This is a genomic window from Bacteroides sp. HF-162 (assembly GCF_015679285.1).
Taxonomy (GTDB): Bacteria; Bacteroidota; Bacteroidia; order Bacteroidales; family Bacteroidaceae; genus Bacteroides; species Bacteroides uniformis.
The window spans coordinates 1-57,671 of the sequence record NZ_CP064937.1; the positions used below are offsets into that span (position 1 = coordinate 1).

The 57,671-nt window shown below is 46.1% G+C and carries 47 protein-coding genes and 5 pseudogenes (1 of these 52 running past the window's edge); 27 read left to right on the forward strand and 25 right to left on the reverse strand.

Features of this window, described 5'->3' with window-relative positions:
• The first annotated feature begins 176 nt into the window (after positions 1-176).
• On the forward strand, positions 177-1,562 hold the full coding sequence (dnaA, locus tag ITJ87_RS00005; RefSeq protein WP_061411268.1) for a chromosomal replication initiator protein DnaA: 1,386 nt from the start codon (positions 177-179) through the stop codon (positions 1,560-1,562).
• Positions 1,563-1,632: 70 nt separating this feature from the next.
• Here the strand turns inward: dnaA and ITJ87_RS00010 are convergent, their stop codons facing one another.
• Positions 1,633-2,367, reverse strand: a complete 735-nt coding sequence (locus ITJ87_RS00010) for an NADPH-dependent oxidoreductase (protein WP_044468986.1) — start codon at positions 2,365-2,367, stop codon at positions 1,633-1,635.
• Positions 2,368-2,784: 417 nt separating this feature from the next.
• Between ITJ87_RS00010 and ITJ87_RS00015 the strand changes: the two genes are divergently transcribed.
• Both ITJ87_RS00015 and ITJ87_RS00020 read left to right on the forward strand, forming a co-directional pair.
• Positions 2,785-5,322, forward strand: coding sequence for an adenosylcobalamin-dependent ribonucleoside-diphosphate reductase (locus ITJ87_RS00015; protein WP_117964092.1), 2,538 nt, complete (start codon positions 2,785-2,787; stop codon positions 5,320-5,322).
• Positions 5,323-5,453: 131 nt separating this feature from the next.
• The gene (locus ITJ87_RS00020; RefSeq protein ID WP_117964091.1) at positions 5,454-8,147 is read left to right on the forward strand and encodes a 4-alpha-glucanotransferase; all 2,694 of its coding nucleotides are present in this window, start codon (positions 5,454-5,456) and stop codon (positions 8,145-8,147) included.
• A 430-nt stretch (positions 8,148-8,577) separates the two neighbouring features.
• Here ITJ87_RS00020 and ITJ87_RS00025 read toward each other — a convergent pair whose 3' ends face one another.
• From ITJ87_RS00025 to ITJ87_RS00050, 6 genes and pseudogenes are all read right to left on the reverse strand, one after another.
• The gene (locus ITJ87_RS00025) at positions 8,578-8,910 is read right to left on the reverse strand and encodes a hypothetical protein (RefSeq protein ID WP_008141174.1); all 333 of its coding nucleotides are present in this window, start codon (positions 8,908-8,910) and stop codon (positions 8,578-8,580) included.
• 4 nt (positions 8,911-8,914) lie between these two features.
• The gene (locus tag ITJ87_RS00030; RefSeq protein ID WP_054861810.1) at positions 8,915-10,045 is read right to left on the reverse strand and encodes a DUF4852 domain-containing protein; all 1,131 of its coding nucleotides are present in this window, start codon (positions 10,043-10,045) and stop codon (positions 8,915-8,917) included.
• A 200-nt stretch (positions 10,046-10,245) separates the two neighbouring features.
• On the reverse strand, positions 10,246-11,136 hold the full coding sequence (locus tag ITJ87_RS00035) for a DUF4377 domain-containing protein (protein WP_008141172.1): 891 nt from the start codon (positions 11,134-11,136) through the stop codon (positions 10,246-10,248).
• 134 nt (positions 11,137-11,270) lie between these two features.
• The gene (mobV, locus tag ITJ87_RS00040) at positions 11,271-12,638 is read right to left on the reverse strand and encodes a MobV family relaxase (RefSeq protein WP_117875855.1); all 1,368 of its coding nucleotides are present in this window, start codon (positions 12,636-12,638) and stop codon (positions 11,271-11,273) included.
• 553 nt (positions 12,639-13,191) lie between these two features.
• On the reverse strand, positions 13,192-13,584 hold the full coding sequence (locus ITJ87_RS00045) for a hypothetical protein (RefSeq protein ID WP_054856488.1): 393 nt from the start codon (positions 13,582-13,584) through the stop codon (positions 13,192-13,194).
• 17 nt (positions 13,585-13,601) lie between these two features.
• Positions 13,602-14,093, reverse strand: a pseudogene (locus ITJ87_RS00050) (site-specific integrase); the annotation flags it as partial.
• A gap of 321 nt (positions 14,094-14,414) precedes the next feature.
• Here ITJ87_RS00050 and ITJ87_RS00055 point away from each other — a divergent pair.
• Genes ITJ87_RS00055 through ITJ87_RS00065 form a run of 3 tightly spaced genes read left to right on the forward strand, consistent with a single transcriptional unit; the run spans position 14,415 to position 17,469 of the window.
• Positions 14,415-15,746 (forward strand): site-specific integrase, encoded by a 1,332-nt coding sequence (locus tag ITJ87_RS00055; protein WP_195690937.1) that lies wholly within the window; start codon positions 14,415-14,417, stop codon positions 15,744-15,746.
• Positions 15,747-15,749: 3 nt separating this feature from the next.
• A complete protein-coding gene (locus tag ITJ87_RS00060) occupies positions 15,750-17,087 on the forward strand; it encodes a site-specific integrase (protein ID WP_196096301.1) in 1,338 nt (445 codons plus the stop codon).
• A gap of 7 nt (positions 17,088-17,094) precedes the next feature.
• Positions 17,095-17,469 (forward strand): transporter, encoded by a 375-nt coding sequence (locus ITJ87_RS00065; RefSeq protein ID WP_195690908.1) that lies wholly within the window; start codon positions 17,095-17,097, stop codon positions 17,467-17,469.
• A gap of 90 nt (positions 17,470-17,559) precedes the next feature.
• Here the strand turns inward: ITJ87_RS00065 and ITJ87_RS00070 are convergent, their stop codons facing one another.
• Genes ITJ87_RS00070 through ITJ87_RS00080 form a run of 3 tightly spaced genes read right to left on the reverse strand, consistent with a single transcriptional unit; the run spans position 17,560 to position 18,481 of the window.
• Positions 17,560-17,862 carry a helix-turn-helix domain-containing protein gene (locus tag ITJ87_RS00070; RefSeq protein ID WP_195690907.1) on the reverse strand — a complete coding sequence of 101 codons (303 nt, stop codon included), beginning with the start codon at positions 17,860-17,862 and terminating at the stop codon, positions 17,560-17,562.
• 41 nt (positions 17,863-17,903) lie between these two features.
• Complete coding sequence (locus ITJ87_RS00075; RefSeq protein ID WP_195690906.1) at positions 17,904-18,215, reverse strand: helix-turn-helix domain-containing protein; 312 nt, start codon at positions 18,213-18,215, stop codon at positions 17,904-17,906.
• Positions 18,216-18,226: 11 nt separating this feature from the next.
• Positions 18,227-18,481 carry a hypothetical protein gene (locus ITJ87_RS00080; RefSeq protein WP_195690905.1) on the reverse strand — a complete coding sequence of 85 codons (255 nt, stop codon included), beginning with the start codon at positions 18,479-18,481 and terminating at the stop codon, positions 18,227-18,229.
• A gap of 245 nt (positions 18,482-18,726) precedes the next feature.
• On the opposite strand from ITJ87_RS00080, the gene ITJ87_RS00085 reads away from it, so the two are divergent.
• From ITJ87_RS00085 to ITJ87_RS00115, 7 genes are all read left to right on the forward strand, one after another.
• Entirely contained in the window at positions 18,727-19,158 is a 432-nt protein-coding gene (locus tag ITJ87_RS00085; RefSeq protein WP_195690904.1) for a DUF3408 domain-containing protein, read from the forward strand.
• Between the two features lie 188 nt (positions 19,159-19,346).
• Positions 19,347-19,712, forward strand: a complete 366-nt coding sequence (mobC, locus tag ITJ87_RS00090) for a plasmid mobilization relaxosome protein MobC (protein ID WP_178264635.1) — start codon at positions 19,347-19,349, stop codon at positions 19,710-19,712.
• 9 nt (positions 19,713-19,721) lie between these two features.
• A complete protein-coding gene (locus ITJ87_RS00095; protein ID WP_195690903.1) occupies positions 19,722-20,660 on the forward strand; it encodes a relaxase/mobilization nuclease domain-containing protein in 939 nt (312 codons plus the stop codon).
• 2 nt (positions 20,661-20,662) lie between these two features.
• Positions 20,663-21,328: a hypothetical protein gene (locus ITJ87_RS00100; protein WP_195690902.1), complete on the forward strand. Its 666-nt coding sequence runs from the start codon at positions 20,663-20,665 to the stop codon at positions 21,326-21,328.
• Positions 21,329-21,333: 5 nt separating this feature from the next.
• The gene (locus ITJ87_RS00105; protein ID WP_195690901.1) at positions 21,334-22,542 is read left to right on the forward strand and encodes a site-specific integrase; all 1,209 of its coding nucleotides are present in this window, start codon (positions 21,334-21,336) and stop codon (positions 22,540-22,542) included.
• Between the two features lie 231 nt (positions 22,543-22,773).
• On the forward strand, positions 22,774-23,793 hold the full coding sequence (locus tag ITJ87_RS00110; RefSeq protein WP_120137855.1) for a restriction endonuclease subunit M: 1,020 nt from the start codon (positions 22,774-22,776) through the stop codon (positions 23,791-23,793).
• Positions 23,794-23,799: 6 nt separating this feature from the next.
• Positions 23,800-27,756, forward strand: coding sequence for an Eco57I restriction-modification methylase domain-containing protein (locus tag ITJ87_RS00115; protein ID WP_120137856.1), 3,957 nt, complete (start codon positions 23,800-23,802; stop codon positions 27,754-27,756).
• Between the two features lie 67 nt (positions 27,757-27,823).
• On the opposite strand, the gene ITJ87_RS00120 is transcribed toward ITJ87_RS00115, so the two are convergent.
• Both ITJ87_RS00120 and ITJ87_RS00125 read right to left on the reverse strand, forming a co-directional pair.
• On the reverse strand, positions 27,824-29,347 hold the full coding sequence (locus ITJ87_RS00120; protein WP_120137854.1) for an SIR2 family protein: 1,524 nt from the start codon (positions 29,345-29,347) through the stop codon (positions 27,824-27,826).
• Positions 29,348-29,658: 311 nt separating this feature from the next.
• Positions 29,659-30,444 (reverse strand): annotated as a pseudogene (locus ITJ87_RS00125) (site-specific integrase); the annotation flags it as partial.
• 365 nt (positions 30,445-30,809) lie between these two features.
• On the opposite strand from ITJ87_RS00125, the gene folB reads away from it, so the two are divergent.
• From folB to ITJ87_RS00150, 5 genes are all read left to right on the forward strand, one after another.
• Entirely contained in the window at positions 30,810-31,175 is a 366-nt protein-coding gene (gene folB, locus ITJ87_RS00130) for a dihydroneopterin aldolase (protein ID WP_117599988.1), read from the forward strand.
• A 283-nt stretch (positions 31,176-31,458) separates the two neighbouring features.
• Positions 31,459-33,153: a hypothetical protein gene (locus ITJ87_RS00135; RefSeq protein WP_229135076.1), complete on the forward strand. Its 1,695-nt coding sequence runs from the start codon at positions 31,459-31,461 to the stop codon at positions 33,151-33,153.
• Between the two features lie 144 nt (positions 33,154-33,297).
• Positions 33,298-33,684, forward strand: a complete 387-nt coding sequence (locus ITJ87_RS00140) for a DUF3244 domain-containing protein (RefSeq protein WP_117966761.1) — start codon at positions 33,298-33,300, stop codon at positions 33,682-33,684.
• 33 nt (positions 33,685-33,717) lie between these two features.
• Positions 33,718-34,794, forward strand: a complete 1,077-nt coding sequence (locus tag ITJ87_RS00145; RefSeq protein WP_117966758.1) for a DUF4848 domain-containing protein — start codon at positions 33,718-33,720, stop codon at positions 34,792-34,794.
• A 2-nt stretch (positions 34,795-34,796) separates the two neighbouring features.
• Positions 34,797-35,486 carry a porin family protein gene (locus tag ITJ87_RS00150; protein ID WP_117966755.1) on the forward strand — a complete coding sequence of 230 codons (690 nt, stop codon included), beginning with the start codon at positions 34,797-34,799 and terminating at the stop codon, positions 35,484-35,486.
• Positions 35,487-35,680: 194 nt separating this feature from the next.
• Here ITJ87_RS00150 and ITJ87_RS00155 read toward each other — a convergent pair whose 3' ends face one another.
• The 4 genes from ITJ87_RS00155 to mtaB form a co-directional block, all read right to left on the reverse strand.
• Positions 35,681-36,199 carry a methylglyoxal synthase gene (locus tag ITJ87_RS00155; RefSeq protein WP_005833226.1) on the reverse strand — a complete coding sequence of 173 codons (519 nt, stop codon included), beginning with the start codon at positions 36,197-36,199 and terminating at the stop codon, positions 35,681-35,683.
• Positions 36,200-36,246: 47 nt separating this feature from the next.
• The gene (locus tag ITJ87_RS00160) at positions 36,247-37,263 is read right to left on the reverse strand and encodes a glycosyltransferase family 2 protein (protein WP_117966752.1); all 1,017 of its coding nucleotides are present in this window, start codon (positions 37,261-37,263) and stop codon (positions 36,247-36,249) included.
• Positions 37,256-38,155 (reverse strand): lysophospholipid acyltransferase family protein, encoded by a 900-nt coding sequence (locus ITJ87_RS00165; protein WP_117966749.1) that lies wholly within the window; start codon positions 38,153-38,155, stop codon positions 37,256-37,258. Before ITJ87_RS00165 ends, ITJ87_RS00160 begins: the two co-directional genes overlap by 8 nt.
• A 61-nt stretch (positions 38,156-38,216) precedes the next feature.
• Complete coding sequence (gene mtaB / locus ITJ87_RS00170; protein WP_117966767.1) at positions 38,217-39,533, reverse strand: tRNA (N(6)-L-threonylcarbamoyladenosine(37)-C(2))-methylthiotransferase MtaB; 1,317 nt, start codon at positions 39,531-39,533, stop codon at positions 38,217-38,219.
• 85 nt (positions 39,534-39,618) lie between these two features.
• Between mtaB and ITJ87_RS00175 the strand changes: the two genes are divergently transcribed.
• The 5 genes from ITJ87_RS00175 (at position 39,619) to ITJ87_RS00195 (ending at position 43,788) form a co-directional block, all read left to right on the forward strand.
• Complete coding sequence (locus ITJ87_RS00175; RefSeq protein ID WP_008664099.1) at positions 39,619-41,292, forward strand: long-chain fatty acid--CoA ligase; 1,674 nt, start codon at positions 39,619-39,621, stop codon at positions 41,290-41,292.
• Positions 41,293-41,449: 157 nt separating this feature from the next.
• Entirely contained in the window at positions 41,450-41,662 is a 213-nt protein-coding gene (locus ITJ87_RS00180; RefSeq protein ID WP_005833237.1) for a hypothetical protein, read from the forward strand.
• A gap of 333 nt (positions 41,663-41,995) precedes the next feature.
• On the forward strand, positions 41,996-42,241 hold the full coding sequence (locus ITJ87_RS00185; RefSeq protein WP_117966746.1) for an RNA-binding protein: 246 nt from the start codon (positions 41,996-41,998) through the stop codon (positions 42,239-42,241).
• Positions 42,242-42,350: 109 nt separating this feature from the next.
• Complete coding sequence (locus ITJ87_RS00190) at positions 42,351-42,911, forward strand: hypothetical protein (RefSeq protein WP_117966743.1); 561 nt, start codon at positions 42,351-42,353, stop codon at positions 42,909-42,911.
• Between the two features lie 160 nt (positions 42,912-43,071).
• The gene (locus tag ITJ87_RS00195) at positions 43,072-43,788 is read left to right on the forward strand and encodes a hypothetical protein (protein WP_117966740.1); all 717 of its coding nucleotides are present in this window, start codon (positions 43,072-43,074) and stop codon (positions 43,786-43,788) included.
• A gap of 81 nt (positions 43,789-43,869) precedes the next feature.
• On the opposite strand, the gene rplI is transcribed toward ITJ87_RS00195, so the two are convergent.
• The 3 genes from rplI to rpsF are packed head-to-tail and all read right to left on the reverse strand — an operon-like array spanning position 43,870 to position 44,954.
• Positions 43,870-44,319, reverse strand: a complete 450-nt coding sequence (gene rplI, locus ITJ87_RS00200; protein WP_025832525.1) for a 50S ribosomal protein L9 — start codon at positions 44,317-44,319, stop codon at positions 43,870-43,872.
• Between the two features lie 15 nt (positions 44,320-44,334).
• Positions 44,335-44,607 carry a 30S ribosomal protein S18 gene (rpsR, locus tag ITJ87_RS00205; protein WP_004288442.1) on the reverse strand — a complete coding sequence of 91 codons (273 nt, stop codon included), beginning with the start codon at positions 44,605-44,607 and terminating at the stop codon, positions 44,335-44,337.
• 2 nt (positions 44,608-44,609) lie between these two features.
• Positions 44,610-44,954, reverse strand: coding sequence for a 30S ribosomal protein S6 (rpsF, locus tag ITJ87_RS00210; protein WP_025832522.1), 345 nt, complete (start codon positions 44,952-44,954; stop codon positions 44,610-44,612).
• Positions 44,955-45,113: 159 nt separating this feature from the next.
• On the opposite strand from rpsF, the gene ITJ87_RS00215 reads away from it, so the two are divergent.
• Together ITJ87_RS00215 and ITJ87_RS00220 are read left to right on the forward strand one after the other, a co-directional pair.
• A complete protein-coding gene (locus tag ITJ87_RS00215) occupies positions 45,114-45,560 on the forward strand; it encodes a MarR family winged helix-turn-helix transcriptional regulator (protein WP_005830183.1) in 447 nt (148 codons plus the stop codon).
• A gap of 199 nt (positions 45,561-45,759) precedes the next feature.
• The gene (locus ITJ87_RS00220; RefSeq protein WP_165491355.1) at positions 45,760-45,936 is read left to right on the forward strand and encodes a hypothetical protein; all 177 of its coding nucleotides are present in this window, start codon (positions 45,760-45,762) and stop codon (positions 45,934-45,936) included.
• A 96-nt stretch (positions 45,937-46,032) separates the two neighbouring features.
• Here the strand turns inward: ITJ87_RS00220 and ITJ87_RS00225 are convergent, their stop codons facing one another.
• The 3 genes from ITJ87_RS00225 to ITJ87_RS00235 all read right to left on the reverse strand — a co-directional run bounded on the left by ITJ87_RS00225 (position 46,033) and on the right by ITJ87_RS00235 (position 50,741).
• A complete protein-coding gene (locus ITJ87_RS00225) occupies positions 46,033-46,734 on the reverse strand; it encodes a response regulator transcription factor (RefSeq protein WP_005830176.1) in 702 nt (233 codons plus the stop codon).
• Positions 46,735-46,739: 5 nt separating this feature from the next.
• On the reverse strand, positions 46,740-48,284 hold the full coding sequence (locus ITJ87_RS00230) for a sensor histidine kinase KdpD (RefSeq protein ID WP_117599979.1): 1,545 nt from the start codon (positions 48,282-48,284) through the stop codon (positions 46,740-46,742).
• Between the two features lie 300 nt (positions 48,285-48,584).
• Positions 48,585-50,741 carry a translation factor GTPase family protein gene (locus ITJ87_RS00235; protein ID WP_117966737.1) on the reverse strand — a complete coding sequence of 719 codons (2,157 nt, stop codon included), beginning with the start codon at positions 50,739-50,741 and terminating at the stop codon, positions 48,585-48,587.
• 311 nt (positions 50,742-51,052) lie between these two features.
• Here ITJ87_RS00235 and ITJ87_RS18920 point away from each other — a divergent pair.
• Positions 51,053-54,371 (forward strand): annotated as a pseudogene (locus ITJ87_RS18920) (beta-galactosidase).
• A 94-nt stretch (positions 54,372-54,465) separates the two neighbouring features.
• Here ITJ87_RS18920 and ITJ87_RS00245 read toward each other — a convergent pair.
• Together ITJ87_RS00245 and ITJ87_RS18925 are read right to left on the reverse strand one after the other, a co-directional pair.
• Positions 54,466-54,806, reverse strand: a pseudogene (locus tag ITJ87_RS00245) (mannonate dehydratase); the annotation flags it as partial.
• A gap of 18 nt (positions 54,807-54,824) precedes the next feature.
• Positions 54,825-54,924 (reverse strand): annotated as a pseudogene (locus ITJ87_RS18925) (mannonate dehydratase); the annotation flags it as partial.
• Between the two features lie 128 nt (positions 54,925-55,052).
• Here ITJ87_RS18925 and ITJ87_RS00250 point away from each other — a divergent pair.
• A complete protein-coding gene (locus ITJ87_RS00250; RefSeq protein ID WP_117599977.1) occupies positions 55,053-55,625 on the forward strand; it encodes a DNA-3-methyladenine glycosylase I in 573 nt (190 codons plus the stop codon).
• Positions 55,626-55,755: 130 nt separating this feature from the next.
• Here the strand turns inward: ITJ87_RS00250 and ITJ87_RS00255 are convergent, their stop codons facing one another.
• On the reverse strand, positions 55,756-57,671 hold the 3' portion of the coding sequence (locus ITJ87_RS00255) for a glycoside hydrolase family 2 TIM barrel-domain containing protein (RefSeq protein ID WP_117966734.1). It continues 1,180 nt past the right edge of the window; 1,916 of the gene's 3,096 nt are visible here — the last part of the coding sequence; its start codon lies beyond the right edge, outside the window; it ends in the stop codon at positions 55,756-55,758.

Sequence of the window (57,671 nt, forward strand, 5' to 3'; positions counted from 1 at the left end):
TGCAACACACCTTATATAAGGAGTATACTCATAGTAACCGATAAGTAGCTGAAAGTAAAGAGCTTATTACTTTCCCTAAAAACGCAAGAAAAAAAGGATTTGTTTTTCTCGAATAAGATTGCCAATTTTGCAATCGTAGAAGTTATGCTTAATTAATAAATGTATTTATAGCCGTTATGAGTGAAATAGATCATGTCGGGCTGTGGAACCGCTGTCTTGAAATCATCAGAGACAATGTTCCGGAGCAGACATACAAAACATGGTTTCTTCCCATCATACCTTTAAAATATGAAGACAAAACGCTGGTCGTACAAGTGCCCAGCCAGTTCTTCTATGAGTTTTTGGAGGACAAATTTGTTGATTTGTTGCGCAAGACTCTCTATAAGGTCATTGGTGAGGGAACTAAATTGATGTATAACGTAATGGTGGACAAGAGCTCGCGGAAAACCGTCGACCTGGAGTCTACACAGCGTACCATCATACCGCAAAAACAAGTGATGGACAAAAGGATTCCGCAGATTCCCGTCCCCGAACTTGACCCGCACCTTAATCCAGAATACAACTTTGAAACCTTCATCGAAGGTTACAGCAACAAGCTGTCGCGCAGCGTTGCAGAAGCTGTCGCTCTCAATCCGGCTAAAACAATCTTCAATCCGCTGTTCCTATACGGAGCATCAGGTGTAGGCAAAACCCATCTTGCCAATGCTATCGGAACCAAAATCAAGGAACTATACCCGGAGAAAAGGGTATTGTATGTATCCGCACACCTATTCCAAGTGCAATACACCGATTCCGTACGTAACAATACGACTAACGACTTCATCAACTTCTACCAGACCATTGATATTCTAATCATTGATGATATTCAGGAATTTGCCGGCGTGACCAAAACGCAGAATACATTCTTCCATATCTTCAACCATCTGCATCAGAACGGCAAGCAGCTCATCCTCACTTCCGACCGTGCACCGGTATTGCTGCAGGGCATGGAAGAGCGTCTGATTACACGTTTTAAATGGGGAATGGTGGCTGAGCTGGAGAAACCTACCGTAGAACTCCGCAAGAACATTCTGCGCAACAAGATACACCGTGACGGCCTGCAGTTCCCCCAGGAAGTGATTGACTATATTGCAGAGAACGTGGGCGACAGTGTACGTGACCTGGAGGGCATCGTCATTTCCATTATGGCGCATTCCACCATATACAATAAAGAAATAGACCTGGAACTGACGCAACGTATCGTCCGCAAGGTAGTGAACAGCGAAAGCAAGGCAGTGACTGTCGATGAAATCATCAACACCGTATGCAAGCACTTCGGATTGGAAACTGCCACCATCCACACAAAATCCAGAAAGCGGGAAGTGGTGCAAGCACGACAAATAGCCATGTATTTAGCCAAAAACTATACAGACTTCTCTACAGCAAAAATCGGTGCGCTAATTGGACATAAAGACCATGCCACTGTATTGCATGCATGTAAAACCATCAAAGAGCTGAAAGAGGTAGACAAATCATTCCGTGCGGAAATTGACGAGATTCAAGCCGCACTGAAAAAAGGATAAGAATAAGGATAAGGGATTAAATGCAGCTAAGTATGCATTAGCTTAACCCCTTATCCCTAATCCTTAATTTTCAAAATCCCTGCTTTTTCATTATCTTCCAAAGATTCTCCGACATTGCCTCACTGTCTTTCTTCGTATAACGCACATCTGTAAAGACCTGCGCCAGCGTTTCCTTATTGTTCTCCAAGATGAACTGCTTGTTCTCAGGAAGCGATTCTTTATAGGCATACAACCGGTCAATGTCCTGAGGAGTATAATCATGATAAACCTCTTCGTGTACAATGGCCTCCAGCGGCAAACGGTCCACTTGTTCCGGCTGTTCGGCAGGCCATCCCACTGTGACTGTCGTGATGGGAAACACCAATTCCGGTAACTCCAACGCTTCGACAATCATCTGAGGGTTGTAAGTGGTAGTTCCCAGATAGCAAATGCCCAACCCCTTCTCCTCGGCAGCCACACAAAAAGTCTGTGCCACCAGCAAGGTATCGACAGCCCCCGTCACAAACCACTCAAAGTTGTTGTATCCCGGCTCAGCCTTACGTTGCTCACACCACTTGCTGAAGCGGCGCAAATCTATGCAGAAAGTAAGCACTACCGGCGCCGTCCGAACCATCGGCTGATTGAAATGTGCAGGCGCCAGTTTGGCTTTACGCTCTGCATCACGCGTCACAATCACACTATAAACCTGCATGTTCCCGACTGTAGAAGCCCGGAAAGAGGTTTCAAGCAAATCATTTAACAAATCAGCAGAAATATCCTTCTGCTGGTATTTTCGGATTGTTCTCCTTTGTTTCAAGCTTTCCATTCTTTCTTTTTTTGCAAAGATAATGTAATCCACGAACAATTCATTCAAGAGTTCACACTTTTTTTATCATCATATATCCGGAATAAAATACATCTTTTCAACAAGAAATGAACAATTATTATCTCTACGAGCAGATAAAAGTAACCTTATGTTCGACTAAACCGAGAACCTCTCAGCCCAACAAGTTGTTAATAAATTCCATTTTGGAAAACTTATTCGTTTACTCAAATCATTAAAACATTATAAACCAATAAATTAATAGCAATCAATAGAAAACTATACATCGGTTGATAAAAACATTCATTTTAATTTTGCCAAGTTGAAAAACATTCATAGCTTTGCAAATGCATTTGTTAACGATAAGTACAACTTCTACAACTTTACTTATTTGTAACTAATCCTAAGAGATACAACATTGTGGAAAAGAAAAATTATTCTTATGACGAAGCCTACGGAGAATCTTTAAAATACTTCCAAGGCGACGAGTTGGCTGCCAGAGTTTGGGTAAACAAATATGCAGTCAAAGATTCTTTCGGAAATATTTACGAAAAGTCTCCGGAAGACATGCATTGGCGAATAGCCAATGAGGTAGCCCGCATTGAGGCCAAGTACCCCAATCCATTAAGTTCAGAGGAACTTTTCGGCTTACTCGACCACTTCAAGTACATTGTTCCGCAAGGAAGCCCGATGACCGGAATCGGAAACAACTATCAGGTAGCCTCTCTGTCCAACTGCTTTGTTATCGGTGTGGACGGCGAAGCGGATTCTTATGGTGCCATCTTCAAGATAGACGAAGAACAAGTACAGCTGATGAAACGCCGTGGCGGCGTGGGACACGACTTATCCCATATCCGTCCGAAAGGTTCACCGGTAAAGAACTCGGCACTGACCTCCACCGGCTTGGTTCCCTTCATGGAACGCTATTCAAACTCTACGCGCGAAGTAGCTCAAGATGGACGCCGCGGCGCACTGATGCTCAGTGTATCCATCAAACACCCCGACTCGGAAGCCTTCATCGATGCCAAGATGACCGAAGGCAAAGTGACCGGAGCCAACGTCTCCGTAAAACTGACCGACGACTTCATGCAGGCCGCCATCGAAGGCAAACCATATACACAGCAATATCCGATTGACGCCACAGAGCCGGCATTCCAAAAAGACATTGACGCATCCGCATTATGGAAAAAGATTGTGCACAATGCATGGAAATCGGCAGAACCCGGTGTATTGTTCTGGGATACCATATTAAAGGAATCCGTGCCCGACTGCTATGCAGACCTGGGCTACCGTACCGTATCCACCAATCCATGCGGTGAAATTCCACTGTGCCCATACGACTCCTGCCGTCTGCTCGCCATCAACCTTTACTCATACGTAGTCAATCCGTTCAAGCCGGACGCCTATTTTGACTTTGAGCTATTCAAGAAGCATGTAGCTTTGGCCCAACGCATCATGGACGACATCATCGACCTTGAACTGGAGAAGATAGAGCGCATCATGAGCAAGATAGATGCCGACCCCGAAAGCGAAGACGTGAAACATACAGAACGCGTTTTGTGGCAGAAAATTTACAAGAAAAGCGCCCAAGGCCGCCGTACCGGTGTAGGTATCACGGCAGAAGGCGACATGCTTGCCGCCCTGGGATTGCGTTATGGTACTGAAGAGGCAACCGAGTTCTCGGAGAAAGTACACAAGACGGTGGCACTCAACGCCTATCGCTCCTCCGTAGAAATGGCCAAAGAGCGCGGCGCATTCGAGGTATACGATACAGAACGCGAAAAGAACAATCCGTTCATCAACCGTCTGCGCGAAGCCGACCCGGAAATGTACGAGGAGATGAAGAAGTACGGACGCCGCAACATTGCTTGTCTGACCATCGCCCCGACCGGCACCACCAGCCTGATGACTCAAACCACCTCCGGTATCGAGCCCGTATTCCTGCCCGTGTACAAGCGCCGCCGCAAAGTGAATCCCAACGATACGAACGTCCATGTGGACTTCATCGACGAAACCGGGGATGCCTTTGAAGAATATATCGTGTTCCACCCCAAGTTCGTGACTTGGATGGAAGCACAAGGATACAACCCCGCCAAACGCTACACGCAGGAAGAAGTGGATGCCCTGGTAGAGAAATCACCTTATTATAAAGCAACCTCCAACGACGTGGACTGGCTGATGAAAGTCAAGATGCAGGGACGTATCCAAAAATGGGTGGATCACTCTATCAGCGTAACCATCAACCTGCCGAATAACGTAGACGAAGACCTCGTGAACCGTCTGTATGTAGAAGCATGGAAATCCGGCTGCAAGGGCTGTACGGTTTACCGCGACGGTTCGCGTTCCGGTGTACTCATCTCTACCAAGAGCGACAAAAAGTCTGAGCTTCCCCCGTGCAAACCGCCTACGGTCGTTGAAACACGTCCCAGAATATTGGATGCAGACGTTGTCCGCTTCCAGAACAACAAGGAGAAATGGGTGGCATTCGTCGGCTTGCTGGACAATCATCCCTACGAGATATTCACCGGTGTGCTGGACGATGACGAAGGCATCATCCTGCCGAAGAATGTGGTGTCGGGCCACATCATCAAGAATGTGGATGAGCACGGAAACAAGCGTTACGACTTCCAGTTCGAGAACAAGCGCGGATACAAAGTTACCATCGAGGGTCTGTCCGAGAAGTTCAACAAAGAGTATTGGAACTATGCCAAGCTGATTTCCGGTGTATTGCGCTACCGCATGCCTATCGAGCAGGTCATCAAGCTGGTAGGTTCACTGCAACTGGACAGCGAAAACATCAACACCTGGAAGAACGGTGTGGAACGCGCCCTGAAGAAATACATCCAGGACGGCACGGAAGCCAAAGGCAAGAAATGCCCCAACTGCGGTAACGAAACACTGGTTTACCAAGAAGGTTGCCTCATCTGCAAGACGTGCGGAGCTTCCCGCTGTGGATAATCCCACGGCAAGCACAAACGTTTGCATAGGAATTTAAATGACTTAGATAACGGTAGCTGCATGATTATGAGGAATAATTTCTATACTTGCATAATCATTGCAGCTATTGCTATTTCTAAATCTAATATAATATGACACTAATATTCAATATCGAGTATCGCACCAGCTGGGGTGAAGAAGTCAGAGTCCTGGGTTCCATCCCGGAACTTGGCAACGACCAGCCCGACAAAGCCACCCCCCTGCACACTGTAGACGGCATTCACTGGACCGCGGAAGTGGATATCCAGATTCCCGGTAATGGAAGCGTCGAATACAGTTACCACATCTATCGAGATGGCAGAACCATACGGACAGAGTGGAACAGCCTGCCACGCATCCTGCACGTTGCAGACAATCCGAAGAAAGTTTACCGCATAGAAGATTGTTGGAAGAATCTGCCCGAGCAGCAGTATTTTTATACATCCGCTTTCACAGAATCCCTGCTGGCGCATCGCGAACGCAGTGCCGCCCCGAAAAGCTACAAAAAGGGGTTGCTGATAAAGGCGTACGCCCCCTGCATAGACAGTGACCATTGCCTGGCACTCTGCGGAAACCAGAAGGCGCTGGGTGACTGGAACCCGGACAAAGCTGCCCTTATGAGCGACATCGACTTCCCCGAATGGCAGGTAGAAGTGGATGCCGGTAAAATCAGCTTCCCGCTGGAGTATAAATTCGTCCTTTACAACAAGAAAGAGCGCCGTGCCGTGGCCTGGGAGAACAATCCCAACCGCTATATGGCCGACCCGCAGATAGCCGCCAACGAAACGCTGGCTGTCGGCGACCGTTATGTATACTTCAATCTTCCTGCATGGAAAGGTTCCGGAGTAGCCGTACCCGTATTCTCCCTACGCTCCGAGAAAAGCTTCGGTGTAGGCGATTTCGGCGACTTGAAGCGCATGATTGACTGGGCAGTTGCCACCAATCAGAAGGCGGTGCAGATTCTGCCCATCAACGACACTACCATGACGCATACCTGGACAGACTCCTACCCTTACAGTAGCATCTCCATCTATGCCTTCCATCCCATGTACGCCGACCTGAAGCAGTTGGGCAGCTTGAAGGACAAGAAGGTGATGGCCGAATTCAACAAACGCCAGAAAGAACTGAATGCCCTGCCCACCGTGGACTACGAAGCTGTGAACAAGACAAAGTGGGAATACTTCCACCTCATCTTCAAGCAGGAAGGGGAAAAGGTGCTGGCCTCGGATGCATTCCGTAATTTCTACGAGGCCAACAAGGAATGGTTGCAGCCATATGCCGTCTTCAGCTACCTGCGTGATGCCTACAAGACCCCGAATTTCCGCGAGTGGCCCAAGTATGCCACCTACGATGCCAAGGAGATAGAGACATTGTGCCGGCCGGACTCTGCCGACTATCCGCATATTGCCATCTACTACTACATCCAGTTCAATCTGCACCTGCAACTGCTTGCCGCCACCGAGCATGCGCGCGCCAACGGCGTAGTGCTGAAAGGCGACATCCCCATCGGCATCAGCCGCAACAGTGTGGAAGCCTGGAAGGAACCCCACTACTTCAACCTGAACGGCCAAGCCGGCGCACCGCCCGATGATTTCTCCGTGAACGGGCAGAACTGGGGCTTTCCCACCTACAACTGGGATGTCATGGAGAAAGACGGCTATGCCTGGTGGATGAAGCGTTTCCACAAAATGGCAGAATACTTCGATGCCTACCGCATAGACCATATCCTCGGCTTCTTCCGCATTTGGGAGATACCGATGCACGCCGTACACGGGCTGTTGGGACAATTCGTCCCCGCCCTGCCCATGACGCGCGAGGAGATAGAAAGCTACGGGCTGGCATTCCGCGAAGACTTCTTCCTGAAGCCCTATATCCATGAGTACTTCCTCGGACAAATCTTCGGCCCGCATACAGACTATGTGAAGCAGACCTTCATAGAGCCGACAGACACGTGGGAGGTTTACCGCATGCGTCCCGAGTTCGACACCCAGCACAAAGTGGAAGCCTACTTTGCCGGAAAGACGGACGATGACAGCATCTGGATTCGTGACGGGCTTTACGCCCTTATCAGCGATGTGCTGTTCGTGCCCGACCGCAACAATCCGCACGAATACCATCCGCGCATCGGCGTGCAGCACGACTACATCTACCGCGCACTGAACGATTGGGAAAAGGCTGCCTTCAACCGGCTGTATGACCAGTACTACTATCACCGCCACAATGACTTCTGGGGACAGCAAGCCATGAAGAAACTGCCGCAACTGACACAGTCCACGCGCATGCTGGTATGCGGTGAGGACTTAGGCATGATTCCCGATTGCGTGGCATGGGTGATGAACGACCTGCGTATCCTTTCCCTGGAGATACAACGTATGCCGAAAGACCCGAAACAAGAATTCGGCCACACTGACTGGTATCCGTACCGTTCGGTCTGCACCATCTCCACGCACGACATGTCTACCCTGCGCGGCTGGTGGGAAGAAGACTTCCAACAGACGCAGCGTTACTACAACACCATGCTCGGGCACTACGGTGCCGCACCGGCAACGGCCACGCCGGAGCTTTGCGAAGAAGTGGTTCGCAATCACCTCCATAGCAACTCCATCCTCTGCATCCTCTCCCTGCAAGACTGGATGTCCATGGACGGCAAATGGCGCAACCCGAACGTGCAGGAAGAACGCATCAATATTCCTGCCAACCCGCGGCACTACTGGCGCTGGCGCATGCACCTGACACTGGAACAACTGATGAAGGCAGAAAGCCTGAACGAGAAAATAAGGAGCATGATAGAAAGCACCGGAAGATAAGAAAGGATTCTTAACAAAGGGTTATTTTAGGCACGGATTACATGGACAATCACGGATAATATTGAAAGCAACCGTGATAACCCGTATAATTCCGTGCCTAAAATAATTCGATAAGTTCATTCCGACCCTCACATAATTGTATTCTATAAAAAACAATTTCGCGCTATTTTTATATTTTAGATTTTTCTCGGTTTGACTTAACCGATTGAAGAATAAACTCTTAGCGAATTATTTGAGAAGTAGCGGTAACGAGTTAGCAACCGTGCAATTTTCAGCGTTTTACATTGCTATGCTGTCAAATAACTCTTTCATTTGCAAATATAATATCTTTTTCCGAAAGTACGAACTGTGACGGCAATTTTATAAAATTGATTGAAAAAAACAGAAAATGTAAGAAGCCCCCAGCGAGTTATCCCACCGGAGGCATAGCTTATTTATTACAATCACATTTTTGAAAAGTCCTTTCTTCTTTTACAACCTCTTGCTTTATAAGTTTATCATCAATAAAAGTAAAAGCTGTTGTTATAATATACCATGTACCTTTGTTTAATTCTTCTTTATAGAAGAGTTTTTCTTTCTCTTGATTGTCTTGTGTATAGGATATTTCCTTATTAAAAGGCTTTCCATATCTTTTTATGAAAAGATTTTTATCTATGCCCAAATTTATATTTTCAGAGCTGAATTTACTTATTCGACTGGATGTATAACATGATGTCAAGACGATTGTTAGCAATGTAGTCTGAATGATGTTTTTTAGTTTCATATTACTATTTATTGTTCTTTTTAGGTAGCGTTTGTGTACCAAGATAATTGTATGTCACTTCTTGTATGTTATAAGGGAAGACATTATAATAACCGTCCGTTTGTATAATTTCCATGTTCAAAGCTTTTTGACCGTATGCTTTACGGAGTGTTGACCACTCGAAATCGAATGATGTTCCGGGACACATCACCATGGTACGTTTATCAGGAAGTGATACTGGCTGTTGGAGGATGCGCACATATACGTATAGGGTAGCTGTTGGTGGCAAGGTCGCCGAGGTCATTTTACGCATAGTATAAATGCCTTGGGCAATGTTTTTTTTGCAAGGTAGGGTGGCAAATGACGGAGCGTTAGTGAAATGAAAGGCACAACTTCCCCATAAGCAATAACCTTGTTGGGATAATTCTCTGTTCTGCTTGGTTTCCACATTGACACACGTTAAGCCCGAAAGCGGGAAACGCTGTTGATTGATGTCGTACATTTGGAGTTCCGACAAACATTTGATACGGAAAACCTTATTGAAATCTGCATTTGCCACAGCTTGTTCCAGTTCTTTCCGATATGTTGTACGAAGTTCTTCCAATGCAAACGGGTCATTGGCTGCTTCTGCATACTGTTGGGGAGCAGAGAGAGAGGCATAGGTCTCGACTGATGCTGTGTCGATAGGTTTGCCGTAAAGTTTATGTGTGTAGGCGAACAAGATAGCCGGGGTAAGGTCGACAGCTCCATCCATATGGGAAACATGATGTCCGGACATGATGTTTCCTTTGGTTAAAGCCATGTTTAGATATACGCCAATCTTGAAATCGCCCTGTTCGGCAAAGACTATTTGGGGCGTTTCCGGCTGTTGGTAAATGCCGAACTGTTGATAGAGTTTGGGCTGGTAAGCAGGTATGTCGGTAATGACGGCAGTCCGTCCGGTTGAGTTTTTCGGATTCAACTTGTCGAATTTATTATCGGCGTTTATCTGCTTTATAAATAGATAGCCCGAAGGCAATGGTTCGCCAATACGGAGCGTGTCGCCTACTTTATAAGTACGACCGTCACAAGCATCAATGCTCTGCTGGGCTTGAAGGGGTTGGCATAACAAACAGACACCGCTTAACAACAAAACGGTCAGATTTATTCTTTTCATACGTTTTTTTGTGCTTAATTCTATAGTTCTCATTTTAATAGATTCTTATAATAGTTGCAATGATATAGTCAAACTGCGTTATTTTGAGAATTTTACACAAAAAAAAGAATTGATTATCAGCAAATTACGATTTAAATCCCTCTCAAACCAATTCTGTTTGACTATAATTAGGATGATTGATGCTCGCTGAAGATTTTATGTTATTTAATAGAAATGGCATAAGAAACCACAACTGTTTTCACTCCGGCTTGCGGATATTTATTTTTGTAGTATTCAGAAAGGTCTTTATAAAGATAAGCTACATCGGGGGTTAAATCTACGTTTCTTGATTTAGCAGAACGACCCATAAACACATCAAATGAAAGATAATTCGTTTCATTTCCATGTTCATCTAAAAAAGTCCATTTCCCATAACCAAACACATTTCCTTCTGGAGGAAGTAATTTGTAAGATTCTGGCATTTCTTCCGGGGCTTTGTTTTCGTTTTTTATAATACACGGTCCCAATGTATTATTATCGTCTTTTATTGCAATACATCTTAGGAATTTGTCTTCGCTCCGCCAAAGCATATAATGAAAATCCAAAGGAATAAAAGATTTTTTTTTCAATTCTTCTTCAATAAGTTTTTGATTATTATCTGCATCTACTACATATCTGTATTTAGGAAGCTGTACATTCTCATAGTATGATTTAGGGATAAAATGTAAAGGCAAATTTTCTGAATCTTTCCTATCTTTAGATATTATTTCAAGTAGTTCATATTCCGTCCATGCGGGATTTCCCATGCTATAATCCAAATAATTTGTTTCACTGATTTTTACCTTATATTCATATCCTTTCTCAAACTCAAATTCATCAATGACTCCAAGGCTCTCCCATTCTTGGGCATTTTCTTTCTTTACGGCATATACATCAGACAAATAATTAAATCCGTCTGACCAACAAACACCGGGTATCTTCTTTGATGCAATGGTTAAAGAATATTCCTTGTAGTCTGTCACTTTCTCACCCTCTTCATCTTTGTTATCACAACCTATAAAGCCGAATATACAGAGAAATAATATCAGTATTTCTAATTTTTGAGTTTTCATATCTATCAAATTTTACGATTCTGTATTTACTTTTATTTGCTCTATCCTTATTTTGTGTGCAAATATATAAAAAGTGCCATTCATAAGGCATTATGAACAGCACTTTTTTATTGTTTTCCAGCAAGATAAAACGGTTATATCTTCATTCCCCTACCTTTTTTTTGCGGTTGTATAGGTCGGCGTATGTTCTGCCTTAACTTCTCGAACTGTTCCTTGAACCACTCGGCAATGGGCTTTCGGTCAATGGCAAGAACCAGTCTCGTCCCGTCCGTGGGGTCTTTCACGACTTGAAACCCTGCCTTTTCGGTCGTGAATTTCCGTCCGTGTTCCTCCGAGTAAAGTTCCCCTGCATACTCCAACGGCTTTCCCTTGACGAGCGTTGCGGTTTGCCTTTCATCGAATCCCACAAGGCGGCATAGGTTTTCGATACGGAGCATTTCACGGAAATAGGGAAACCATGCCGCCGCCCTTGCGATTACCGTTTTCAAGAAAGATATTTCCTCCTTGTGCTTCGTTTCCTTGTCCGCTATCTCCCTGCGGTACTTCCGTTCTACTTCTGCCATCTGTCGGCTGTGGTCTGCCTGCATGTTCTGTATTCTGTCTTGCAGGGCTTCGATGGTTTCCTCGTGGTCGGCTACCTCCCTATGCAGGGCGATGTTCTCTTTTTCCAATGTCTTGACCTTGTTGCTGCCGAAAAGAGAACCGACACTCTCGGCGATGTTGGCGGCTGCGGTGGTTGCTGCCCCTTTCAGCTTCTCGGTCTGTATTTCTTTTTTCGCCCGTCTTAGTTCTTCCCGTGCCGTTTCTTTCTGCTGTTGCAAATCCACCACTTCCGCTTTGAGGTTGTCGGCGAGTTTCTGTATATCCCGATAATACTGCTGCGTGGACTTGTGGCGAGCCTTCGAGCCGTCTATGCCCCTTTGCAACCCGTATTTCGCCATCGCCACGGCATAGGTATCTTGGTAGGACTTCAATTTCAGCCGTGTCATAATATCGTCTGCGCACAGCCTCACGGTGTCGGTCGGTTTCTTGCGGTATCGCTTTTTCGTCTGTTCCTCCCTTTTCCTGCGCTTTCGCTCTCCCTTGACGATGGGGGCGAGCGTAACGTGTATATGCGGTGTTTCCTCGTCCCTGTGCAGGTGAGCCGCCACGATGTTCTCCTTTCCGAACGTGTCGGCGAAGTATTTCAGATTGTCGGCGCACCACTCGTCCAAACGCCCCTCTTCTTCTATCCGCTTCATGTCCTCGTGCGTTCCCGATACGTTGATGCGGATAGCCCGTACTTGGTTGCTTCCGATTTTGCGTGTCAGCCCCGCTTCTTCTAATCTCTGCTGTATAGCCGCCGAACGGTCTTTCACCCCGTCGGGGTATTCGATGAGTCTGCGGTTTAGGTGTGTGCGTGTGGGGTCGGCGTTCTTCGGTATGATGAAACGCTCGATATGTGCGGTCGTTCCGCTGTCGCTGCCGTGCGCCTTTTCCATGTGTAAAACTACGAAACCCATATATTCTTCCTTTCTTTTTTGGCTTGTGAAACAATGATTTTTTGTATCTTCGGGGGCGGCAAATGCCGTCCCCGATGGGGTGTGCAGAGGGGCTTGCCCCTTGCCTTATTGGGGAATTTTCAGCGATACGTAGTATTGCGGCTCGGAAAATTCCCTAATAAGCTACGGTATTTTCTCCGTAAATACCCTGCGGCGTGCCGTCCGTCTGCCTTTCTGCGGTGGCTGTTCCTACCACCTGCTTACCCATATAACCCCACCTAATTTTTTCCCTTTCGGTCGGTGGATGTGGGCGGTCGTTTCCGTTTTCAAAGGCTCTTTTGCATGGGGCGGTCGGATACAAGGTTTTCCCGATAAATACGCTCGCAGCGAAGCGAGAGGAAGATTTATCGGGAAACGGCGCAGCCGCCCGACCTTTTAGCCGACATAAAGCCCCGTGCTTGCTTTGCCTTTGTAAACGGAAATGATTGCTCCGCTTTCCTCTGAAAAGAGGAATAGAACCTGCAATATATATCACCATAGTGATAGATTTGCATGTTGGTATGTTGATATATCATCATGCTTTCCAACGGCTGTTGGGCTTGCCGTCCGAAACAACCGACACGAATACCGTCGTTTTCTCTTTTCGCCCGTGTATAATCCTTTCCAATAATGCCCTGCGGACTTTCGCCGCCCCGAACGATTCGATACGGAAAGCAAGGGCGACTATCGTTTCGAGGTTGTAAACCTCCGCGCTGTATCTGTCCGATATGCGGATAATGCGCTTTATATCATATATATTCAAAACTTCGCTTTTGCAGAGTGCCTTTATCCCTGCCCGAACCGTCGGGGCGATAACCCCGAACAGTTCGCAGATTTCCCACTCGGTCATGGCGGTTGCACCTATATCGCTCGGCAGGAAGATATTGCCCTGCCCGTCCATCGTGATAATATTCCTTTCTTCTTTCATCGGTATTCTGTTTTTAATTAGATGGCTCGGCAGATATTCTTCTCCATATCCTCCAACTTGTGCGACAGGGTTTCCATGTCTTGGCTTATCTTCTGGGCGGTGATTTTGGCGTAAATTTGGGTGGTTTTTATGTCCGTGTGTCCCAAAAGGCGGCTCACCGTTTCGATGGGTACGCCGTGCGACAAAAGTACGGTCGTGGCGTTCGTGTGGCGTGCAACGTGATAGGTCAAACGCACCTTGAAGCCGCATTGTCTGCCTATATCTTTGAGTATTTTGTTACAACTGCCGTTACTCGGAACGGGGAAAACATGACCGTCCCGAGCCAGCCCCTTGTATTTCTCTATGATACGTTTGGGAACGTCCAAAAGACGGATGTTCGATTCGGTGTTGGTCTTCTTTCTTCGGGTGATTATCCAAAGATTGCCGTCGAAGAATGTTTGCAGGCGGTCGGTGGTGAGGTTCTTCACGTCTGAATACGCCAAACCCGTGAACAAAGAAAGAAGCATCAAAGCAAAGGAGATAGGAATAAAGAGAATTAAACGCAACTTGTTGTAAAGCAACGGTTTTGCAGTTGTTTGCCATTACAGCCAAACAGCAGGGAAAGGCAGGATAATGCAAGGTTTCCGCTACCAAGTCATTACCTGTCCCGCTACCTGCCTGAAGCCTGAAAAACAGCGTTCCTAATGCTTGTAAACAAGCATTATACGTGCGGCAAGGGCTTCAAATCCGCAGATTTAGCAGCGTCCGTTCCGTTTGCGCCGTTCTGCCCCGTTTCCAATTCTGTCGGTCGGCAATGTATCACTAATATTGCAACCAAAAAAGTTATGGCAATGAAGACAGAAATGAAAGTGCTGCTCTACATCAAGCGCAGCGGACAGGACAAGGACGGACAGTCGCCCCTCATGGGCAGAATAGCCGTTAGGGGAAAGAACAACTCCATCGCGCAGTTCTCCTGCAAGTTCAAGGTGGACGTGAAGCTGTGGAACGCCACCGCACAACGGTGTACGGGCAAGAGCAGGATGGCGGTCATGGCAAACCGAGAAATTGAACGCACGTTGCTTCTACTCCGCCAACGGTTCAACGAACTGAAAGACATCAAGGAAGTCGTTTCGGCAGAGGAAGTGAAGAACGCCTACCAAGGGCTGGCGGAATCTCAGGACACCATCATGAAGCTGTTTGAGGAACACAACAGCGACTACGCCTTGCGCGTGGGCGTGAACCGCGCCGTGAACACCTATTACCAGTACACGAACACTTACCGCCACCTCGCCACCTTCCTGAAAGACAAGTACCGCCTTTCAGACATGCCTGTCAAGCAGTTGGACGAGAATTTCATCGAGGATTTCGACATGTACATGCGCACCGTCAAGCGGTTTATGCCCAAGACCATACTCGGACATGTAAACCGCCTGAAAAGCGTGATGATGCTTGCCGTGTTCCGTGGCATTATCCCGTTCAGCCCGTTCAAAGGTTACAGACCGCAAAAGCCGGAGTTCAAGCAGATGTACCTTACGGAAGAGGAACTGGGCAAGTTCGCCAACATGACCTACGACACGCCCAACCGCAATTTCACGAGGGACATGTTCCTGTTCTCGTGTTGGACGGGCATCTGTTACTGCGACATGAGGGCATTGACGGAGAAGAACCTTGTAAAAGCCGAGGACGGAAGCCTGTGGATTCATACCGAACGGCAGAAGACCGGAACGCCCGAATGTGTAAGGCTGATGGAAATACCGCTCGCCATCTTGGAGAAATACAGGGGCATGGATGCCGACGGTAAGCTGCTACCCATGCTTACGAAAGAAAGCATGAACCGCCACCTCAAAAAGATGTCGGTGATGTGCGGCATCAACCGTCCGATTTCATTCCATCAGGCACGTCATACATTCGGCAGCATAATTTGTTTATCGCAAGGAATACCCATCGAAACGGTAAGCAAAATCATGGGGCACAAGCATATAAATACCACACAGCGGTATGCGAAAGTTACGCAGGCCAAGATTGACCGTGATGTGGACAGGCTGAATGAAGCCATCGGCGGCAAGTTTTCCTTGTTCGGGATTGATGCATCCCCTTCCACGATACGCAAGGACAACACCCGGCGCAGGGTCAATCCGAGTTGGAAACAAAGGGCTATTGTCAAACAAATGATGGAGGGATAAGTCATGCGCAGCACGTTCAAGCTATTATTTTACATTAACCGCCAAAAGTTGAAGAAGAACGGAAAATGCCCCATTATGGGACGCATTACCCTTGACGGCAAGGTCAGCCAGTATTCCACGGGACTGGAAATCGAACCGGAATTTTGGGATGCGGAAATGGGCAGGGCTTCCACTGACGGGCGCAAGGAAAGCTTTGACAGCGAGAAGAAAAAGGAACTGGTCAGGCTGAACGAAGTTTTGTCCGCACTGGAAACCAAAGCCCGTGCCGCCTACAAGGAGAACGTGGACAGTTACGGCTTCGTGTCGGCAGAAATCATCAAAAATGCCGTGACGGGCAAGTCGCAGGTGAAGGAAACCCTGCTTGCGCTGATGGATGAGCATAATGAGGAGTATGCCAAGCGTGTGGGCATTGACAGGACAAGGCACAGCTATGTCCGCTATCTGACCACACGCAAGCACATCCACAATTTCATGAAGTACAAGTACAACATGGAGGACATGTCGTTGCGCTCGCTGACCATGCGCTTCATGACCGACTTCACGTTTTATCTGTCCACCGTGCTGAGATTGAAGGTATCGGCATACAACGACTATCTCATCCTGCTGCACAAGATGACGCGGCTCGCCTTGAAGAAGCATATCCTCAAACGCGACCCTTTCGCGGGACACAAGATAGAGAAGGTTCCGGTGAACCACCGCTACCTGACGGGTGAGCAGTTTGAGAAGCTGTTGAAAGCCAAGCTGCCCACATACCGACTTTGTCATACGAGGGACTTGTTCGTCTTTTCGACTTTCACGGGCATCGGGAGGGCGGATTTAGCGAATTTGACGGAGGACAACATCATCACGAAGGAGGACGGTAGCAAGTGGATTCACATCGCACGTCAGAAGACCAAGGCGGAGTGCCATATCAAATTGTTGGACATACCCTTGCGCATCATTGAGAAGTATCGCGGGGAAGGCAAGGACGGCAAACTGTTTTATGTGCCAATCACCGGAAACCTCAACCGCAGCCTGAAAATGATTGCCGAACAATGTGGTTTGGACTGCCACCTTACCTACTATCAAAGCCGTCACTCCTTCGCAACCCTGATTTGCCTGAACAACGGCGTGCCGATAGAAAGCATCAGCAAGATGATGGGACATTCCTCCATCCGTACCACGCAAATCTATGCGGAAATCACCAACCAGAAGGTGAGCCGTGACTTGGCCGTGCTGTCCGAAACCACCAAAGGCAAGTTCTCCCTACCTGACGACAGGATGCCCTTGCGTGTGTTCAAGTGCGGCAATTACAGCGGTTGGAAAAAGGAATGTAAACGGAATTCTGATAATGAAAAATGATGCGGACATGGAAAGAGGAATAATCACAATCAATGAAAACGGGGCGGTCACGATGCCGACCGCTCCCGTATGGATGACGCAGCAGGAGATGTCCGATGCGTTCAATGTGTTCGGTTGCTATATTCGTAAGGCTATTGCTGCCATTTACAAGAACAATGAATTGTCGGAAGAGGAAACGGTGCGGCACGTCAGGCAGGACGGCAGGATTTGCTATGACGTGTACAGCCTTGAAATGGTGGTTGCCGTGGCTTTCAGGTTACGAAGCAGGGAAAGCATGGCTTTCCGAAAGTTCATCATGGAAAGGTTGTACACCGTAAGCCATGAAAAGCCTGTAAATTTGTTCTTTTCGCTGTCCGTAACCAGTCCACGGTGTACGTGTTAGCAGTAAAGGATATAACATTATACAAAGAAAGCCGATGGTGACAAGTGAATTGTCCGCCCATCGGCTTTCTTTGTTTTTGCACATTCAGATTTACGTTCCCAAGCGGTATGCGTTCCGATACCCGCTCATCACCATCTTTTCGATGTCCGATTCCTTATACAGGATTTTCCCGCCCAATTGGTAATAGGCAATCATCCCGTTGTTGCGGTAGTCCTGCAAGGTGCGGCGGCTCACCTTGAGCCATGCCGACACTTCCTTGTCCGTCAGGAACTGTTCGTTACTTGGCGAAGCCTTATGGCTTGCGTCCATTCTTTCGATGCCTTCGAGCAGAGCATCCAGTTGTCCGATGAAGCCGACCTCCAGTTCACGGTCGGCAAGAATCAAGTCGTTCATAATTTACAGTGGATTTAGTGGTTACACTTTCGATTATCTGATTAGATGCTACAGCCACGATAGGCTGCATCCTTGCGTCTGTCCTCCACAAATCGGACGATGCGCTGCACATCCTCCGGCTTGTAGAAAATCTTGTGTCCTATCTGCGAGTAAGCCAGCGTACCGTTGTCGCGGAGCGTCTGCAAGGTTCGCGGACTGATTCGCAACTGTTGGCAGACTTCCTGGTTGTCCATCCAACGGCTGAGCCGTTTCCCTTCCCTCTTGCGGAGGATTTCATTCACCCGGTCGGACAGGCGGTTGAGCTTGCCGACCATTTCCTCATACTTGCTTTTTGAAATGATTACTACTTCCATACTCATTATATTTACTGTTTGTTCTTCTTTTTGCCAGCAAAGTAAAGCCGTTGTCCGCTTGAAACAATGGATTTGCAATAAAGTGGCAGCTTGTGGCAGCAAGTGGTCGGGAGTGGCGTTATCCGCCAAACCCGTGACGGCTGTTCCAAGCGTCCGTGATGCAAAGAAAAGCGAAGTCCGGCATAATCCGACCGCATTGCACCTGCGTGGCAGCATTTGGCGTCGATGTGGTAGTCTGTGGCGTTCTTCGGTTTCTCAAAGTGCATTTCCTTAAATCCGTCCTGACCGCTCCAATTAAGCCCTTAAAATTTCCAATGCCCGTTTCATGTACTATGGCAAAACGGCGCAGTGCGAACCGTTCCGGCAATGTGTAAAGTGCAAAACCATACATTGTTGCCCCACTCAATCCAATCCTTTGACTGTCTGTTTTATAGCCATTTCCTTTGCAACCGATAATCGGTCAAATGTGCGCACAACGACCAACATTGTTAAACATTTAATTCAGACAAGTATGAAGAAGAATTTAAGCAACCAAAGTATGGATGCAACATTGCAGGACTTTTTAGGCAACAAGCCGAGTTTGGAAACCCCGAAGCCTGAACCCCAGCCTGCCGACACGCAGGAAAAGACAAGCGAAGTTGTACTGGAACAGGCAGGTGAAGCTGTGCCGAAACAAGTGGATGAAACTCCGCAGGTGGTACGCCGTATCAGCGGCAAGCAGCGGCGGGCATCGTTGGAAGAGTATAAGGAAACATTCCTTTCCGTTCCGTCCATCGAAGACCGCAAGCCCGTATTCCTCAGCCGCAGCACGCGCGACGCCCTTGACCGTATCGTCCGTATGTTCGGCGAGCGACGTATGAGCGTGTCGGGACTGGTGGAGAACATCGCCCGGCAGCACCTTGACACCTACAGGGAGGACATCGAGGCATGGCGTAAACTCTGAGAATTAAGAAGTGGATTAACGGGGAGCAATTCAGAGTTACCCTGAACCAATCCAACGGAGTTTTGAGGGGAGCAAGTTTGTGTTTCGGGCATACCGAAACCGCTTGCTTCCACTCATGAACTCCGTGGAAGCCGCATCCCGTTGGTCTAATCAGTAATCGCATTCTAATCATTAGAAATTAAAAGCCAATGGAGCATAAACGTAAAATCAACAACAAAAACAAAGGAGGTCGCCCCAAGAAGGGAGCGGCAGACAAACTGAAATACCGCCTTACGGTGAAGATGGCGACATCGGACTACTACACGCTGAAAGGCAAGGCACGGAGCGCAGGCATATCCGCCGGGGAGTTCCTGCGCCGTTGCATGAGGGAGGGGCAGGTGAAGGAACGGCTCACGCCGGAACATACTGGTTACGTCCGCCAACTCTGCGGCATGGCGAACAACCTGAACCAGCTTGCACACAAGGCGAATGCGGCGGGCTTCGTCACGGTGAGGATGGAGTGCCGTGTGCTCGTGGCACGGATTGAGGAACTGCTGAATTTAATCCTCTTATGACAGCCGGATATGATAGCTAAAATCGTAAAGGGAAGCAGTTTTAGGGGTGTGGTAAACTACATTCTTGACAAGGGAAAGGACGCTAAAATCCTTGTCTGCGACAGCCTTTTTGTCGAGGACAAGGACACGATAACTATGAGCTTCGAGGCGCAATCAAAAATGAATCCAAAGGTTACGAAGCCTGTCGGACACATCTCGTTGGCTTTCCATAAGGAGGATGAACACCGCCTGACCGACCGCGCAATGGCTGGAATAGCGTTGGAATACCTGAAGGAAATGGGAATAACCGACACGCAGATTCTCATCGTACGCCACTTCGACAAGGAGCATCCGCATGTGCATATAGCGTTCAACCGCATTGCCAACAACGGCAGGACAATCAGTGACCGGAACGAACGGATACGCAGCGCACGCATCTGTAAGGAGATTACAAGGAAGTACAGCCTTTATCTCTCCAGTGGCAAGGAGCGTGTGAAGCAGCACCGCCTGAAAGAGCCGGACAAGACCAAGTACGGGCTTTACTCCATCCTTAAATCGGAGGTTTCAAGGTGTGGAAACTGGAACATGCTTACCGCTAATCTGAAGAAACAAGGCGTGGAAATTCAGTTCAAGTACAAGGGCAAGTCGGACGAGGTGCAGGGTATAGTTTTCACCATGAACGGCTATTCGTTCAGCGGCTCCAAGATTGACAGGCGGTTCAGCTATTCCAAGATAGATGCTGCATTGGAACGTAACAGACATACCGAGCGAATGGAAATGTCACCCTCTTCGCGTCATGAAGAACTGCCCACGTTTCAACCAGAATCAAGGGGAAACGATGATTTGTACAGCGGTTCGATTGGTCTTTTCATGCCGGACAACGCGGACGGACAGGCTGAGGAAAACCGTTTCGAGGAAGAATTAAAACGCAGGAACAAGAAAAAGAAACAACGTAAAATAGGATTCTAAAAATGGATAATAATGAAGTTTATGCGCTCTTTGAGGACATCAAGAATGGCCTCAAGGGTATCAACGAGAAGTTGGAGAACGCTCCAAAAGTAGCAAATGCCCAGTCAGACGGACAGCCTCCGGCGGTGGACTTGAACCCCATAAAGGAGCTGTTCGAGAATTCCGCAAAAGAGCATCAAGCACAGACCAAAGCCATGCTGACCAAGTTCGGGGAAGCGGAAGTAAAGACATCGAACAGAATATTAGGCTTGTTGCGTGATTTGAAAGAGGCGTTTATTACCTACTCGGAAGAGCGGAAGGACGAGCCGCAGGAGCATATCCACCGTCATCAATTCGACATCAAGTCCAACAGGATGTTTTCTCTTTTGGTTGGCATGGGTATCGTGTGCAGCCTTTCCATCTGGGGCAACATCGAGCTTTGGAAATCCAAGCGTCAGTATGCGGACGATGCGTTGAAGTTCCGCGTCATCCGCTCATGGGGTGGTTGCAATGCCAATCATATCCTTTGGCTGAATGACGTGTTCGACATCCACCGCAACGAGGAAACTATCGAATGGATACGGCAAGAGGCTGACGGCTACGACAAGGGGTTAAAGACTTTGTCCGACAGTCTGATGCAGGAGAAATTGAAAGTGACACGAATGAAGAATAACAATAACCAAAAGTAACGTGAATGGCATCGGTAAAAGTGAAATTCCGTCCTTCTGCCACAGATGGCAGGGAGAGCAGCATCTACTATCAGGTGATACACAACCGCGCGGTCCGCCAGATTACGGCAGACCTGCATGTACATGAAGGCGAGTGGAACGCTGGAACCTCGTCCGTAACGATTCCCACTTGGGCTGATGCGGACAGGAAGCATCACCTCCACATGATTCAAAAACATATCAGCCGTGACGTACTGCGGCTTGAAAACATCATCCGCGACCTGACGCTCAAAAGTGTCTGTTCGGCAGATGCCATTGTGGACGTCTATCGAAAACAGACAAGCCTGCAATCGTTCTTCAATTTCATGGATTCCGTCATCGGACAACTGAAACGCCTGAACAGGGAACGCACATCAGAAACCTATGCGTCTGCTTTGTCCAGTTTCATGCGTTTCAGGCGGAACAAGGATATACAGTTAGACGACATGGATGAAGACTTGATAATGGAATACGAGGCATGGCTGAAAACAAATGGCGTATCCCTGAATACCATATCTTTCTATATGCGCATCCTTCGCGCCACATACAACCGTGCCGTGGAGAAGGAACTGACCGCACAGAAATATCCCTTCAGGCATGTCTATACGGGAATGGACAAGACCGTGAAACGCGCCATATCCCTGAAGGACATCCGGCGCATCAAGGAACTTGACCTGACGGGAAAGCCGCATTGGGAACTGGCAAGGGATATGTTCCTCTTTTCGTTTTACACCCGTGGAATGTCGTTCATTGACATGGCTTATTTGAAGAAGTCGGACTTGAAAAACGGCATATTGAGTTACCGGAGGCACAAGACCGGACAACAACTCCACATCAGGTGGGAAAGCTGCATGGAGGAAACCGTGGCGAAATATGCCGCAGGATGTTCCGGTGATTACCTGCTCCCTATCCTGAAACTGCCTTCCAAAAAGCTACGCAGCCAATACAAAAGCACGCTGTTCCGCATCAACAAGTACCTGAAAGAAATTGCCCGACTGTGCGGCATTGCCGCGCCGCTTACCATGTACGTGAGCCGCCACTCTTGGGCGAGCATCGCCAAAAGCAAGAACATACCGATTTCTGTAATCAGCGAGGGCATGGGACATGATTCGGAGGAAACCACGCGCATATACCTCGCGTCATTGGACGGTTCGGTGATAGACAAAGCGAACTTGCTTATCCTGAAAGACTTGTAATCAGAATTTGTTTGGGAACAATGACGGTACTTCTGTCGGGAGAGGATTGTACCTGATATTCAACTGGTTTCTTCTTTACTTATGAAACAATTACTCTTTTTGTGCCGTTTTTACATCCTCATAGGTCATTTTTGCAAGACTAAACTTGCCCATTTTTCACAAAAATGTGTAATTTTGCATCCGATAGTGTATCTTCCGACAGGAGATACACCTTAACCAAAGTGTATCAACGTGCCTGAAACAGCCGACATATTGGAGAACAGCATCTTGCAGGCTTCCCCCGGATTGCTGTCAACCCTGCTCAAAGACCATACGACGAGCAGGGGCGATGCCGTGTGCAACATATTCTGGGCGACTTCCGACTATGAACGCCTTGGCAAAGGGTATGGCTACCATGACCCGATATTGCTCGAACTCATTACGGGTGACAACGGTAATGTCATCATGCCCCGTGTCCTGAAGCACAAGGATACCCAGTCGGCACGTATCCGTGACATGGCGGAGGTGTTCACCCCTGCGTGGGTATGCAACGCACAGAACAACCTGATTGACGAGGCGTGGTTCGGCAGGAAAGACGTATTCAATATGGAATACACGTCAGAGGACGGCACGCACGGCTGGAAAACGAATCCCGAAAGAATAAATTTTCCCGAAGGAAAGACATGGAAGGATTATGTCCGTGACACACGTCTTGAAATCACCTGCGGCGAAGCACCCTATATCGTCAGCCGCTATGATGCCACCACAGGCGCGGTCATTCCGCTTGCCGACCGTATCGGACTGCTTGACCGCAAACTGCGTGTTGTCAGTGAGAACACCGAGACTTCCGGTGAATGGCTGGAAGCCGCGCAGGAGACTTACAAGAGCCTTTATGCCTATGAATGGCAGGGCGACAGTCTGCTCATCGCCCGTGAATCCATGCTTGCCTCTTTTGTGGAATACTACCGTGCCAAGTTCGGGAAAGACCCGTTTGCGAAGTCCGTGAACTACATCGCCTACATCATTTCGTGGAACGTGTGGCAGATGGACGGGTTGAAAGGTGTTGTGCCTAACAGTTGCCACGAAAGGGTGGAAATGTCCACAGACCTTTTCGGGGAAACCACACGGACAGTGACCACCTGTGAGGGATGCCGCACGGACAACATTTTCAGGCATAACGGCACTTATTGCCTCATAAAGGACTGGCGTGCCAAAGACCCGCAGACCGGGCGTAAAGGCAAGCGAATCCGATACATTGACCTCCTAAAATGAATGCCTATGAAATACTTTTCTTCCCTTAAACTGAAGCTGATATACGTGTTCCGCATCAACGATGCCGAACATAAGGATTGTCTGAAGATAGGCGAGGCTACCTGTGACGATGAGAACGTCATCGGACTGGCGCCCAACAGCAAGCCTTTGAATGAGGCGGCAAGGAAGCGCATCAACCAGTACACGCAGACCGCAGGCATACACTACGAACTGTTACACACCGAACTGACGCTGTACAACCGTGGCGGCTTGCGTTCGTTCAACGACAAGGAGGTACATGCCGTATTGGAGCGTTCAGGCGTAAAGAGGAAGGTATTTGACATGGAGAACAAGGCTAACGAATGGTTCATGACCAGCCTTGATGTCGTAAAGCGTGCCATTGCAGCCGTCAAGGAGGGCAAGGAATCCCTTTTGCCGGGAGAGGTAACAAACGGGCGCAGCCCCATTGTGTTCCGCCCCGAACAGAGGGAAGCCATTGAGAAGACGGAAAGGCAGTTCAGGAAAGGCAACCAGATGCTCTGGAACGCCAAGATGCGTTTCGGCAAGACCCTTTCCGCCCTACAAGTGGTCAAGGACATGGATTTCAAGCGGACGCTCATCCTGACCCACCGCCCCGTGGTGGACAGCGGATGGTTCGAGGATTTCGGCAAGATATTCTATGACCGCAACGACTTCGCTTACGGTTCCAAGAACAACGGGGAAAGCCATGCAAACCTTGAGCGCAGGGCAAAGATTGAGGGATTGCATTATGTCTATTTCGCCTCCATGCAGGACTTGCGCGGCTCTGAACTTGTCGGCGGCAACCTCGACAAGAACAATGAGGTGTTCGCCACACCTTGGGACTTGGTTATCGTGGACGAGGCGCACGAGGGAACGCAGACCGAACTCGGCAAGGCAGTGATGGCTGAGTTGGTCAAGGAGGATACAAAAGTCCTGCGTCTGTCAGGAACGCCGTTCAATCTCTTAGACGATTTCAAGGAGAACGAAATCTACACATGGGACTACGTGATGGAGCAGCGTGCCAAACTGGAATGGGACAAGACCCACTTCGGCGACCCCAACCCGTATGCGACACTGCCAGCCATGAACATCTACACCTACGACCTCGGACGTTTGTTGAAAGAGTTTGTCGATGAGGACGTGGCTTTCAATTTCCGCGAGTTTTTCCGTGTGGACAAGGACGGCGGTTTTGTCCATGAACGTGACGTTTCCGCTTTTCTCAACCTGCTTACCAAAGAGGACAAGGAAAGCTGTTATCCTTTCGCCAACGAAGAATACCGCAATGTTTTCCGCCATACGCTGTGGATGGTGCCGGGCGTAAAGGAGGCAAAAGCGTTGAGTGCGTTGTTGCAACGACATCCCGTGTTCCAGCATTTCCATGTTGTCAATGTGGCGGGCGACGGCGACGAGGACGAGGAAAACCGCGGTGCGCTTGAAATGGTAAATGAGGCTATCGGAAAAGACCCAGACGCGACACGTACCATCACCCTGTCCTGCGGACGCCTGACCACGGGCGTGAGCGTTCCGGCATGGACAGCCGTGTTCATGCTTTCCGGTTCGTACAATACGGCGGCATCCAGCTATATGCAGACCATCTTCCGCGTGCAGACACCCGCCACCATCAATGGACGGGTGAAGGAGCAGTGTTACGTGTTTGACTTTGCGCCAGACCGCACGCTGAAAGTGCTTGCCGAGACTGCGAAGATTTCTGCCAAGGCAGGCAAGACCTCGCAGGACGACCGCAAGACGATGGGCGACTTCCTCAATTTCTGCCCGGTCATTTCCATCGAAGGCTCGCGCATGGACAAGTTTGACGTGCCGCGTATGCTGGAGCAGTTGAAGAAGGTCTATGTGGAGCGTGTGGTGCGCAACGGATTCGAGGACAACAGCCTGTACAATGATGAGTTATTGAAACTGGATGACTTGGAATTGAAGGAGTTCGACGACCTGAAGAAAATCATCGGTCAGACCAAGGCTATGCCCAAGACCAATCAGGTGGACATCAACAACCAAGGGTTGACGGGAGAAGAATACGAGGAAAAAGAGAAACTGGAGAAAAAGCCCAAGAAGGAACTGACCGAGGAGGAGAAGCGCAGACTGGAGGAACTGAAAAAGAAGACGAAGAACCGCGAGGCGGCTATCTCCATTCTCCGTGGCATATCCATCCGTATGCCCCTGCTCATATACGGTGCGGAACTGGACAACGAGGACGAGGAAATCACCATCGATAATTTCGCCGAGAAGATAGACCCGCGCTCATGGGAGGAGTTCATGCCCAAAGGGGTGAGCAAGCAGAAGTTCAACGCATTCAAGAAATACTACGACCCGGATATCTTCCGTGCCGCAGGTAAGCGCATCCGTGCGATGGCGAAAGCGGCTGACAAGTTGAGTGTGGAGGAGCGCATCGGGCGCATTACGGACATCTTCAGCACGTTCCGTAATCCCGACAAGGAAACGGTGCTTACTCCGTGGCGTGTGGTGAACATGCACCTCGGCGACTGTTTGGGAGGCTACTGCTTTTTTGACAAGGATTATGAGCATACTATTGACGAGCCGCACTTCATCGACCACGGCAAGGTGACGGAAGAAGTGTTCACTCCTGACAGCCGCATCCTTGAAATCAATTCCAAGTCGGGCTTGTACCCGCTTTACATGGCTTATGGCATTTACCGCTCCCGACTGAAGGACAGCACCATTTCTGCCGAAACGCTTGAAGAACAGCAGGCGGTATGGGACAAGACCGTTGTCGAAAACATCTTCGTGGTCTGCAAGACACCGATGGCGAAAAGTATTACCAAGCGGACGCTGGTGGGCTTCCGCAAGGCAAAGACAAATATGTGGGCACCAGATGACCTTATCAACAAAATCAAGAATCAACCGGAACTTTTCATCAAAAAGGTACATGATTTAGCTGGAAATAATATGAAATTCAATGCAGTAGTGGGAAATCCACCATATCAAGAAGTCGTAGCTCAGAAAGAAACCGATAATGGACAAAAACGTAGCAGCAGTATTTTCCAATACTTTCAAACAATAAGTGAGAAACTTGGAAGGTACACATCGTTAATCTATCCCGGTTCAAGATGGATTCATAGGTCAGGTAAAGGACTTGAAAAGTTCGGATTGGCGCAGATGAACGACTGCCATTTAGTATTACTTGAATTTTTCCCGTGTTCAACAGATATATTTAAGGATGTTGCTATAGCAGATGGACTTTCTATCGTATTAAAAGACCTGAATAAAACTCAGTCGGGATTCAAGTATGTATATTCTAAAAATGGGAATAAGATAGAAATTGAAGCAAGCTGTCCAAGAAATACGTTATTCGCTCTTAATCCACATGATGTTGAGATTACAAAGAAACTCGATGCGATTATTTCAAAATATGCTTGTTTGCATGATTCGGTATTATCGCAAAAGTTATTTGGCATTGAAAGCGATTTTGTTGAAAAAAATCCTTCTCTTGTCAGGGAATATAATGATGGAGATTATTTCAATCCAGATACAGAAATAAAGCTGTTTACCAATGACAAGGCTGGGAAAAGTGGTCGTGCACGTTGGTATGTAGCAAACAAGGGTGTTATTTCTTCGGGAACAGAATACTTAGGACAATGGAAAGTCATTGTTTCAAGTGCGAATGCCGGAGGACAAAAGCGAAGTAATCAAATAGCAGTAATAGACAACCATAGTGCGTTTGGGCGTTCACGAGTAGCCTTAAAAACTTTTGAAACAGAGAAGGAAGCACGTAATTTTTTAAAATATGCAACCAGTGAGATTATTCGATTTGCTTTTTTGATGACAGACGAATCGCTGACATCCTTGGCAAAGAAAGTTCCTGATTTATTAAACTATACCGATAGTAACGGGTTAATTGATTATAATGAAGATGTTAATATGCAGTTATACAGACTTTTTAGCATAGATGATACACAGCAGAAATATATAAAAGAAAGACTTTGCTAAAAGATAAATTCGCCAATGAAATAGTGAGAATAAGAACTTAATTTATATTCTTATTCTCGCTATAAAATTATGCTTCTACTGCACTATTTTCACCATATTTCATATAGTCATATAACACAAGTAATCTATTGTAATCTGTACTCCCTTTAGGGGAGAATGATTTTAAATATGTTTCAAGGGTATCTAACGGAATTTGCTTAGATATTATCCCGTAAGCAATAGCCATATTTTTACTACTCATTGGAATGTCTGAATCATTTTCAATATCCTCAATTGTTGTATGGCTATTGTGAACTTTTCTTTTTTCATTTAACTTTTCCCTTAAATCAGATATTTTCTTATACTGATTTTGTTTGAGTTTTTCAGCAGCAACCAAATCATGATTTATGGTTGAAAAGCCATAAATTGGAAAATATTGGCTTGACTGTATGGGATATTTGTCTATAATTGAAATTCTTTGCGCATTGGCCTCTTCCATTATGGCAAAATAATCTGCAAGCATTTCTTTTTGCGTAAGATATTGATAGTTAATAGTTTTCTTGGAGCCGATAGCTATAACTTTGTCTCCATTGGCTAAAGAATCAATATCCTCTGTTATATATACCTTGATTCCATTTGTGCCAGCGTATATATCACCAACAATTGATTGTACCTTTCTTACATCCATTGCAGATATTGGCAAATGTAATTCTGAAAGTGCATTGTATATTTCCTCAAAATTATCTGTTTTTATTTTGTTAATTCTAATACTCGTGTTTGAATCTATTACTACATCAAACTCAACGACATCAGTTTTCATCTCGTTTTCCTTATACTCAACCACTAAGAAATTATTTCGTATTCTTTCTGAAACAGATGAATTTGCATCAACATATGAAAAAATAGTCCTTAAAATAGATTTGATATTATTGTCACCTAAATTATATCCAATAAATATTATCGGGTTATGAATAAACAGTGATAACAGCTGAGCTCGAATTAATTCGTATTTATTTTCAAATGCCTCATAATCTTTTGATGTAATTATTATTGAACTTGGCTTTGTTACACATCCATGAATCTTATAGACACTGCCATATGGATTACTCAACAATATATCATTACCTATTAAAGGTTTAAATGTAAAGACCTCCTCTATAAAATTATCGTAATTTGTTGTTATAATGGAACTTATATTCTTTCTTATTTTAGTAAAAGCAGATAATTCTTCTTTCTTCTCTGTTTTGAAGTCTGTGTTTTTTAACAAATCAGCAATATATATTTTGAAGCGGCTTACATTCTCACCCTTTTTCATTCCCTCAAAAAATCTATCATTAACTGTCTTAAAGCGTCCATTTCGGTCTTTTTCCAAACTTCGATTAAAAAAATCTTCAACTTCTTTAGCAATTTCAGGATATTGGTAATAGCCCTCTTTTTGATGACGAGACTTAATATTGAGGTAATCTTCTTCATCTTTTGTTACGTCAAGGATGATTTGCTTTAAAAGGTTATCCCATGAATAAGAATTTTTGAGATAACGAAGACTTAATCCAGTTCCTATAAAAAGAACAGGATGATTAGTGTATTTAGCGATAAATTCTTTTATTTGCATATATGTCGTATTATAATTTTGCAAATATAGAAAAAAGATACGAGAAAAGTCTCATCATCTTCTAATATATAGGAATTTGGGAATTAAAGTTTGTATTCATCTTTCACAAAATAGACTGTTTTTCAAGGCTTTTATTTCAAAGGTTTTTTAACTATTTTAATTCGTGTACATAGAGTTTATATCAAGCTTATTTTGTACTTTTGCATTTGTTGATTGACTTATTGGAGATGAGCAGAATGGTGAACTTCAAAGGTTTCTAAACCATTACCTATTCTCTTTTTATTTGATGATAACTTTCTGATTTACAGCTATATTTTATTTAATGCAACATTTGTGAAAACAGAAAAGACAAACAAGTCCCGTACAAGTTCATGGGTGGCGTTCTTCATGGGTGCGTTCATGAGCGTCTGTATCTCCGTTTGGGTGAGGTAGCCCCTGTCCACGTTTTCGGGAGAGTTGATATATCCGGCAAAGGGATTGAACGGCAAACGCCCGTCGTTCCTCGCAATGGAAACTATGTGTTTCAACATAATCATGTAGCCCCACACGGTATTGGTGCGGCATTTCTTCTCCGTGCGCAAAAAATACTCGAAGTCGTTGATAAACGTAAGGTTGAGTTCCTTTAACGGAATATCCTCTCTCTTGTAGGTATGGGGCAAAAACTCCCGAATATGGTTGCAGACCGTCCGATAACGGGTAAATGTACCCTGCGCCCTGCTGTGCCCGACTTTCTTCTCAAATTCGGCGTTGTGCTGCTCGAATAGCTTTAACAAGGTTTCTTGCTTGATGCCGATACCGAGATAGGCGTCTTTGAGTTTGGCGGCGGTAACATAACCGTCCGTCTGCATTAACTCTTGATAGCGGCGGTTTACCTCCACACGGATTTTATCTACTGCAAGGTTGATTCTCTGCGCTTCGACGCTCTTGCCCGAAGCACGGCTGTTCTTCACATCCCACAAGCGTGGGGGAACGTCCATCTTGCAACTGAACTGTTTAATCTCGCCGTCCACCGTGATACGGCACATCAGAGGCAGGTTGCCGTTCGGCTTCTCGCTGCCTTTCTTCACGTAAAATAATACCTTGAATGTACTTCGCATAACTCACTCCTTTTTTGGTTACAAAATTAGTTCTTAGTGAGTTACCGACAGCTATGTAAATCAACACAAAACGCAGAAAAAGAACCTTTTAGCAAGAAATCTGCATCCGTTACGGGAGTAACGAGGTGGTAACTGAACTTCTGCACCGTTTGGCTTCGAGGTGGTATTTCGTTGGCTCTGCCCCATAGAAAAACAAAGCGTAACGAACGCTCTATCAGCTAATTCGCTACGCTTTGCCCAAATTTACTTTTTCGCTATGTGTTTATTTTACAGAATACAATCCGCAACCTGAATCGTAATAACCGGATACCGATTTGCCCGTACCACAAAATATCAGTAAGTTTGCAGAAAACAATCTACAAGTAATGACCAGTTATATTTTCCTTGACACCCTTCGCTTCTTTGCCCATCACGGCGTGGGCGAACAAGAAACCGTGGTAGGCAATGAGTTTACCGTCAGCCTGCGCCTGCAAGTTGATATCCAGCGTGCGGCAGAAACGGACGACGTAGCCGACACCGTGAGCTATGCCGATGTACATACAGCTGTGAAGGCAGAGATGGACATCCCTTCCAAACTATTGGAACATGTATGCGGGCGAATTATAAACCGATTGTTCCGCGACTTCCCACAGATAGAAGAGATAACGCTCAAGCTGGCAAAGCGCAATCCACCGATGGGCGCGGATATAGAGGCTGCAGGAGTGGAAATATGCCAACGCCGCGGAGAATGACAGATTGCTGAATCACCCCATTCACTATTGATACACAGACACTTCCCACTGCAAAGACACTGCATGCTTTTTGCAGTGGCGCTGCAAACGGTTTGCAGTAACACTGCACATATATTTGCAGTAGTACTGCAACAGCTTTGCAGTAACGCTGCAACAGATATGCAGTAGCACTGCAAAATGTATACAGAAGTTCTGCAGTGAGCATGCAGCAACTTTTCTGCCGTAGAATACAACCATTGATACCAATATTCCGTACCTTTGCCCCATCATCAACAAAAAGTCAATGAGAAACGCTATACAACGACTGGCATTACTCCCCATCGTCGCTCTCTTCCTGCTACCGGCCGCTTGCCACCGGACGGACGGACGGGCAGAAGCTTTATTGAACAACGCCGACTCATTGCTGACAGCAAATCCGGACAGTGCTCTGCGACTGCTGGAGGCACTGCCTGCAACCACCGAACTTACACGTCGGGAGTCTGCCCGATACGCCCTGCTGCTGGCACAAGCCACAGACAAATGCGAAAAACCTCTGCTACCCTGCGACTCGCTACTGGACGTGGCACTGGATTATTATGACGATGACGAGCGCGAACGAGCCGTGGCACTTCTCTATAAAGGAAGACTGGAAGTGGAAATGGAACAAAGCGAACGGGCCATCGGCTTCTTGCTAGAAGGACTGGAAATCATAAAGAAATTCCCCCAAGAGATTGAAACCAGAAAATATCTATTCAGCTCATTGGGAAACGAATACTTTGATGCACGGCTGTACGAGAAAGCAGGAAAGGCGTATCAAGAACTTTACAAATGTTGCACCACGGATAAAGACAAGTCGATAGCATTGAACAGCCTTGCCTCTTTTTATGCTGTAACAGAAAAAGAAGACTCTGCACTTATACTTCAATGTAAGGCTTTGGAATACGCCCAAATATCGAAAGATTCTGCCATGATTGCAACAACAGCCCTTAATCTCAGTGTAGAATATTCCAGTAAAGAAGCGAATGATACAGCCTTATATTATGCGCGAATGTCCTTACAATGGCTTCCCGGAAACAAAAATAGAAGTGATTATCACGCCAATATTGGCAATATATTCTTGGATAAAGAAGAAAGAGATTCTGCCATATATTATATAAACAAAAAAATAGAAGATAGCACAAATATAAAAGGACGGGCAAATGCTCTATTAAACTTATCTTATATAAAAGAAGAGCAAGGGGATTATCAAGCAACCACAGAATTACTATATCAGTTTGTAGACATCATTGACTCAATATATTTCACCGAGCAATCCAATAAGATACAGCAACTTATCCATAAGTATGACTCCCAAACAAAAGTAAAGGAAGAACAGTTTAAAGGACAAAAAAAACTAAGGACAGCGATCGCATGTTTCACATTCTGCTGCTTCCTCATTGCCCTCTTCTATCAACATCGCATAAACAAAAGAAAAAGGCTGCAACTCATCAATGAGCAAAACCTGAAACAAGCCCAAGAAAAGCTCACTTCTTTGGAAACCACCATCGAAGAGAGTCACCGCATTGTAGTTCTATTGCAGAGGGAGCATTCTACATTAATACAAGAAAAAGAAAAAAACAATCAAGAAATACAAGAGCGGGAAAACCAAATAAAGAAACTGAAAGAAGAAAAACTGGCTTTGCGCAACTGGCTGTTCAAACAAAGCGACATATACAAGAAGATAATAAAACTCTCCAAACAAAACGTGTCAAGTAAAAAAGAACGAAGTGTACTGACAGATGCAGAACTGAAAAAACTAAAGGAAACCGTATTGGATATTTATATTGATTACATAGCTGGCATAAAAGCCCAATATCCCAAATTGACAGATGAAGACTTATTATTTCTCTGCTTAGATGAAATTGGGTTCTCTTCTCAAACAATATCCCTTTGTTTTGGCAATATCGACACACATGCCCTTGCCCAACGAAAATACCGCATGAAAAAGGAACGGATGTAGCTAAAGAATAAGTAAGTGTGATTATTCTAAACACAATACATCTGCAAATCAACACCTTACAAAAAACAAGTGTGATTGATTTCATGCTTACATTTTAGTTTTTCCCTCTAACTTTGCCGCCATAAATCGATAAAACAACGAATAATGAAAGCAAAGTTATTTATGATTCTTTTAGTGGTACTCTTTATTGTACCGATAAGTGGAGCAGCTAATAAGCCAAGAAAACGCCCAGTCCTTTTGAGGAAGCATGAAACACGCAAAAATGTGCTTCCACGCATCCCTATAGACTATACTATAGATGTAAGCAATAACGATAACTGTCTGCAAATACTATTTCAGTTTCCATTGCATGAATCCGACATCACCGTAGCAGATAAAAATGGGAACATCGTAATCAACGAACAACAAACCTCCATTTACGAAGGTAAAACATTGTATATCTATACACCTGAAGATTATCCTTATACAATAGAAATAACCTCCCCTGCTGTAGACATCACGGGAGAAATCACATTAGAGGAAGAGGATTAACCAACATATTATTTACATTTTAAACAATTAATCATGAAGAAAATTTTATTTCTTGCAACCATCCTATTGGCTAATATTTCATGCCAAGAGGAAGAAATCAACACACAAATCGAGCCTTCCGTACCCCAATCTAAAAACCTTCAAATTGTGCAAATCACCAACCAAGGGGAAATTATTCCAATCAATGGAACTACAACCAGAAGTTCTGTAGAAGGAGAACTTGCACTACAATTCATTTCCGAGTCCGATTACCAATCGACTATAACAGAAATCAGCCACATGACTGCTAAAGAAAGATTGGAATACGTAGACAACTTTATCTCTCTGCAGAAACTTGCCAACGAAGCGGACATGGAATTAGATGAAATAGGCGCAGTAGCAACCAGCGAAGCCGACTTCAGAAAGAAATATGCCCAATACGTAGAAAAGTACAGTGAAAAACTGATTACGAACAAATATGATGTAGAAGACTTGACACTGTACGTTCCCGATGGCGACAACCTCTCTACCTACCTTATCAATGAAAACAAAAAAGTAGTGATAGGCAATGAAGTCAAAGAAATTTCACTAAACAATGACATGAGTAGTTCTGAGAAAGCAGTATTTGCTGCTGATACGAGAGCCGGTGCAACAAACCAATTTACTTTCAAAGAAACAAAGGATGGGAAAAAGACAACTGGTTCCGTCACTCTTGAAGCATCAAGTGGCATATTTGTCCATGTGGGTTGCCAAAAGAAGTTATGGTATGGTTGGAGAAGAGATACACACAGAGATATATTCTTTCAATTAAGTGCATCTCCAATGTATTATACTCTCCCTAATGCCATTGGAGAACCTTACCGACTCAATTCTGTGCAATATCATGCATTCCATGATAACGGTGGAGATTATAAATTTGCTACGGGTGGGTTACAACCGGGAAATAGAATTCTTTCAGGGAATTTACGTGTTTGGACAGACATGATGGTCAATACAGCAGACTCAGTTCTATACAAATATGTATATGTAAACTATGAAGGAAAAAAATATGGGAATTTCGGTGACCACAAATTACCAAGACTTGATAACAATAAAGCATACGGAGGTAGTTTCACATTAACAATGCCATAAAAATGAAAAAGATTATAATATTCTTCATTCTTACAGCATATCTGTTGCCCCAAGCCTCTGCCCAACAAGTCAAATTCGGCGTTGAAGCTGGCGGCAACTGGTCTCACTACAAAAACGATAAATCGAAAGCCGAACAAGTGGGAAGCATGGGAGGCGGTTTCCAACTGGGCGGAACCGTGGACTATGAGTTCAAGCACCATTGGATGTTGATGTCGGGACTTACCTGGATGCAAACCCGAAGCAGTATGGAGCTGTTCAATGCCAGCGTGCCTTACTTCCCCGATACGGAAATAAAGATGAACCACTTGAACATCCCCATAAAAATAGGCTACAACATCCGTATCAACAAAAGCCTCAGCCTGATACCCTACATCGGTGTCTACGGCTCCATCAACTTCAATGCAGGTAAATGCGACGTAAAGAACCCTTATTATACAGGAGAAACCAATCATTGGAAACCTATGGACGGGTATTCATACATCGTGCCGACAGAAGCAGACATCCCGTATGAATATGAAGCTACCATAGACGCTTTCCGCCGTTGGAATTATGGTGCGGTGGGAGGCATGAAAGCAGTAATAGCAGGCAGATACACCGTTTCACTCCAATACTACGAATCCATAAAGAAAGTACAGAAACAATGTAACCTACGCAACTATGGTTATCAGCTCAGCGTAGGCTATCAATTCTGATACAAAAACTAAAGTCTATAAGAAAGTTGCACATACCCGACACAAGGGATGTGCAACTTTTATAATCGGTTTAAATTTATCAGCTTCAGCATCATTCACCTTATCTGTTTTTCGTTCAAACATCTTTCACCAGAAAGCACTGTCAATCAACTACTTCTTTGTAAAGGTGAAGGTTATAAAGCACAATAAAATGCCTACTTCTTCCGTTTCCGCTTCTTTGCCGATTCCACCGCTTCGGCCACCACCGGCTTATTTGCAAACCGCTTGGTGTAGTTGCTGTAATCGGGAACAGTGCGTTCATACGTCGGGTCGACAAACAACGGGCTGGAAATGATATGGTCTGCCGTACTGCGGTTGCAGCAGAACACGATGTTCTCCACACCGGCAAGGCGGGTCAACGCCTTCACATCCGTATCGTGCGGCTGAAGGGTCATCGGGTCGGTGAAAAAGAAAAGATAGTCAATCTCTCCGTCCACAATGCGCGAGCCCATCTGCTGGTCACCGCCCAAAGGACCGGATTTAAGGATAGTGAAATCCCACTCCACATCAGGATGTTTCTCCCGGAGGGCTTCGAGGATAAGGGTACCCGTGGTGCCCGTACAATAGAATTTATGCCCCATCAGCAATTCCGAGTTCCACAGTACCCACTCGATGAGGTCTTTCTTCATGGCGTCGTGTGCCACTAATCCGATTTTTCTAACTAGTTTTTCCATAATTCAAAACCTTTAATAGATTGAACAATTATAAAAGGCAACAGTTCCTACAATTGGGAAAAGAATTTCTTTCCATGCAGATAAAACTGCGCCAATATACTGCTTTTTGTCCGTTCCGGTATTACGGCAAGCGTAGTTTTTTTCAGATTCTCTTTGCGGGACGCTGCCAATGAAGTGCGAAGGGAGTGGTAGGCACGGCGCGCACGGAATACGGCCAAAGCATTGGGTAACTGGCCTTTCAGCATGAAACTGAACGCAGCCACATAATCGAGCACCACACGTACACGCATCACGGACGCCAAGTCCTCCTGCGGCAGATTCTTATAAAGCATGACAAGGTTATTACGAAAATTGAGGAAGGTCTTGCGCGGATTCTCCTTCTTCAAAGTGGCCCCTCCCACATGAAATACCACACTCTGCGGTATACATGCCAACTGTCTGCCACGGGCACGAAGCCGCCAACATAAATCTATCTCCTCCATGTGGGCAAAAAAACGTCCGTCCAGCCCACCCGCTTCCCGGTAGTCTGCCAGACGGATGAACAGAGCCGCCCCCGTAGCCCAGAAAATGGGTATCACCGTGTCGTATTGCCCCTTGTCCTCTTCTACCACGCCCATAATACGGCCGCGGCAGAAGGGATAGCCATAGCGGTCGATGAAACCTCCCGCAGCTCCGGCATACTCAAACTGCCCCTTGTTACGCCAACTGCGTATCTTCGGCTGGCAAGCGGCCGTCTCCGGATAGGCATCCATATACTCTGCCAACGGGACAAGCCAGTGCTCGGTGACCTCTACATCGGAGTTGAGCAGCACTACATATTCTGCCTCCACCTGCTTCAATGCCAGATTGTATCCGTCGGCAAAACCGTGGTTCTCTTCCAGCAGAATCAAGTGCACAGAAGGAAACTCGCGACGGAGCATTGCCACAGAAGCATCCGTAGAGCCATTGTCCGCCACATACACCACAGCACCATCCGCCTCCGAAAAACGCACAACAGAGGGAAGGAAGGAACGGAGCATATCACATCCGTTCCAATTCAATATGACAACAGCAATCTTATCCATGTTGCACAGATTCTTTTCGTTTCTTTTTCCAACGTTTATGAGACCAGAACCAATAAGCCGGTTCACGCCGGATGGTCTGCTCCAGACGACGGGCGAAGCACTCGGTTATCTCGCCATCCGCCGTCTGCTTGGGAGTTTCGGTAACCAAGTCGAAGAGCACTTTGCAATATCCTCTGGATGTCCGTTCCAATTCACAATAAAAGACGGGGAAGTCCATCAGCTTGGCAATGCGCTCGGCGCCATCCATGAACACGGTGTCCTGATTCAAGAAAGTAGTCCAATAATGGGCCTCGCTGCGGTTGGGCGACTGGTCTGTAATCAGGCCGATGGCTATCCGCCTGCCTTCACGGCGAAGCTTTATCACTTCGCGTGCCGTGGAATGTTTCGCCACATTGTATCCTCCGAACCGGGCGCGGATATGCTTGAACATCTCGTCCAGATACTTATTGCTTAGCGGTTTGTACACCTGCACCGGGATGTCGCCCGGATGCATGATGGCCCCCATGCCTATAATCCACTCAAAATTGGCATAATGAGGAATCAGCAGTACAATGCCTCCATGCTTCTCTATCATGGCAAGGTATTCTTCCTTATTATCATACTTCATCCGGCGGCAGAGCTCCTCGAAAGACATGCGCAGCATCTTCACCTCTTCCAGCATATAGTCGCAGATATAATGGTAGAACTTGCGCTCTATCTCCATCAATTCGGTTTCCGACTTCTCCGGAAAGGAATTGCGAAGGTTGCGGCGAACGACTTTCTTCCGATAATGCACGACGTGGCGCATCAGGAAGTACAGCCCGTCAGACAATGCATAAAGCGCCCGGAAAGGCAGAAGTGCCACAAGCCACATGCCCGCATAAGTCAGCCAATAGACAATTTTTGATTTCACTTCGTCAGTTATGAGTTATAAGTTATGAGTTATGAGTTATTTGTTGCAAAGGCGGCATTCCTCATTCCATTGCTCCCAAGAGTGCGATGCCGTCGGCATTGAAATCGCCCAGGCGCACAGACACGAGCTGGTTGTCCAAGGCAGCATCATGAGGGACTTCCACACGGATATAATTGGGAGTGAAGCCGTGCATCGGCAGTCCGGGTTTGGGACGTTCCAGCAACACCGGCATCGTCTGCCCGATATGGCGCGCATAAAAAGCACGGGTCTTTTCGTCCGAAAGCTCCAGCAATTGCTGGCTCCGCCGATGCTTTTCTTCGGGTGCCACCACGTGGTCTATCTTCAAGGCCTGCGTGCCGGGACGCTCCGAATAGCTGAAGACATGGAGCTGCGTCACGTCCAGGCTCTTGATAAACTCATAAGCCTGCCCGAAATACTCCTCCGTCTCTCCACGGGTACCCACAATCACGTCTACCCCTATAAAGGAATCGGGCATCACTTCCTTTATCTTCTTTATCTTCGAGGCAAACAAGGCGGTATCGTAACGGCGTCGCATCAGCTTCAGCACCTCGTCACTGCCCGACTGCAGCGGTATATGGAAATGAGGCATGAAACGCCGGGAACGGGACACGTATTCTATGATTTCATCTGTCAGCAGATTCGGCTCGATGGAGGATATGCGGTAACGCTCAATGCCTTCCACCTCGTCCAGCGCCTTCACCAAGTCGAAGAAAGTCTCACCGGTAGACTTGCCGAAGTCTCCGATATTGACGCCGGTCAATACAATTTCCTTTCCACCTTCGGCAGCCGCCTGGCTGGCCTGCTCCACCATAGAAGCAATGCTGCCGTTACGGCTACGTCCGCGGGCAAAGGGAATGGTGCAATAGGAACAATAATAATCGCAGCCGTCCTGCACTTTCAGGAAGAAGCGTGTCCGGTCGCCACGCGAACAAGACGGGGCAAACGAACGTATATCCTTCAAAGCGGAAGTGTAGGCCTCGCCGGTCTCGTGCTTCTGCAGATTGCCCAGGTAGTGGAGCAGGTCCTTCTTCTGCTCGGCTCCCAGCACGACGTCCACACCTTCTATCTTTGCCACCGTCTCCGGTTTCAGCTGGGCATAGCAACCGGTCACCACGACAAATGCACCCGGATGTTGCTTCACCAGTTTGTGGATGGCCTGGCGGCACTTCTTGTCCGCCACTTCCGTCACCGAGCAGGTATTCACTACACAAATATCCGCTTTCTCACCCTTGCGCGCCGTACGTACGCCCGCTTCCCGCAAAATTTTACCGATAGTAGAGGTCTCCGAGAAGTTCAGTTTGCACCCCAACGTATAGTAAACCGCCGTCTTATCTTGAAATATATTGGTATCTATCATGAGCTTATAAACACATTTATGCTGCAAATATATACATTATTAATCTATTTTTCCTACTTTTGCACACTCAACTAAAATTTGTGCAATGATACAAGAGAACTTTATCAAACTATACGAGCATAGTTTCCGCGAGAATTGGGACCTCCCCTGCTATACCAACTATGGAGAAAACGAGAGCTATACTTATGGCGAAGTGGCACAAGAAATAGCCAGACTGCATCTTATTTTCAAGTACTGCCAACTGCGCCGCGGCGACAAGATAGCCGTCATCGGCAAGAACAATGCCCGCTGGTGCATCGCCTATATGGCCACCATCACCTACGGTGGTATCGTAGTCCCCATTCTGCAAGACTTCAACCCCAATGATGTCCATCATATCGTAAACCACTCCGAATCGACGTTCCTCTTCACCAGCGATGCCATTTGGGAACATCTGGAAGAAGAACGACTTACTGGACTTCGCGGTGTGTTCTCACTGAGCGACTTCCGCTGTCTGTATCAGCGGGACGGCGAAACCATCCAGCGTTTCCTCAAGCATCTGGGCGATGAAATGGAAGCGACCTACCCGAACGGGTTCCGCAAGGAAGACATCGTTTACACGGACCTTTCCAACGACAAGGTCATGCTGCTGAATTATACCTCGGGCACCACCGGATTCAGTAAGGGCGTCATGCTGACGGGAAACAACCTGGCCGGCAACGTCACCTTCGGCATACGTACCGAGCTGCTGAAGAAAGGGGACAAAGTGCTCTCTTTCCTGCCTTTGGCACATGCATACGGCTGCGCATTCGATTTCCTTACCGCCACGGCCGTCGGCACACACGTCACACTGTTGGGAAAAGTGCCTTCCCCAAAGATTCTGATGAAAGCTTTCGAGGAAGTGAAACCCAACCTGATTATCACCGTCCCCCTTGTCATTGAAAAGATATACAAGAATGTCATACAGCCCATCATCAACAAAAAGACCATGAAATGGGCGCTCAGCATTCCCTTGCTCGACGGACAGATATACGGGCAAATCCGCAAGAAACTGATTGACGCACTGGGCGGACGTTTCAAGGAAGTCATCATAGGAGGCGCAGCCATGAACCCGGAAGTGGAAGAATTCTTCCACCGCATCAAGTTCCCCTTCACCATCGGCTACGGCATGACTGAATGTGCCCCTCTCATCAGCTATGCTCCCTGGAATGAATTCGTCCCGACTTCCTCCGGACGGGTACTCGACATCATGGAAGCCCGTATCTGCAAGGAAAACCCGGACGACAAACTCGGCGAAATACAAGTACGTGGCGAGAACGTGATGACGGGTTATTACAAAAACCCCGAAGCCACCAAAGAAGTCTTCACCGAAGACGGATGGCTTCGCACCGGCGACTTGGGTACACTGGACGACGACAACAACCTATACATACGCGGACGCAGCAAGACCATGATTCTCAGTTCCAGTGGACAGAATATCTTCCCCGAAGAGATAGAAGCACGGCTCAACAACATGCCTTTCGTCCTGGAAAGTCTTGTCATCGAACGGAATAAAAGACTGGTAGCGCTGGTTTATGCCGACTATGAAGCCCTGGATTCCTTGGGACTAAACCAGCCGGATAACCTTAAAACCATCATGGATGAGAATCTCAAAAATCTGAATAACAGCGTGGCAGCCTACGAAAAAGTAAGCCAAATCCAACTTTATCCGACAGAATTTGAGAAAACGCCCAAAAGAAGTATCAAGAGATACTTATACAACAGCATTGCCGAAGATTAATATGTTGTAAAACATATAGATAGGGATAAAAACAGCCGAAGCTCCAAAAAAAATATAAAAAAAGTTGGGGTTTCGAGAACAACATATTCAAAAAGTACATACCTTTGCAACGTTTTAATAAAGCAATTGATTGTATTACGTTTTAAAAGTAAAGAAAATGAAAAAATTAGTTTTGATGGCTGCAGCTATCGTAGCAGTATCTTTCGCATCTTGTGGCAACAAAGCAGCTAACGCTGAACAAGCAACTGCAGATTCTATCCGTATCGCTGACTCAATCGCAGCTGTAGAAGCAGCAGCAGCTGAAGCCGCAGCAGCAGCCGCAGCAGCTGACACTGTAGCAGTAGATAGCGCAGCTGTTGTAGCTGAATAATTTCAGTACAACACTCGAGAGAATTGAAAGTCTGACGTGCATACAAGCACACCAGACTTTTTTTATGTCTTATCCTCTCCTTCTGTTCCCTTCCAATTGTTAAGTCTTGGTCTTATTTCACAAAAAAGGGTATAATATGGCAGATAAATGATAAAGTATAGTGCATATACCAAATAAAAAACGTTACTTTGCATCAACAAAACAATAAGAGGTTTATTACGATCTGCGTTTCATTATGTCTCTCCTCGATTAACCACATTGAGAATTTTCATTTCTGACTACAACTTCCTAAGACTCCTTTATTGAATTATTAATTTTTTATTTTTGTATTTTATGAATATGTACATTGGAAACCTTAACTACAACGTTAGGGAATCAGATTTGAGACAAGTAATGGAAGAGTATGGAACAGTAGAATCAGTAAAACTGATTATGGACCGTAATACAAACAGATCAAAAGGTTTTGCCTTCGTGGAGATGCCCGAAGCTGCTGAAGCCCAACAAGCAATCAACAAACTGAATGGAGCAGAATATGTAGGCCGCCAGATGGTAGTAAAAGAAGCATTGCCAAGAAACTAAAAATTATTGACTGACAATAAGCAAGGGCATATCTTAATAATAAGATATGCCCCTTCTTTGTTATTTGCATTTTTCCTTTATCTTTGATAAAACATACGTTCAAAAAAACATGAAAACAAAACTGATAGAAAAAGCAAAACAAATAAGCACTGAATATAAATTTGGAGACTTCTTCCGTAACTTTCTTGCTGTCATATTGGGTATTATCATCACCTTTGCAGGAAGCGACTGGATTACAGAACACAATGCCCAAAAAGAAGTGAAGGAATCCATACTATTGGTAAAAAGTGAATTGCAAACGAACCGTGAAGATATAGCATATATAAAAGAATTAGTAGAACTGGAACAAAAAGGCGCCTTATATCTATTGGAATACAAAGGTAGAATACAGGAGGCCGACCCGGATTCTTTACAAAAATATGATAGATTACCCTTCCAAAGCATTTCTTTTAATGCAATGTACGACGCATTGAAAATGCTCAAAGCTTCCGGCCTCATTCCCAAAATCAAAAACAAAGAACTGACTGTGCAAATTTTGACCGCCTACGCTATAGTCAGGAACAGCCAAAGCGCTTTCGATTCATACGGCAACATAAAACAGCGTTGCCTGGAAGAGTTGATGAAAGTCCCCGATGTCAAAAAAAAGAATGAATTCCACCAACTATATTGATTGGAATTTCTACTTCAAATATCCAGAAGGAGTCGCTCTCATACAGCAAATCCCCCAAATACAAAGTACTGATATTTACCAAAATCATTTGAAAGCAATAGACAAAGTCATTGCAGCCATTGATGAAGAATACAACCAATAAAATCTCAATCACATACTTATGAAAAACAAGCTGAAAAAAATCTTTGTCTGCCCCACCGTTAAAAGGCGATTGGGAGATTTTATCTGTAACTTCACAGCAGTTGTATTAGGCATCTTACTGACCTTTGCCGGCAGTAACCTCATTGAAGAACATAAAAAACAGAAAGGACTTAAGGATGCACTATTACTGGTCAAAAATGAGATGTTACTCAACCGGGGATACATGACACAGATGATGGAAAGAGAAGAATTTGAAAAACAAGGAGCTTCATATCTGCTTCAGCACAAGGAAAACATTGCAAAGGCAGCACCCGACTCTTTAGAGAAATATGGGAATTTACCCTTTCAGACACAGACCTTCATTTACATTAACGATGCAATGGAAATGCTTAAAACGTCCTCGCTCATGTCTGCCATCAGAGACAAGGAACTTGCGACTCAAATCATTAAAACATACAATGCAATAAAAGGCTCCTATGAAACCTTTAATTCATTTATGGAAATAAAGCAAAAGAAGGTTGATAAATTAATCAATAAACCGGAGGTACAAAAATTCTTGACCAATGATGCAGATTACTCAACAGCAGAAGAATGGACTTTTTTCTTTAAATTTCCGGAAGGAATCCAGTTAATTCAGCAGATATATTTCACCCATGACAGTCCAACCCGTATGTACAACAGATTTATCAAGCAGATTGATGAAACGGCATCTGCCATTGACGAGTTCTACAAATAGTGGCCAATTTGCGATTCAAACAAACAAAAAGCCCCATTTCTTATACAAAGAAATCGGGCTTTCTATTTATAGCGTACTTATTTATGCTTCTTCAGCAACCACCTCAAAAGGAACTTCTACAGAAACTTCCTTGTGCAACTTAACGATAGCCTTGTAGTTGCCAACTTCTTTCACAGCATCCTTCACAACGATAATCTTACGATCGATATTGTGACCCAATTTAGCCAGCTCTTCAGCAATCTGGATGTTACCAACAGAACCGAAAATAGTACCAGTGGAGCTAACCTTAGTAGCAATCTTCAATGATACACCTTCCAGCTTAGCAGCCAGTTCTTCAGCATCCTTTTTGATTTTCTCCAGCTTGTGAGCACGTTGTTTCAACTCTTCAGCCAACATTTTCTTTGCAGCCGGTGAAGCGATAACAGCTTTACCGGTCGGGATGAGGTAGTTACGACCGTAGCCAGACTTTACTGTTACGATGTCGTTCTTATAACCCAAGTTTACGATGTCTTCTTTCAATATAATTTCCATACTTTCCTCCTCCTATTATTTCATCATGTCAGTTACATAGGGCAGCAACGCCAAGTGACGTGCTCTCTTCACAGCTTGAGCTACACGACGTTGGAACTTCAAAGAAGTACCGGTAATACGACGCGGAAGGATTTTACCTTGCTCATTCAAGAATTTCTTCAAGAATTCAGGATCTTTGTAGTCAATGTACTTAATACCGCTCTTCTTGAAACGGCAGTATTTTTTCTTCTTAACGTCTACTGAGGGTGGAGTTAAATATCTGATTTCTGATTGAACTTGTTGTGCCATGATTAATCCTCCTTTTTAGTTGATTTAACACTTCTTCTCTTCGCAGCATATTCAGCAGCGTACTTGTCTTGTTTGAAAGTCAAGAAACGGATAACGCGCTCGTCACGACGGAAGTTTACTTCCAATTTTTCAATGACAGTAGGTTCTGCATTGAACTCAATCAGCTGATAGAAACCGGTTGACTTCTTCTGGATAGGATATGCCAGCTTCTTCAGTCCCCAGTTTTCTTCATTTACAATCTCAGCACCTTCAGCAGTAAGGATGCCTTTGAATTTCTCTACCGCTTCCTTCATCTGAACATCAGACAAAACGGGAGTCAAAATGAAAACGGTTTCGTATTGATTCATACTCGTTTAATTAAATAAATAAATTATTCGTTTTAAAAATGCGGTGCAAAGGTAGACATTTTATTTTGAACTACAAACATTTAATGTTTTTTTGTGTAGGGATATAGGAATTGTCTTCAGCTTGCCTTATCTTTGCAAAGTTGTTTAAACAATAATTTCATGATAGAGCAATTTAACTTTGATATCCGCCTTATCTTTGCCATACTGAACGGCAAAGTGTCGGCTGCCATTAACCGCAAACTGTCCCGTAACTTCCGTCAGAACGGTCTGGAGATTACTCCGGAACAGTGGACTGTCCTCATCTTCTTATGGGAAAAGGACGGGGTGACACAACAAGAGTTGTGTAATGCAACTTTCAAAGACAAGCCCAGCATGACGCGCTTAATAGACAATATGGAGCGTCAGCATCTCGTCGTGCGCATATCGGACAAGAAAGATCGCCGCACCAATCTGATACATTTGACCAAGGACGGCAAGGAACTGGAAGAACGTGCGCGCGTCATTGCCAACCAGACCCTCAAAGAAGCCTTGAAAGGCATCACCATCGAAGAGCTCAGTGTGAGCCAGGAGGTACTGAGAAAGATTTTCTTCAATACCAAGGACTAAGATATAGGGATTAGGGCTTAAGGATTAGAGATTAAGGGAGGAGAAAAAAGGGGATGAAGCTTCATTTTTCATTCCTCATTCTCCATTCTTTATTAAAATATGGATTTTTTGCAAAAATAATTTCGCTTGTTAAAGAATTATGCTTTTCTTTGTGACAAGAATACGAAAGAATATAATAATCTAATTAAAATACACACACATGAAAGGTTTATTAAAAAATCTGGGATTGATATTAGTCGTAATAGGAGCTGTAATCCTGGTTGCATGTTCTTTTACCGGCAATGTTAACAACAATGCCATCTTGGGCAGTTCTGCCGTTTTGGTTGTAGTGGGATTGATTTCCTACATTGTCATCAACAAGAGAATTGCCGACTAATATCAAAAGGAAAGAAATAAAGAAGGCGGTTTGCATATACATGCAAGACCGCCTTCTTTATTTTCTCTTCTTCTCTTCCTCCCAAGCCAAGTCTCATCAAGACTCAGCCTCCGGAGTAATCAGTTTATATCCCTTTCCGTGAATATTGATGATTTCAATTGAATCATCTTCTTTCAGATGCTTACGCAACTTCGTGATATATACATCCATACTACGTGCATTGAAATAGTTGTCATCAATCCAGATAGTCTTCAATGCAAAATCACGCTGCAAGATTTCATTGGCATGTGCACAAAGCAAACCCAGCAGTTCAGATTCCTTGGTGGTCAGTTTGGTCTGCTTCTCAGCAGTCGCCAGAATCTGTTTCTGCGTATCGAATGTAAACTTACCAATCTTATAGATGTTGCTCTCCTTGTTCTTCTTTCCGCGAACGCGTCTTAGAATAGCTTCAATTCTGAAAGTCAGTTCTTCCATACTGAAGGGCTTGGTGATGTAGTCATCGGCACCAATCTTGAAACCTTCCAAAATATCTTCCTTCAACGTCTTTGCCGTCAAGAAGATAATTGGAATTTCGGCGTTGGCCGCACGCACTTCCTGCGCCAGTGTGAATCCGTCTTTCTTCGGCATCATCACATCAAATACACACAAGTCATATTTATTCTTCAGGAAAGCCTTGTATCCTGCCTCTCCATCGGGATATAACTCGGCGGCGTAACCTTTTGCCTGTAAATATTCTCTCAAAAGCATGCCAAGATTTTCATCATCTTCGCACAATAAAATACGCAGTTTCTCGTCCATATCAATCAATTTTTTAATAAAGGTAATGCAATAATAAATTTAGTTCCTACGTTCAGTTCACTTTCTGCTCGGATAGTTCCCTTATGATCCATGATAATCTTCTTCACATAAGCCAGTCCCAAGCCGAAGCCTTTCACATCGTGCAGATTACCTGTATGCACGCGATAGAACTTCTCGAATATCTTTTTCAAATTCTCCTTTTTGATGCCGATGCCGTTATCTTGGATGGAAATCATCAGTTTGCCCGGCTCATTCCAGGTCTTCACCGTCAATTGCAAATCCGCATCCGGACGTTTATACTTCACCGCATTATCCATGAGGTTGAAAATCACATTAGTGATATGCATCTCATCAGCAAAGATCACGGGATCTGTAGCTTCAAGCTCCGATTCAATCTTTCCATTATAACGCTCCACTTTCAGCGTAAACGTATTGATAACACCTGTTATCAGTTCATTAGCATCCAGTTCCTTCATCTTCAATGTAGCCTTCTGGCGGTCAAACATTGACATCTGAAGCACTTTCTCAACCTGGAATCTCAAACGCTTCGTCTCATCGTTTATAACACCCGATATATGCTGGAACATGGCCGGAGACTTGCCCACAGCCGGATCTTTCAACATTTGCGCCGCCAACGAAATCGTTGAAATCGGTGTTTTGAATTCATGCGTCATATTGTTGATGAAATCATTCTTCATCTCCGTCAGTTTTTTCTGGCGGAATACGATGTAAATCGTAAAGATGAACGTCACCAGCAGTACAAAAGTAAATATCATCGACGGTATCATAAACCTGACCGAATCAAAGATATAATCCTTCTTTCCCGGAAAATGTATCTTGACGATACTCATACGGGCAGGCGGATCATTCAAAAACAATGGCTGCGAATAAGAACTTTCACTCCCAACATCGCTATAATCCGAACAACGGTATACTTCTCTACCCTCCCGGTCTATCACCTTAAAATGATAGTCCATATCACCGAGACCATTTTCTATCAGACCAGCTTTAAGATACTGGTCCAGACTTTTGAAATTAACACGCTCTTCAATCGGCTTGTCACTGGCATTATATACCATCTGCAACACAACCTCATCTACCAATGCACGCTGGTAAAGATAGCGATTTTTAAGCATCTCTATCTGCGAGCGTGAAGTCTGGGGAATTGTTTTTACCCCATGTTTGCGTGAAATCATTGCTCTTGGCAATTCAGAAGGCTCATTGCTGAAAGTCTTCAATTCCACCGAAGAACGGACACTGCCATCCGGAGCTGTCATCACAAACCGCTGGGTCCGCATCACTCCGCTACTGCTTTGCGATTGCTCCCATGCTTTCTTTTCCGCCTCGGAGATATCCTCATTCAGCCAACGCACAACCTCCGCGGACTCCGCCTCTTTCGAAGCAGCCATCAACGCACGTTTCACCGCCTCCTCAAATTGTCCGTTACGCATCTTCACCATCTCCTCAATATAGCCAATCTGCAAATACAGCAAACTGAGGAAGGAAAGACCCATAACAACACCTAATATCCATATAGTTGACTTTTTCATAGTCACAAAATTAACACTCCCTAATTAACACTCCTAACCAATTAACCTGATTTAACCGGACGTTCTCGTAAATTAACCGAAGACCATTTTTTAGGTTGTATTATGAGCATTATAACAAAAACACAAGTCTTTGGTTTGCAAATTTAATAAAAAATTAATCATTCAATTCACAATTCCACATGTTCTTAATCTACGTTAATGAAAAAAGCCGTCATTACTTGCCATGAAGTAACAACGGCTTTAACAATTGTTATATTAGCAGCCGGTAGTTACAACAGCCAAACTACCAACTCCTGAAAGTCATTCTTCAGCTTGCTTAGCCTCAAATTCCTTAATCAGTTTATCCTGCACATCACTCGGGACGAGTTCATAGCTGGCAAACTTCATGATGAACGAAGCACGTCCACCGGTCAGTGAACTAAGTGCCGTAGAGTAGGATGACATTTCCTTCAAAGGTACTTTGGCACTCAATTTTTCGTAACCGGCCTCGCTGCTCATACCCATAATCATGGCACGGCGTCCCTGCAAGTCACCCATCACATCACCCATCTTGTCCGACGGAACAAATACCTCCACGTCATAAATGGGTTCCAGAATCTTCGGGCCTGCATTCTTGAACGCTTCGCTGAACGCGTTCCGTCCTGCCAGCATAAAGGAAATTTCATTGGAGTCAACCGGGTGCATCTTTCCGTCATATACGATGACACGTACATCACGGGCATACGAACCGGTCAACGGTCCCTGCTCCATACGTGACATGATACCCTTCAAGATGGCCGGCATGAAACGTGCGTCAATGGAACCACCCACAATACTATTGACAAATACCAGCTTGCCACCCCATTCCAATGGAACTTCTTCGGTACCCTTGACGTTCATCTTGAACTCCTGACCATTGAATTTATAGGTTTCGGGCAACGGCATACCTTCGTAGTAAGGCTCAACAATCAGGTGGACCTCACCGAACTGGCCTGCACCACCCGACTGTTTCTTATGACGATAATCCGCACGGGCAGCTTTCGTAATCGTTTCACGATACGGTATTCTCGGTTCTTCAAACTTGACTTGTAGTTTCTCGTTGTTTTCCAGACGCCACTTCAAGGTACGCAAATGGAATTCACCTTGCCCGTGTACAATAGTCTGACGCAATTCTTTAGACTGGTCTATCACCCACGTCGGGTCTTCCTCGCGCATACGGTTCAAAGCAACCATCATCTTTTCCGTATCCGACTCGTTCAGCGGCTTGATAGCACGTGAATATTTGGAGTTCGGATATTTAATGAAGTTGAAACGGTTTTCAGAGCCCTTACCGTTCAATGTATTACCGGTATGTACGTCCTTCAGTTTCACCGTACAGCCGATGTCACCGGCTACCATTTCCTCTACCTTGATACGGTTGGCACCGGCACAAGCATAAATCTGCGCAATGCGTTCTTTGGAACCACGGTCTGCATTGGTGAAGTCATCACCTTCGTGCACCTTGCCACTCATAACCTTGAAATACTGGACATCACCGATATGCGGTTCAACGGCAGTCTTGAAGAAATACAAGGAAGTCGGTCCGTCAGAATCCGGCTTCACCACCTCACCGCGTGTATTGTGCACCGGTGGCATTTCGTCCACAAACGGCACCACATTACCCAGGAATTCCATCAGACGGCGTACACCCATATCCTTACCGGCACAGACACAGAATACCGGGAACATACCGCGTGAAGCCAGTCCCTTGCGGATACCTTCGCGCATTTCGTCTTCTGTCAAAGAGTCCTGCTCAAAGAATTTTTCCATAAGGCCTTCGTCATGTTCGGCTGCAGCTTCTACCAAAGCCTTGTGCATCTCTGTAGCCTTTTCCATTTCTTCGGCCGGAATCTCTTCAATAGTGGGAGCGCCACCTTCGGGTCCCCACGAATATTTTTTCATCAAAAGTACATCAATCAACGAATTAAAATTCGGTCCGGTAGCCAGCGGATATTGCACGGGCACCACCTTCGGACCGTATATGGTTTGCAACTGCTCAAGTACCATGTCATAATCGCACTTTTCATTATCGAGCTGGTTTACCAGGAAAATAACCGGTTTGCCCAGTTTCTCGGTATAGCGGAAATGGTTCTGCGTACCTACCTCAGGACCGTATTGTCCGTTCAGCAGCAGTATGGCAGTATCAGTAACGTTGAGCGCCGTCATGGCAGCTCCTACAAAGTCATCACTACCCGGACAGTCAATGATATTCAGTTTCTTACCGTTCCACTCCACATGGAAAACGGTGGAAAACACAGAATAACCGTATTCCTGTTCCACCGGGAAGTAATCGCTGACTGTATTCTTGGCAGTAATTCTGCCGCGACGTTTTATAATACCACTCTCAAAGAGCAGCGCTTCTGTGAGAGTGGTTTTACCCGAGCCGTCATTGCCAAGGAGGGCAATGTTCTTAATTTCATTCGTCTGATATACTTTCATGATATATTAAGATTTTAAGTGAATAACCTGACATACGATGATGCCGTTAACTTTTTGTGAGGCGCAAATTAGGCATTAATTCAAAGAAAAGCAACATCGGGAAGCATGTTATAAAACACAATACCCCCTACCTATAACTTAAGAAACAAGTGCAAACCAAATAGAAAAGACAGAAAAACATCACAAAAAGGAGAGATTATAGCTCTAATCTCTCCTTTTTGACACATTTACATACCCTCCATTTCTCAACTTTCGCATATCTTTGCCCAAAACATAAACGATTTATTAATTATCTAATACCGAATTCTTAAATGAAAAGGAAAATTATTTGGAGTTTTGCATTGCTGGCCTGCCTTTGCTGCCTGCCATCTGCAAAAACAAAAGCACAAACGAAAAATGCCGCAATCATACCAGGGGAAGTATGGAAAGACACCGACGGCAATCCCATCAACGCCCATGGCGGCGGCCTTCTTTACCACGAAGGAACCTACTATTGGTATGGCGAATACAAAAAAGGAGAAACCATCCTGCCCGAATGGGCTACGTGGGAATGCTACCGCACCGACGTAACCGGTGTCAGCTGCTACTCTTCGAAAGACCTGCTGAACTGGAAGTTCGAGGGTATTGTACTTCCTGCCGTGAAAGACGACGAGAAACACGACCTGCACCCCAGCAAGGTGCTGGAACGTCCCAAAGTGATTTACAACGAGAAGACAAAGAAATTCGTCATGTGGGCGCATGTGGAAAGTGCTGACTACAGTAAGGCATGTGCCGGCGTAGCGGTCAGCGATTCTCCTACCGGAACATTCACCTATGTAGGCAGCTTCCGTCCCAACGGTGCGATGAGCCGCGACCAAACAGTGTTCATTGATGATAACGGCAAGGCATATCAGTTCTACTCTTCGGAAAACAACGCTACCTTATATATAAGCGAGCTAACGGATGACTACCTGAAGCCCACTGGTCGCTATACACGCAATTTCGTGAAGCAAAGCCGCGAAGCACCCGCCGTATTCAAGTATAACGGCAAATACTATATGCTCTCTTCCGGTTGTACCGGCTGGGATCCCAATGTTGCCGAGCTGGCTGTAGCCGACTCCATCATGGGGCAATGGACTACCATCGGCAATCCATGTACCGGTCCTGATGCAGACAAGACCTTCTATGCACAAAGCACTTACGTGCAGCAAATATACGGAAAAGGAAATGCCTACATTGCCATGTTCGACCGCTGGAAAAAGAAAGACCTTGAGGACTCGCGCTACGTATGGCTCCCGCTTGAATTCGGCAAGGACGGAACAATCACGATACCCTGGCGCGACAGCTGGGACCCGCGTACCCAATGGGAAGGACAAGGCGACTTCTCTGCCGGCAAAGGAACATTCCTATTGAACGGCAAGCCGTTTGTCTCAAAGCCGCAGAACTGCACTATCCACGCATCCCCAAGGCCTATTGGGACCAACGCATCAAAATGTGCAAAGCACTGGGCATGAACACAGTCTGCCTCTACGTCTTCTGGAACTCTCATGAGTCTCAGCCGGGTGTATTCGACTTCACCGGGCAGAATGACTTGGCAGAATTCTGCCGCTTGTGCCAGCAGAACGATATGTATGTCATCCTGCGCCCAGGGCCCTATGTCTGTGCCGAATGGGAAATGGGCGGACTGCCCTGGTGGTTGCTCAAGAAGAAGGACATACGCCTGCGCGAATCCGACCCTTACTTCATAGAACGTGTAGGCATCTTTGAAAAAGCCGTTGCCGAGCAGGTAGCCGACATGACCATACAGAACGGAGGTCCCATCATCATGGTACAAGTAGAGAACGAATACGGCTCCTACGGGGAAGACAAAAGTTACGTATCGCAAATCCGCGACATCGTACGCGCCAATTACCCCGGCGTAGCACTGTTTCAATGCGACTGGGCGTCCAACTTCACCAAGAACGGACTCCACGACCTGGTATGGACCATGAACTTCGGTACAGGAGCCAACATCGACCAACAGTTTGCACCGCTGAAGAAACTCCGTCCTGATAGCCCGCTGATGTGCTCCGAATTCTGGAGCGGCTGGTTCGACAAGTGGGGAGCCAACCACGAAACCCGTCCGGCTGCCGACATGATTGCCGGCATTGACGAGATGTTGTCCAAAGGCATCTCCTTCAGCCTCTACATGACCCACGGAGGGACCAACTGGGGACACTGGGCAGGAGCCAACTCACCCGGATTCGCCCCTGACGTAACCTCTTACGACTACGACGCCCCATCAGCGAATCGGGACAGACCACTCCCAAATACTGGGAATTGCGAAAAGCATTGTCCAAATACATGAACGGCGAGAAGCAGGCTAAAGTTCCCGCTTTAATCAAGCCCATCCGTATTCCGTCTTTCCAATTTACAGAGATGGCTCCTTTGTTCGACAATCTTCCTGCTGCCAAGAAAGACTGCAATATCCGTACCATGGAGGAATATAACCAGGGATTCGGAAGTATTCTCTACCGCACCACACTGCCCGAGATGAAAACCCCGTCCCTGCTCACTGTGAACGATGCGCACGATTATGCCCAAGTTTTCCTAGATGGCAAATACATCGGCAAACTGGACCGCCGCAACGGTGAAAAGCAACTGGAATTCCCCGCCTGCCCCAAAGGTGCACGCCTCGACATTCTGGTAGAAGCCATGGGCCGCATCAACTTTGGACGTGCCATCAAGGACTTCAAGGGTATCACCCAAAGCGTAGAACTTACCGTAGACATCGACGGCCGTCCTTTCACCTGCAACCTGAAGGATTGGGAAGTCTATAATCTCGAAGATACATACGATTTCTATAAGAACATGAAGTTCCAGCCCATCGGCTCACTGAAAGATGAGTTAGGACAACACATTCCGGGTTGCTACCGTGCCACCTTTAAGGTGAACAAGCCCAGCGACACATTCCTAAACTTCGAGACTTGGGGCAAGGGACTTGTCTACGTCAACGGGCACGCCATGGGACGCATTTGGGAAATCGGCCCGCAACAGACCCTCTACATCCCGGGATGCTGGTTGAAGAAAGGCGAGAATGAAGTGATTGTCTTCGACATCATCGGTCCCAAAGAAGTTAAGTCCGAAGGACTGAGCGAGCCATTGCTGGACCAACTACTCGTTACCAAACCGCTGACACACCGCAATGAGGGTGAAAATCTCGACTTGTCCGGTGAGCAGCCCGTCCTCTCCGGCAGCTTCAATCCCGGCAACGGTTGGCAGGAGCGCAAATTCGACCAACCCGTCACCGGACGTTATGTCTGCCTGGAAGCCTTGAGTGCACAAGATGGAAAAGACCTGGCTTGCATTGCCGAAATGTATCTGCTGGATGAGAATGGGGAACGTCTGTCACGCGAACCCTGGATTGTCAATTATGCCGACAGCGAAGACGTATCCCACGTCAACTGTTCTGCGGACAAAATCTTCGACCTCCAGGAATCAACCTATTGGAGCACAACAAAAGACACTCCATACCCGCATTCTGTCGTGATTGACTTGGGTAGTACCCGCACCCTGACCGGCATACAATATCTACCCAGAATGGAAAGCGAGGTACCGGGTGGAATCAAAGACTTCAAGGTTTACGTAAAATCCAAGGCTTTCAACTATTAAGTCGGACTTACATACGCTAATAGATTATTTAGACATGGATTACACGAAAAATCAATCAAACAGATTTTCCGTACAATTCATCGTCTACCACAGCCGGCATTGCCTTCGTACTGCGCAAATGCACAAAGTGGGTACGCTTGGCAAACTTCCTTGCCAGTTCACGGGTATCATTCTGTTCACCGGTACCCAATGAACCGGCATAAAAAGTCAGGCCATTATGAGGATTGTCCACTGCCCTCAATATCGAGGTAATATCCGCCTCGTCTGTCACAATACGCGGCCCACAATATCTGAAAAGGAGGGTCATTAGGGTGTATCACATATTCATCCCATATTCTTCGCACACCTGCATGATGACAGACAAGAAATAACGCATATTTCGCGTAAAACCTCCCAGTCTATCCCTTTGTATAGCGCCAGCAAACGCTTGAATAGGAAATGTCTCATCTTCCTAGGAATGTTGCAAGTCCGTGCGAATCCAGTCAATCACCGGCATTAGGTTGTAACATACCGTCTGGATGCCTGCCTTGCCGAGATTGGCAAGAGTTATCTTGTCCTTCTTGCCAAACCACCTTTTTGCAAAAGTAAGAAAGAATATGGAAACTGTCCATTCTGAATAGATAGATTTGTTTATTCACAATGAAAACAATATCTTAGCATCTCATTACAAAAATAACTCTTATGCAAGACATTATAAACGGACGTTGCGGCTGGTGCGGAACCGACGAGCTGTATGTGAAATACCACGATGAAGAGTGGGGAAAACCGGTAACAGACGACAAGACACTATTCGAGTTCCTTGTATTGGAAAGTGCCCAGGCCGGACTGAGCTGGATAACCATCCTCAAAAAGCGGGAAGGCTACCGCAAAGCCTTTTGCAATTTCGATGCCTCACAAGTGGCGCAAATGACTGACGAAGACGTGGAACGGCTGATGCATTTTGACGGCATCGTGAAAAACCGTCTGAAAATTAAGTCGACCATCACCAATGCACGGCTGTTTCTTGCCATACAGAAAGAATTCGGCAGCTTTTACAACTACACGTTATCCTTCTTTCCCGATCGGACACCGATTATCAACCACTTCCAGTCATTGAGTGAGATTCCGGTATCGTCTCCCGAATCAGATACCATGAGCAAAGACATGAAAAAACGGGGATTCAAGTTCTTCGGCTCTACCATCTGCTATGCCCATCTGCAAGCTTCGGGATTTATCAACGATCATCTGACAGATTGCATTTGCCGGAAAAGGTAAGTTGTATCATGATATAAACGAAGAAATATACAAAAGCAAACAAAGCATCAATAGCAAAGCGGTCGCCTTTCCAATGGGGAGGGCGACCGCTGCTGTGTTATGAAACCAGTGGTTTAGTACGCAGTAAATGTTATTCTATTCCGATGCTGTGGCGCACGGGAGAAAGGATGAACGTAAACTCATAATCAGCGTATGGCACCAGGTACTCCGGACGCGCAATACGTCCCCAGCTGTCCTCACAACCCAGACCAGCTTGTACCTTGTCGATACAGAGATTAGTCAAATCAGCCTCTTCCACTTCTTGCGAGTGTCCCTGCTGCTTGTCCAAACCCTCGTCCAAAGACTCGATGGTATAGTGCAAGGCCGATGCGGAGAAGGGGGCTTCGGCCACAATCTTAATGCCACTGCCAGACTGATTCAACATCTTCCACCAGCGGATATCGGTCTTTGTTCCGTTTTCCTGCGGACGGATATAAGGATAGAACTGCTCTGTCACGCTCTGGCGATAGATGCCTAAATCTGTGCAATGGTTACGGTCGCTATAGTTCTCAACCGGACCGCGTCCGTAGTATTCGACTGTTTCGAAACTGCGGGGCATGGGCATCTGCAAACCGAAACGGAACATGTTCGAAACTTTGGCGTTCTTGTCGGCTATCAGCTTCTGGGTTATCTTGATGGCACCGGCATTGTTGATGACATACGTCAAGGCCAGCTTAGCGGAAACACCTGGCATATCGTAAGCTGATTCTACTATGACCTGATTGTTCTCCGTACGCTGGTTGAAAGAAGTCAACTTGATTTCCGGATTCTTCCAAACGATGTACTTGCGTTGCAGGCCCGCACCGAAATCATTGTCGGTCGGAGCACGCCAGAAGTTGGGCGTCAAGGCCTCACCGTCCTTAATCATATTCTGTCCGTTCACTTCGTACTTGGTCAGGTAACCGTTGTGCTTGTTGATTTCTACCCGGAACGCATCACCTGAAACGATGAGATACTTCCAATCGTTATCCTGCACTTGGGGAGCCACCACCTCTACATTGCTCTGCACGCAGTTCTTCAGTTCCATGGAAGGAGCCTTGTAGGGATTGAGTGCCAGCTGGTCCTTGGCCACCACATGGCCGGCGGGAAGCAGACCCTCGCGGTTCTTCAGCTTATAGGAAACGTTCAGCAGCCATTCGGTACATTGGCAGGTCTTGCCCAAATCCAGTTTAATCTTGGCTGTCTGCCGAGGAGCTATATTCAGATTATCCACGCGACCGGTACGAATTGCCTTGCCGCCTTTCAGCACCTCCCACTCCATGTAATAGGCAGAGAGGTCGCGGAAAAAGTACTCGTTGAACACATTGATTTCACCGTTCTCCAAGTCGGCCGGAGTAGTCCAGATGTCCTGATAGATACGCCCCACTTCGTACATGTGAGGATTGGGCACACGGTCGGGGCTGATAAGACCGTTATCGCAGAAGTTCACATCACTGGCATCGAAGCGGTTGAAGTCGCCGCCGTAGGCATAAATCATCTTGCTGTTCTTGCCCGTCCAACGGGGAGACTGGTCAACGAAATCCCAGATAAAGCCGCCTTGGTATTTGGGATACTTGCGAACCAAATCCCAATACTCCTTGAAGCCTCCTTCAGAATTGCCCATGGCGTGAGCGTATTCGCACTGAATGAGAGGTTTCGTCATGGAGGCATCCTCACAATACTTCCGGCAGCCCTCATAACCATAGTACATAGGGCAGTAAATGTCAGTCTTGCCTGTCTTACCGGCTTGCTCGTACTGGCAGGCACGACTGGGGTCTTCGGCTTTCACCCAATCGTAGGCGGCCTCGAAGTTAGGACCATAGCCGGCTTCGTTGCCGAGCGACCAGAAGATGATGCTGGGATGGTTGAAACTGCGCTGCACGTTGCGCTGGTTGCGTTCCAAGTGCGCTTTTCTATAATCATCACGCTTGGCAAGGGTCTGCTCGCCGTAGCCCATGCCATGAGACTCGATATTCGCCTCTGCCACTACATAGATACCGTACTGGTCGCAAAGGTCATACCAAAGAT

Bases quoted from the DNA above. Each gene is read 5' to 3' on its own strand.
- dnaA (WP_061411268.1), top strand. From the start codon at position 177: ATGAGTGAAATAGATCATGTCGGGCTGTGGAACCGCTGTCTTGAAATC.
- ITJ87_RS00010 (WP_044468986.1), bottom strand. From the start codon at position 2,367: ATGGAAAGCTTGAAACAAAGGAGAACAATCCGAAAATACCAGCAGAAG.
- ITJ87_RS00020 (WP_117964091.1), top strand. From the start codon at position 5,454: ATGACACTAATATTCAATATCGAGTATCGCACCAGCTGGGGTGAAGAA.
- ITJ87_RS00025 (WP_008141174.1), bottom strand. From the start codon at position 8,910: ATGAAACTAAAAAACATCATTCAGACTACATTGCTAACAATCGTCTTG.
- ITJ87_RS00030 (WP_054861810.1), bottom strand. From the start codon at position 10,045: ATGAAAAGAATAAATCTGACCGTTTTGTTGTTAAGCGGTGTCTGTTTG.
- ITJ87_RS00035 (WP_008141172.1), bottom strand. From the start codon at position 11,136: ATGAAAACTCAAAAATTAGAAATACTGATATTATTTCTCTGTATATTC.
- mobV (WP_117875855.1), bottom strand. From the start codon at position 12,638: ATGGGTTTCGTAGTTTTACACATGGAAAAGGCGCACGGCAGCGACAGC.
- ITJ87_RS00045 (WP_054856488.1), bottom strand. From the start codon at position 13,584: ATGAAAGAAGAAAGGAATATTATCACGATGGACGGGCAGGGCAATATC.
- ITJ87_RS00055 (WP_195690937.1), top strand. From the start codon at position 14,415: ATGAAGACAGAAATGAAAGTGCTGCTCTACATCAAGCGCAGCGGACAG.
- ITJ87_RS00060 (WP_196096301.1), top strand. From the start codon at position 15,750: ATGCGCAGCACGTTCAAGCTATTATTTTACATTAACCGCCAAAAGTTG.
- ITJ87_RS00065 (WP_195690908.1), top strand. From the start codon at position 17,095: ATGGAAAGAGGAATAATCACAATCAATGAAAACGGGGCGGTCACGATG.
- ITJ87_RS00070 (WP_195690907.1), bottom strand. From the start codon at position 17,862: ATGAACGACTTGATTCTTGCCGACCGTGAACTGGAGGTCGGCTTCATC.
- ITJ87_RS00075 (WP_195690906.1), bottom strand. From the start codon at position 18,215: ATGGAAGTAGTAATCATTTCAAAAAGCAAGTATGAGGAAATGGTCGGC.
- ITJ87_RS00080 (WP_195690905.1), bottom strand. From the start codon at position 18,481: ATGCACTTTGAGAAACCGAAGAACGCCACAGACTACCACATCGACGCC.
- ITJ87_RS00085 (WP_195690904.1), top strand. From the start codon at position 18,727: ATGAAGAAGAATTTAAGCAACCAAAGTATGGATGCAACATTGCAGGAC.
- mobC (WP_178264635.1), top strand. From the start codon at position 19,347: ATGGAGCATAAACGTAAAATCAACAACAAAAACAAAGGAGGTCGCCCC.
- ITJ87_RS00095 (WP_195690903.1), top strand. From the start codon at position 19,722: ATGATAGCTAAAATCGTAAAGGGAAGCAGTTTTAGGGGTGTGGTAAAC.
- ITJ87_RS00100 (WP_195690902.1), top strand. From the start codon at position 20,663: ATGGATAATAATGAAGTTTATGCGCTCTTTGAGGACATCAAGAATGGC.
- ITJ87_RS00105 (WP_195690901.1), top strand. From the start codon at position 21,334: ATGGCATCGGTAAAAGTGAAATTCCGTCCTTCTGCCACAGATGGCAGG.
- ITJ87_RS00115 (WP_120137856.1), top strand. From the start codon at position 23,800: ATGAAATACTTTTCTTCCCTTAAACTGAAGCTGATATACGTGTTCCGC.
- ITJ87_RS00120 (WP_120137854.1), bottom strand. From the start codon at position 29,347: ATGCAAATAAAAGAATTTATCGCTAAATACACTAATCATCCTGTTCTT.
- folB (WP_117599988.1), top strand. From the start codon at position 30,810: ATGACCAGTTATATTTTCCTTGACACCCTTCGCTTCTTTGCCCATCAC.
- ITJ87_RS00135 (WP_229135076.1), top strand. From the start codon at position 31,459: ATGAGAAACGCTATACAACGACTGGCATTACTCCCCATCGTCGCTCTC.
- ITJ87_RS00140 (WP_117966761.1), top strand. From the start codon at position 33,298: ATGAAAGCAAAGTTATTTATGATTCTTTTAGTGGTACTCTTTATTGTA.
- ITJ87_RS00145 (WP_117966758.1), top strand. From the start codon at position 33,718: ATGAAGAAAATTTTATTTCTTGCAACCATCCTATTGGCTAATATTTCA.
- ITJ87_RS00150 (WP_117966755.1), top strand. From the start codon at position 34,797: ATGAAAAAGATTATAATATTCTTCATTCTTACAGCATATCTGTTGCCC.
- ITJ87_RS00155 (WP_005833226.1), bottom strand. From the start codon at position 36,199: ATGGAAAAACTAGTTAGAAAAATCGGATTAGTGGCACACGACGCCATG.
- ITJ87_RS00160 (WP_117966752.1), bottom strand. From the start codon at position 37,263: ATGGATAAGATTGCTGTTGTCATATTGAATTGGAACGGATGTGATATG.
- mtaB (WP_117966767.1), bottom strand. From the start codon at position 39,533: ATGATAGATACCAATATATTTCAAGATAAGACGGCGGTTTACTATACG.
- ITJ87_RS00175 (WP_008664099.1), top strand. From the start codon at position 39,619: ATGATACAAGAGAACTTTATCAAACTATACGAGCATAGTTTCCGCGAG.
- ITJ87_RS00180 (WP_005833237.1), top strand. From the start codon at position 41,450: ATGAAAAAATTAGTTTTGATGGCTGCAGCTATCGTAGCAGTATCTTTC.
- ITJ87_RS00185 (WP_117966746.1), top strand. From the start codon at position 41,996: ATGAATATGTACATTGGAAACCTTAACTACAACGTTAGGGAATCAGAT.
- ITJ87_RS00190 (WP_117966743.1), top strand. From the start codon at position 42,351: ATGAAAACAAAACTGATAGAAAAAGCAAAACAAATAAGCACTGAATAT.
- ITJ87_RS00195 (WP_117966740.1), top strand. From the start codon at position 43,072: ATGAAAAACAAGCTGAAAAAAATCTTTGTCTGCCCCACCGTTAAAAGG.
- rplI (WP_025832525.1), bottom strand. From the start codon at position 44,319: ATGGAAATTATATTGAAAGAAGACATCGTAAACTTGGGTTATAAGAAC.
- rpsR (WP_004288442.1), bottom strand. From the start codon at position 44,607: ATGGCACAACAAGTTCAATCAGAAATCAGATATTTAACTCCACCCTCA.
- rpsF (WP_025832522.1), bottom strand. From the start codon at position 44,954: ATGAATCAATACGAAACCGTTTTCATTTTGACTCCCGTTTTGTCTGAT.
- ITJ87_RS00215 (WP_005830183.1), top strand. From the start codon at position 45,114: ATGATAGAGCAATTTAACTTTGATATCCGCCTTATCTTTGCCATACTG.
- ITJ87_RS00220 (WP_165491355.1), top strand. From the start codon at position 45,760: ATGAAAGGTTTATTAAAAAATCTGGGATTGATATTAGTCGTAATAGGA.
- ITJ87_RS00225 (WP_005830176.1), bottom strand. From the start codon at position 46,734: ATGGACGAGAAACTGCGTATTTTATTGTGCGAAGATGATGAAAATCTT.
- ITJ87_RS00230 (WP_117599979.1), bottom strand. From the start codon at position 48,284: ATGAAAAAGTCAACTATATGGATATTAGGTGTTGTTATGGGTCTTTCC.
- ITJ87_RS00235 (WP_117966737.1), bottom strand. From the start codon at position 50,741: ATGAAAGTATATCAGACGAATGAAATTAAGAACATTGCCCTCCTTGGC.
- ITJ87_RS00250 (WP_117599977.1), top strand. From the start codon at position 55,053: ATGCAAGACATTATAAACGGACGTTGCGGCTGGTGCGGAACCGACGAG.